Below are 54985 nucleotides of genomic sequence, written 5' to 3'. Positions count from 1 at the left end.
AAAACATTTCTTCGGTCCAGCGGGAAATAATGTTGTTCATAATTCTAATGGAGCATACGCTACAGGGGATGCATTCTACTATATGGCATATCGTATGCTTGATAAAGATGGTGCGGTAACTTATACGCATGAAATGACGCATAACTCAGATAGAGAAATTTATCTTGGAGGATATGGAAGAAGAAATGGATTTGGACCAGAGTTTTATGCTAAAGGATTGTTACAAGCTCCTGATCATCCATATGATCCTACTATCACAATTAACTCTGCACTAAAATATGATAAATCTGAAGAATCAACTAGACTTCAGGTAAAAGATCCTACAGAACGATTTAAAAATGCAGAAGATTTACAAAAATATATGCATAATATGTTTGACGTAATTTATATGCTAGAATATCTAGAAGGTAATGCAGTAGTTAAACTAGGTGTTGACAAAAAAAATGAAATGTTAAGAAAAATAGAAAATAAATTTGAAACAGATCCAGATGGAAGTAACGCTTATGCAACTAATGTTGTTCGTTATTTAACAGGTGAAGAGCTTAATAAGTTAAATTCATTTGATAGTCTAATTGAAAATGATATTATAACAAGAAGAGGTTATATAGATCAAGGTGAGTATGAGAGAAATGGCTATCATACAATTAAACTATTTTCACCAATTTATTCAGCTTTAAGTAATAATGAAGGAACACCGGGTGATTTAATGGGTCGTCGTATGGCGTTTGAATTGTTAGCTGCAAAAGGATTTAAAGATGGAATGGTACCATATATTTCTAATCAATACGCAGAAGAAGCAAAAGAAAATGGTCATGTTATTACATCATATGGTAAAGTAATAGGTAATGTAACTGATAAGTTAGTGCTTGATAAAGTATTTAATAATCGTTATTCATCTTGGGTAGAATTTAAAAAAGCAATGTATGAAGAACGAAAATCTAAGTTTAATAGATTAACAACTATTAGTATTATTAATCCAAATAGTTCTTTTGGACGACAAGAAACAGTAAGAATTAATAATATTAATAGGCTTGAAAGAATGATTGAAGAAGCAGTACAGGCTGATGCCGATAATTACACTTCGATATTATATCCTAACACTAATAGCCGAGTTCATAAACTTAAACAAGCAATCTTTAAAGCTTATCTAGATAAAACGGATGATTTTAGAACTTCAATATTTGGAGAACAGTAAGATAAATTATATTTTTGTGTAAATATATAAGTAAGGAGGTGTGAATATATTTCGCATGTCCTTATTTATATTTATTAGAATACTATTCTATACAGTATTAATGTAGGCAGATATTATGAGCTGGATCTGTGATATAATAAAACTATAAGAGTAAAAGGAGAATTTGATATGATAAAAATTGAAGTATGTGCTAATAGTGTTCAGGATTGTTTGGTAGCTCAAAGTGAAGGTGCAGATAGAATAGAATTGATTAGTGCTAGCTACTTAGGGGGATTAACGCCTACTACCACAGTTTTAGATATGGTACTTGAAAGTGGAGTTGAAATACCTATAATGGCGATGGTAAGACCTAGGGGAGGTGGTTTTTGCTATTCGGAAATAGAAAAAGAACAGATGTTCAGAGAAGCTAGAGAACTGCTAGAACACGGTGCAAAAGGGATAGTATTTGGCTTCTTAAATGAAAGTAGAAAAATTAACTGGAAAGAGACTGAGAAAATGATAAATTTATGTAAAAGTTTTAAAGCGGAAAGTGTCTTTCATAGAGCGTTTGATTGTTCAAATGAGCCAGAATATAATATTCAACGTTTGATTGAATTAGGTTGTACCAGAGTTTTAACTAGTGGACTAGGTGCAAATGTAAATAGAGGTGTAAAACTTTTAAAACGGCTTCAAGAAAAGTTCGGGGATAAAATTGAGATTCTAGCAGGTGCGGGTATCACTACAGAGAATATTGAGTATATTATTAAAGAAACAGGAGTTGCCCAAGTACATGGAACTTTTAAAAAGTATGGAATTGATCCAACGACAACCGGAGTGGATGTAACTTATAGGTATACTGACGAAGGTGACTATGAAGAAGTGAATCCTCAGGAGTTAGCACTAGCTATAGACATAGTAAAAAAATTAAATAAGGAAATGTATTAAAATGTTTAAAAATATGCATCATATAGCGATTATAGGAACAAATTATAGTGAAACTAAGGAATTTTACGTGGATAAATTAGGATTTGAAGTTATTAGTGAATATAATCGTCCAGAGAAGAATGATATAATATTAAATGTAAAACAAGGGAATCTAGTATTAGAAATTTTTATTAAAGAAGATGCTCCATTGAGACCTAAGATGCCAAGTCCAGAATACAGTGGACTAAGACATTTAGCTTTTAAAGTTGAAGATGTAGAAGCGGTTCTGAAAAAATTTGATGAATTAGATATTCCACATGAAGAATTAAGATATGATGATTTTGATAATAAGAAAATGGCATTTTTCTTTGATCCAGATGGACTGCCGTTAGAGATACATGAGTAAAGATAAAGAAAGCGGCAGCACTAAAAATTTCAAATAAAAAGTTTATGTAAGAATACAGATTTTTTGATATCTAAATTCGTTTTATAATAGCCTTTTATATGTATAATACACTTTACGGGAGTGACTATACGAAATCGATTTCTCAGAAATTGCGATTTTGTAGTTGCTCCCTTTCTTTATTTTTTTATGCAATAAAAAGAAAATTCTATTGATTTTTCTGAAAATATATGTTTAAATAGAGAAATGTAATTAAAATAAACTTAAAAAAGGAGAAGGATAATGCAATTTAGAAAAAAAGCTGCTGTTTCGTTTGTAACGGCAACGTTATTACTTACAAATCTACATGTAATGAATTTTAATAATTTAGAGAAAAAATGGGTATATGCTGAGGAAAATGGTAAGATTGATGCCTTATCTAATGCCTCTGCACATACTTTTAAAGATGAAGACAAAGTTAAAATTATTGTATCTTTAAAAGAGGATAAAGTAGATCCTAATTCATTAAAAACAGAAGAAGGACGAAAAGAACGTGAAAAAAGCACTAAAGAACCACGTGAAAGAGCTTTAAAAGAAATTAAAGATAAAGGTGTCGATTATAAAGTATTATTTGAATATGATACACTTTTAAATGGATTTTCTTTAGAAACTTCTTATGCTGATGCTAAAAAAATTCAGGCGATGGATTTTGTAAACAGTGTTGAAGTGAGTGTTGATTACGAAGTTCCTGAGACTACTACAAAAAATAATGAAGATGATACTGCTTTAAAAAATACAGTTATCGATAGTAATAGAATTATTGGAGTTCAAGGACTTTGGGATAAAGGTTATAAAGGTCAAGGAAGAGTCGTAGCAGTTATTGATTCAGGTTTAGATCCTAATCACGATATTTTACACCTAACTGATGCTAGTAAAGCTAAGTATAAAAATAAAGCTGAACTAGAATCAGTAAGAGAAAAAGCTGGAATCGATTATGGTAAATGGTATAGTGATAAACTGATTTATGCATTTAACTACTACGATTGGGATAATAACTTAAAAGAGAAAAAAGATAAATCTCACGGAATGCACGTTGTAGGTACTTCAGTAGGTAATCCAACGAAAAAAGCACCAAACAATGAATATGTAGCTGGAGTTGCGCCAGAGTCACAATTAATCTTTATGAGAGTTTTCTCAGATAAACAAGGTGGGGCAAAAACAAGTACGTTTTTATATGTTAAAGCTATTGAGGATGCTGTTAAATTGGGTGCTGATTCTATTAATATGAGCTTAGGGGCAACAGCTGGAGCAGTAACAGAAGTTGGACAAGGTACTATCGATGCAATTGCACTTGCTAAAAAGGCTGGAGTTAACGTAGTAGTTGCGGCGGGGAATGATAATGTATTTGGAAATGGTCAAAGTAAACCAAGTGCATCTAATCCAGATTATGGATTAATCGGAACACCATCTGTAACACCTGACTCAATAGCTGTAGCAGCTATAAACAATAGTGTAATGAATACTGAAGTTATGACTTTAGTAGGATTAGAAGGAAATGAAGAATGGGATAATGGAGAAGCTACAATAAGACCATTTACTAAGAAATTTGATCCTAAAGTTGAGTATTCATTATTTAATGCTGGATATGGTTTAGAAAATGATTTTAAAAATCAAGATGTAAAAGGTAAGATTGCAGTGATGATGCGTGGGGGTGGAAATACCTTTGCTGATAAAGTAGCAGCAGCTAAGAAGGCTGGAGCTGTAGGAGCTGTTTTATACAACACTAAAGAAGGTGGAGAAGAATTACTAAATGTAGCATTAAATAATTACGATAGTGATTTCCCTGTAGTGTTTGTTGGGTATAAATTTGGTAATTTATTAGCTACTTATCCAGATTTCTACAAATTGAAATTTACAGGGCATTTTAGTAAGAGGCCTCATCCACAAGCAAACCAACTTGCTGATTTTACAAGTTGGGGAGTAACTGGAGACGGACTATTTAAGCCTGATGTTACGGCACCAGGTGGTGATGTTTATTCTTCATTTAATAATGGAACTTATGGATTAGATAGTGGAACAAGTATGGCATCACCACATGTAGCTGGAGCTATATCTTTAATGAAACAAGTATTCCAAGAAAGATATCCAGATCTACAAGGTGAAGAATTACAGAAATTAATAAAACATCTATTAATGAGTACTGCGATTCCAAATTATAATAATGAAACTAAAGCCTTTACGTCACCTAGACAACAAGGAGCAGGGGTTATTGATGTATCTAAAGCGGCATTTGGTGATTTATATGTAACTGGAGATAATGATTATGGAAGTATCTCTTTAGGTAATGTCCAAGATACATTTAAATTTAATGTAGTACTACACAACTTATCTGATCAACCTAAGGAACTTGTTTACAAGTCTTATTTAAATACTGATGGTGTAGAAAATGGACAAATTACACTAAAACCAAGACAATTATCAGAAAGTAATGGAGGAGAAACAGTAGTTGTTCCTGCAAAAGGAGAAAAAACAGTTACTATCACAGTTGATGCTACGCAATTTAGAAATGAATTAGAAGGACAAATGCCAAATGGTTATTATCTTGAAGGATTTGTAAGATTCTTTGATCCTAAAGATACGAATACAGCTGTTGCTGGAATTCCATATGTTGGTTTTAAAGGTGAGTTCCAAAATCTACCTGTAGTAGAAAAACCAATATATGAATTTAAAGGGAATGAAAAACCATTCTATTACTATAAACCTAATACAACAGAACGTGATGATAAAAATAACTTTACTTCATTAGTTACTGTTGATGTAAATGGTGAAGAAAAGAACATTAAAGTTTTAGGAGAGTATACTGATCCTAAGACTAAGTCTAATTATTTTGGTAAATTAGCATTTTCTCCAAATGGGGATAGACAACACGATGAGATTGGATTTAAAGCAACTTTCTTAAGAAACTATGAGAATCTTAAATTATCAGTTTATGCTAAAGATGATGTTGAACGTAAAAATCCATTATATGAAAATGGTAATGTTTCTGGTAAAAAGAATTTCTTCCACAATAAAGCTACAAATAAAAAAGCTGTGTTAGTTACTGAAACAAACTGGAAGGGACAAGATAAAAACGGAAATCCACTACCAGATGGAGAATATCAATATGTAGTTAGTTATAGTCCTGTTGCAACAGGTGCGAAGATGCAAGAAACAGCGTTTAACGTTACGCTTGATAGAGTTGCACCACAAATTGTTGGTACAGGTGGAGTTTATGATGAAAAAACTAGAACATTTAAACCATATGCTGTAAAAGAAAATGGAAGTGGATTACTTTATAAGAAATTAAGCTATAAAGTGACTAAAAAAGGTAAAGACGGTAAAACTGTTGAAAAAGAAGTGGAAGTAGAACCAAATATAGATGGTACATTTACTCTTCCAGAAAAAATATCTCTAGATAAATTTACTTATGAAGTGAGTGACTTTGCAGGGAACAAAGATAGTGTTGGAATTTCAAAAGTTCAGAATACTGAAAAAGGTACTGTAGAAATTAAAACTACAGCTAAAGATGGAACAGGTGATTATTCTACTAACGTAAGATATGCTATTAAGAATGAAAAAGGGGAATTAGTAGGAGAAGACTTCACGAAAAATGGTAAGAACCTAACAGCTCTACCGTATGGTAAATATACTGTACAAGTAGTTTTAACTGATGAAGCTCTTAAATTAACTAGTCCTAAAGAAGTTGCTTTTGAAATTACTAAAGATGATTCAACTAAAACAGTAGAATTTACATTTGAAGAACAAAAGAGAAATACGACAATAATTAAATTTGATAAAGTTATACCTGCTGGAGCAAAAGTATTTGTTACAAATGAACAGGGTGAAAAAATAGAATTATCAAAAAGTCTATATAGTGAAAAAGAATTCCAAAAACGATTAAATAATGGTAAATATACTGTTGAAGTAGTATTACCTGAGGGATATAGATCTTCTGAAAATAATTTTGAACTTGTAGTAGGAAATGGTCGTAATACAAAAGAGTTACAATTAAGTGTAGCTGAGAAAGTAGCTAGTGTTACAACTGCAGAAGGTGCAACTACTCCAGCGACTGTTGAGTTTGGAGAAGCTAAACTTTATAATGATTATAAACTTGTAGTTGGAGATGTTGAAAAAGCTAGCAAGGAAAAAATACTTAAACAGCTAACTGATAGTAAGATTGATTTAACTAAATATGATGTAGTATTTTATGATATCCATTTAGAAGATAGAAATAATAAAGTTGTAGAAGTTGATGGAACTAGAAAAGTTACTCTATCATTAGATAAAATGCCAGCAAAATTTGGTCATGAGAAAAAAGATGGAACAATTGAACCGGTTAATGGTGAAGTAGTAGATGGTAGATTCGTCTTTACAGTAGGTGGATTTAGTAATTTTGTGGCTCTTATAGAGAAAAATGCGCCTAAAGAAGAGGTTAAAGTAGATAAGAGTCAATTGAAACTTGCTTCTGATAATTTCAAAGTTACAACTGATAGTGATAAGTATGAATATGCGTCATTAGATGCTAAAGAGGCATACAACAAAGCAATTAATAAAGCTAAACAACTTTTAGAAGATGAACATGCAATACAAGAAGAAGTGAATAAAGCTGTTGAAGAGTTAAATGCCGCTATTTCTAAACTTACTGGTGTTAAACCAAAAGAGGCAAAAGGTGAGCCAGAGAAAGTAGATGCACCTAAAGAATACACAGGGGTGCAAGCAGGAGCAGTTGTAGAACCAGAAAAAGTAGAAGCTCCGAAAGAATATACTGGCAAAGTAGAACAACCAAAAGCAGAGACACCTAAAGAAAATAAAGATGAGCAACCAAAAGCAGAAGTACAAAGTGTAGATAAAAAAGAGCTTGCGGCTGAAGTTGAGAAAAATGGAGACCTTACATCACAAGATAGCTTTAAAGAAGCAGAAGAAGCAGCTAAGAAAGAATATAAAGAAGCTCTTAAAGCAGCTATCTTAGTATTATCTAATGCAAATGCAAAACAAGATGAAGTAAACAGTGCATTAGAAACTCTTAAAAAAGCAGCAGAGAAGGTAAGTAAAGAAAAATCTAAATTATCAACATTACTTGGCGATGTATTTAAAAAAGATAAGGATAAAGATAAAGCAAGTGTTGGATTAGCAGACATAGCTAAAGATCAAGGAATGGTAGCAAACAATTCTCAAGTAAATCTTGGAACTGTTGGTAAATCAAATTCTCTATTAGCTAAAACAGGAACATTAGCTTTACCTACAACCTTTGTAGGACTTGCATTAATTTGTTTAGTATACGTACTGAGAAAAAGAAAAAATACTAAATAATAGGTAGTTTAATAATTCTCTTTAACCTTAAGGTTAAGGAGAATTATTAATTTGTATTATGAAAGGGCTAAATATAGAGAGTTGTTGAAATATTGAAATTAGTAATGATTGTAAGGAATTAGGTATGAGTATTAATACTGAATAGGTAGTTGAAAATTTGAAAATTATTAAAAAAGTTCTTGACATAATTTGATGAAAAATGTATAATAAATATTGTTCTTGATATGGCGGCTGTGGCGAAGTGGTTAACGCATCGGATTGTGGTTCCGACATTCGGGGGTTCGATTCCCCTCAGCCGCCCCATTAAAATTTAATATCTTTAGGCGGCTTAGCCAAGTGGTAAGGCACGGGTCTGCAAAACCTTGATCACCGGTTCAAATCCGGTAGCCGCCTCCAATTTTTACTCATCTTTTTATAAGGTGTTTTTTTTATGCCTAAATTACGGTTTATATTATTTATGATTCTTGTATTATGAAAATATTCGGGAATTTATTGATAATTACCGAGGGAGTGACTCAAAAATCGTGATTTCATAGAAATCGATTTTGTCGAGTCACCCCCGCACAGTTTATTAGGTATCTAAAGAGCTTTTATAAAGCGAATTTAGATATCAATAAACCACTGCGTCTATGAGTTCTCATCTGAACTTTGTTACATTTTAGGACTTCTGTATCAGCCCCGTAAAATTCTTATTAAAATTGTTATTATTTCCTTTTAAAAGCTAGATATATTGTTTTTTTTGTGATAAAATTATATCAAATTTATTTTTAAAATATCGAGGAGGAAATAATATGAAAAAAATATTATTGGCGTTATTTAGTTTTATTTTTGTCTTCTCTATAGTTGGATGTACTGCAAAGACTGAAACGAAAAAAGAAGAAAAAGTTATTAAAATGGGATTTGTTCCTCTGAAAAATAGTGAGAAACTTGTTGAAGATCTTAAACCAATCTCTGATTATCTTTCTGAAAGATTAGGAGTAAAAGTAGAAGCTTTCACAGCTAGTAACTATATTGGTGTAGTTGAAGGTTTAGGTAGTGGAAGTGTTGATTTTGGTATCATTCCTCCATTTTCATCACTACTAGCTCAGAAACAAAGTAGTGCAAAACCTATACTAACATCAAAAGGTAAAACAGGAAAACCTGGATACACTGCTGAATTATATGTAAGAAAAGATTCTGGTATTAAATCACTTCAAGATGTTAAAGGTAAAAAAGTAGCATTCGTAGATCCTTCATCTTCATCAGGATATATTTATCCAGGTGCTATGTTAGTTGAAGCAGGTCTTAACTTAGATAAAGATATTAGTTATCAATTTAGTGGTGGACACGATAAGAGTTTACAACTACTTCTTAACAAAGATGTTGATGTAATAGCAACATTTGATGGAGTGGAAGATAGATATGCTAAAGACTTCCCACAAGCAAAAACTGATATTCAAAAATTAGCAACTAGTGATATGATTCCTGGTGTTATGGTTACAACTTCTAGCAAAATGGATAAAGAGTTACAAGAAAAACTAGAAAAAGCTCTTCGTGACATAGAGAAAGATCCAAAAATGAAAGAATTATTCACAAAGATGTTTAGTATCACTGGATTTACTGATGTGGATCAAGATGCATATAAAAAAGTAGAAGCAACTGCAAAAGTTATGAATGTTGATTTAGATAAAGTAAAATAGAAATATGAACTTGGTGCATAATGTGCCAAGTTTTTTTTGTCTGTAATTTTAGAAATTATTTTGATTATATAAAACACTTGAGATTTTTTACGTTTAATTTTATAATTAAATAATCAATCAGGAGTGTGAATGTAATGTACGCATATATTAAAGGAAAAATTTCGGAAGTTAATCCGACAAATATCGTTGTAGATAATAATGGAATAGGTTATGAGATAGTTGTTGCTAATCCGTATGAATATCAATTAAATGAAGAAAAAATAGTTTTTATAAGTCAACAAGTAAGAGAAGATTCTAATATTCTTTATGGATTCTCTAATAAAGATCAGAAAAAAGTATTTTTACTATTATTAAAGGTAAAAGGTGTAGGACCTAAGAGTGCTTTAGCTATATTAGCTGGAGGAACTAGTGAAGAAATTATTGGAGCCATCGAGAATCAAGATGTAACATATTTAACGAAGTTTCCGGGAATTGGGAAAAAATCTGCTCAACAAATTATTCTTGATTTACAAGGTAAAGTTGATTTCAGTATGACTAATATTAGTAGTGCTCCAACTGCTGTAAATAATTACCTAAGTGATGCAATGTTAGCATTAGAAGCTCTAGGATATAGTAAAAAAGAACTTACAAAAATTGAGAAAAAATTATCGGCATTTGATTTCTCTGGTGTTGATGAATATGTAAAACAAGGATTAAAATTATTAATGAATGCATAATTGATGAAAGGAGGAAATTATGGAAGATAGAATGGTATCTGCAAGCCAAAATTTTGGTGAAGAGCGTGAGGAACAGTCTTTAAGACCGAAGTTTCTTAGCCAGTATATAGGACAAGAACAGATAAAAAGTAATTTAAAAATATTTATAGAAGCTGCAAAACTTCGTGGTGAAGTTCTAGATCACTGCCTATTATACGGACCTCCTGGATTAGGGAAGACTACACTAGCGACAATTATTGCTAATGAGATGGAAGTGGGGATTAAATATACTTCAGGGCCTGCAATAGAGAAATCTGGAGATTTAGCTGCTATATTAACTAGTCTTGAACCAGGTGATGTTCTTTTTATCGATGAAATTCACAGAATAAGTAGATCTATTGAAGAAATATTATATTCTGCGATGGAAGATTTTTATCTTGATATTGTAATTGGAAAAGGTGAAGAATCGCGTAGTATTAGAATTGAACTACCACCATTCACATTGGTTGGTGCAACGACAAGAGCAGGAGCTTTAACTGCGCCACTTCGAGATAGATTTGGTGTGCATTGTCGTCTGGAATTTTATACGATTTCTGAACTGCAAAATATTATAGAAAGAACATCTGATATTTTTGAATGTGATATAGATGAAGAGAGTTCATATGAAATAGCCATGAGATCTCGTGGAACACCTCGTATAGCGAATAGACTTCTTAAACGTGTAAGAGACTTTGCTCAAGTGAAAAATGATGGTGTTATAGCTAAGGATTTAGCTGTTGAGTCATTAGATTTACTACAAGTAGATGCGAAAGGTCTTGATAATATTGATTATAAAATACTTGAATGTTTAATTAAACGTTATGATGGTCGTGCTGTTGGCCTTGAGACAATTGCTGTGACTATTGGTGAAGAAAGTATTACTATAGAAGATGTTTACGAGCCATATCTTGTAAAAGAAGGATTTATAGAACGTACAGCTAGAGGACGTCGTGCCACACCTAAGGCATATCAACATTTAGGAATCGCGTATAAAGTCGAATAATTAATAAATAATGGGTTTCGTTAAGTTGGGAGTGACTCCAAAATCGCGATTTTGGAGAAACAAGATTTTGTTGAGTCATCTCCGCAAAGTTTATTAGATATCTAAAAAGCTTTTATAAAGCGAATTTAGATATCAATAAACCACTGCGTCTAGGAGTTATCATATACACTTTTTTAAAATTTAGTACTTTTGTGTCAAAACCTTTTCGGAACCTATTTTAGTTGTTATTGATAATATCTTTTAATTAGAAATGATATTAATTGTAAAATAAATTAAAGTATATTAAACTTGTGTAGTAAAATATTAGAAATTTTAGAAGGATTAAATTCGTATGATTGATAGTAAACAATTTATAAATACTAGACATAAAAATCAAAAGATTAATTATGATAACGTGCTAAAAGAACTTATTAAAGAATGGGAGAAGACTAATTTTCGTCCAAAAATTCTTATTCACTCTTGTTGTGCTCCTTGTAGTACATATGTACTAGAATACTTATCTGAGATTAGTGATATTACAATATTTTTCTCAAACTCTAACATACATCCAAAAGAAGAATATATTAAACGTATGTTAGTACAAAAAGATTTTGTCGAAGAGTTCAATAAAAGAAATGACAAAAAGATTAAATTCTTGGCTGATGAGTATGCACCAAGTAAATTTATCAGTGCTGTAAAAGGACATGAAGAGGATAGAGAAGGTGGAGATAGATGTCATATTTGTTATGAAATGCGTTTAGACTCTTCTGCTCAGAAGGCTGAAGAGCTAGGTTACGATTATTTCGCTTCTGCTTTGACTTTAAGTCCAAAGAAAAATGCAACTGTAATAAACGAAGCAGGTTATGTACTTCAAGAACAGGTTTCTATATATTATCTACCTTCAGATTTTAAAAAGAATAATGGTTACAGAAGATCTGTAGAAATGTGTAATGATTATAATATATATAGACAATGTTATTGTGGATGTGTATTTGCCGCTAAAGATCAAGGAATAGATTTTAAAGAGGTTAATCAAAATGCTCGTGATTTTAATAGAAACCATGAAGATTATGAGAGGTTTAAATCTATTATTAAACTAGGTGGAGAATTGGTTTAATTTTCATAAATAAGTTTACAGTATAAAAATAAAAACATAATAATTTTAAATTTAATTAATAAGCATAATATAAAAAAGTATCGTTACTTCCTTGTAATAGATACTTTTTTATGATTTTTACGTTTTATTGGTAATTAGTACTGAAAAAAGTGTTTTCATTATATTTTCAATATATGAGAAGTAAATGCTTACTATACAGATAAGAAACTGTTTTCTTTGTTATAGAATAAGCACTAATCTTAGTATTGAATAAGTATAAAATACTTGTAAATATTGCTTTCATGTGTTATTATTTGAATGTAAATATTTTTTTAAATAAAAGGAGACATGACTATGTTACAAAAAGAATTTAAAGTAATCGATGAAACAGGAATCCACGCTAGACCAGCTACTTTATTAGTACAAGCTGCTTCTAAATTCCAATCAAATATTGAATTAGAATTCAACGGACGTAAAGTTAATTTAAAATCAATTATGGGTGTTATGAGTCTTGGAGTTGGAAAAGACGCTGATATCGTAATTTATGCTGACGGAGCTGACGAAGCAGAAGCATTAGCAGCATTAGAAGAAACAATGAAGAAAGAAGGATTAGCATAAAATGTTACAACTAAAAGGTATTGCAGCCTCTCAAGGGATATCTTTTGCTAAAGCATACATTTTAGTTGAGCCAAGCCTAACAGTTAGTGAGGTTAAAGTTCAAGATGTAGTTGCTGAGGTTAAACGTTTTGAAGATGCGATTGAAATTTCTAAAAAAGAATTAACAATCATTAAAGATAAAGCATTAGAAAATTTAGGTGCTGACAAAGCAGCAATTTTCGAAGCTCATTTATTAATTTTAGAAGACCCAGAATTTATGGGAACTGTTAAAACTGACATTCAATCAAAAGAAATTAACGCTGAATATGCACTAAAAGAAACTTCAGATATGTTTGTTTCAATGTTTGAATCTATGGATAATGACTACATGAAAGAACGTGCAGCTGATATCCGTGACGTATCTAAACGTATTTTAGCTCACTTACTAGACGTAGATTTACCAAATCCAAGTTTAATCGATGAAGAAGTTATTGTTATCGCAGAGGACTTAACTCCATCTGATACAGCTCAACTTAACAAACAATTTGTTAAAGGTTTTGCTACAAATATTGGTGGGCGTACATCTCACTCGGCTATTATGGCTAGATCATTAGAAATTCCTGCAGTAGTAGGAACTAGTACAATCACTGATGAAGTTAAGAATGGAGATGTGCTTATTCTTGACGGATTAAATGGTGTTGTATATGTAAATCCAGATGAAGCTACTACAGCTGAATTAAAAGAAAAACATGCTAAATTTGAAGAACAAAAAGCTGAATGGGCTAAATTAAAAACAGAAAAATCTGTAACTAAAGATGGTCATGAAGTGATTTTAGCAGCTAATATTGGGACACCTGCTGATTTAGAAGGTGTTAACAACAATGGTGGAGAAGCTGTAGGATTATATCGCACAGAATTCTTATACATGGGACGTGATCAATTACCAACTGAAGATGAACAATTCGAAGCTTATAAAGCAGTATTAGAAGGAATGGGTGACAGACCTGTTGTAGTTCGTACTTTAGATATCGGTGGAGATAAAGAATTACCATACCTAGATTTACCAAAAGAAATGAATCCATTCTTAGGGTTTAGAGCAATTCGTCTTTGCCTAGAAGAAAAAGAGTTATTCAGAACTCAACTTAGAGCATTATTACGTGCATCTGTTTACGGTAAACTTTGTGTAATGTTCCCAATGATCGCTACAGTTCAAGAATTCAGAGATGCTAAAGCTTTATTCTTAGAAGAAAAAGAAAAATTAGTAGCTGAAGGTGTTGCAGTAAGTAACGATATCGAATTAGGTATCATGGTTGAGATTCCATCAACTGCTGTTATTGCTGATATCTTCGCTAAAGAAGTTGACTTCTTCTCAATTGGTACTAACGACTTAGTTCAATATACTATGGCTGCAGACCGTATGAGTGAAAAAGTTTCATACTTATACCAACCATATAACCCAGCAATTTTACGTCTTGTGAAAAATGTTATTGAAGCATCTCACAAAGAAGGTAAATGGACTGGAATGTGTGGAGAAATGGCAGGAGACAGCTTAGCTATTCCATTATTATTAGGTATGGGATTAGATGAGTTCTCTATGTCAGCTACTTCAATTCTTCAAGCACGTAGCCAAATCAAAAACTTATCATTAGAAAAAATGAAAGAGTTAGTTGATAAAGCTATTATGTGTTCAACAACTGAAGAAGTACTAGCGTTAGTAGAAGAATATACGAAATAAAGAAATATATAAATAAAATCATTCTTTCTTCGAAAAGGGGAAAGAGTGATTTTTTCCCATGCCCCGAACTTGACAAAGAGCCTTAATTATAAAGGGAAAAAACATATTAGTTTACTTTAAATAATTAAGATTAATTTGGTGTATAATAATTAGTGTATTCGATAAAAATTAGTATAGAGTTAAGTTTAAGATTTTAATAATAATATAAAAATGTATTCAAGGAGATTTTTATGGAAAAGATACATACATCAGAAAAATGGCTAAAAGAATATGAAGAAGTTAAGAATTTACTTACATCATCTGTAAATTATGCACATTGTTTTGAAATGAAAGAAATACAAGGTAAGGAAGTTTTTGTTTTAGATATGGGGGAAGTGAATTTCCCAACTGGAGAAATTTTGGTTAGAGACCCGTTAGTATGGCTTCATAGAGATGAAAAACCTTATTTACAGTCCGTGCCTGTAGGAAAATTTAGAATAAAAACGCTAGTAGCAAAAATAGAGGAAGACCATTACAGATATGTGATGAGTAGAGTTAAATTTACAGAAGAAGAACCTGTTATTTACTACGAAGCATTAAAGGGAGATGAAAATCTAGATTCTCTTGAAGAAGGGAGTATTTTCGGATTTTTTGTAGATGCAGGGCTTGCGACAATAGTAGATGTTGAAACTAAAAATTCATATTGTGATTTTGAAGATAGTTGGTATGAAGAAAATCCTGGTAAAAATATTTATGATGATTTTTTTGCTGAAATTTTTGAAAAAAATGCAGTAGAAAATCCACTTTATCAACGTGAAGGAGGAGATTGGATTAATTTCAGAATTCCTAATACTGATTTGAACATTCCGATGATTCAAACAGGTTTTGGAGATGGAGTATATCCTGTGTATTTTGGATATGATAAGAATAAAAATCTTTGTGACATTGTTATAGAGTATATTTATCTAGGATAAGGAGATTATTTATGACGATAGAAGAAGTCTATGATTATTTTCATAACTATGATTCTAAGGTATATCAGATTTTTGCTTGTATGGGAAACGAACCATCAGAAAAGGATATATTAAATTTTGAGAAGTAGTATGATGTAAGTCTTCCAGATGATTTTAAAGAGTTTACTATGTCTCCTTTGGGAGGACTTTATATGGAAGTTAGAGAAGAATTATGTTCAAAAGCTAAGGTATATGATGTAGCACCATTTTGTATATTTTGTCAAGGAATTATAGTATATGGTATTGCAAAAGGAATACCAGATTATCTAGATATTCGTGTAAAAACAAAAGAATTACATGAGGAAGGTTTAGAAGACTATATTCCATTTTTTTAATAATCGGTGATGGAAATACAATATTTTGCTTTGATAAAAATAATAGAATTGTCGCACTTGATTGGTATTCTAAAGTTGCTTTTGAGGAAGATGAAGTGAACTTTTCTGATTTCTTGCTTAAGAAAATTAAAGAGTTGGAAGAACGTAAAATGCAAATAATAGAGATGCTCGAAAATAGAAAAAATTAGTGAATAAAACTACATAGGAATGTAGTTACTAATACTATATGAATAGGTTTGGCATTTTTTTAAATTTAATGTTTGGAGAGAAAATATGAAAATAATAGATAAAATCAAACAAATTGAAAAATATATATGTGAAAATTTTGAAGAATGGGATTTGGAAGATCCCGTAGAAGAATATCTTGACGATTATCACGAAATTTCAGGAGCTTCAGAGATAGAGATTGTATCTTTCGAGAAAAAAATAGGTATAACCTTGCCTAATGATGTAAAAGAAATTTACAAATATAAAAATGGGAGTAAATACTTGAGTATTTTTCCTTGTATTCATAGATGAAAGAGAAATGCCATTTTGTTTAATGAGTCTGCAAGATATAGAAAATATAAAGGAATATTTTCAAAATAAAGATGCCTTATTAACAGAATTTACTGAATATTTCTCAAGTGATGAGGTAGACAAAATGAGGGATAGTAGAGTAAAACCATATCTTTTTAATAAAAGGTGGATTTCTTTTGCTGAGTATGGTGATAGTTGCTTTCTAATGTTTGATTTCGATCCAAATAATGCTGGGAAAGAAGGTCAGATTATTTGTTATATTCATGATTCTGATGAAATAGTTTATGTAGCTGAAGGAATTACAGAATTGATAGATGAGATAATGACTGAAATTAATTAGCGTTATAATCTAACATTTTTGATGGAACTGCTAAATTAGAACTTAAAATAACATATATTGAGTTCATCAGTTATCATGACTTATTTTTGCCGTATTAGTTGACATCGTGGTATTTTTATATTATTATTTTAACTATATAATTTAAAAGCAATGATTAAGACGGTATATTGGATGTTTTTAACAGGGAGCAACTTCGTGACTGAAAGAGTTGTATAAACTGAGAATATATTTTCAGCTTATGAGTAATTGTATAAGTAGACTATGAGTACAATCGGGTGGTACCCGTTATCAACTATGTTAAGGAAGCGATAATGCTTTAAAATACGGGTGGTACCACGATATATTCGTCCCTTGAGACTTAGTCTCGAGGGGCTTTTTATTTTGGATAAATAATAGAACTTATAGCAATGTCTTTATATTAAAATTTTAAGGAGGAACTTATGACTTTAGAGAATATAAGAAAAGAATATTTAGAATTAGTTAAAACAATTAAAGATGAAAAAGAACTTTATGACCTAAGAGTTAAATTTTTAGGGAAAAAAGGTGCACTAACAGAAGTTATGAAAGGTGCACGTGATTTATCGCCAGAAGAAAGACCTACTTTTGGAAAACTTGTTAACGAGGTTAAAACTTTCATTAATGATAGTTTAGAAGAGAGAAAAGCTGAATTAGCTAAGGCAGCATTAGAGTTGAAATTAGCTAGTGAGGATATTGATGTTACTCTACCTAGTAAAAAAGTTGAATTAGGTGGAATTAATCCATTAAATAAAATTATTGAAGAGATTGAAGAAATCTTTATTTCTATGGGATATTCAGTTGCTGAAGGACCTGAGGTAGAAACTGATAAGTTTAACTTTGAGATGTTAAACTTACCTAAAGATCACCCAGCTCGTGATATGCAAGATTCATTCTATATTACAAATGAATTATTAATGAGAACACAAACATCACCTGTTCAAGCACGTGAAATGTTAAAAGCTAATGGAGAAGGTCCTATCAAGATTATTTGCCCTGGTAAAGTATTTCGTCGTGATAATGACGATGCTACTCACTCACACCAATTTACTCAAATTGAGGGGTTAGTAGTAGATAAAAATATCACATTTAGTGATTTAAAAGGTACTTTAGAGCACTTTATTAAAGCTGTCTTCGGAGAAAATAAAAAAATCCGTCTGCGCCCAAGCTTCTTCCCATTCACTGAACCTTCAGTAGAGGTTGATGTATCTTGGGGTAATGAAGATGATGAAGAAAGCATTAAATGGCTTGAAATTTTAGGAGCTGGTATGGTTCACCCTAACGTTCTAAAAATGGCTGGTTTTGATCCAGAAGTATACTCTGGATTCGCGTTTGGTATGGGGCCAGAACGTGTTGCAATGCTAAAATATGGAATTAGCGATATTAGAAGTTTCTACACAAATGATGTAAGATTCTTAGAACAATTCAATAGTGATAGAAACGATTAATAGGAGGTAGTAATGTTAGTAAGTTATAATTGGTTAAAACAATATACGAATGTTGAAGATAATGCAAATGCATTAGCTGAAAAAATCACACGTGGTGGTATTGAAGTTGAAGGTGTTGAATATTTAGCAGAAGAAATATCTAACGTTGTAGTTGGATATGTAGTATCTAAAGAAAAACACCCTGACGCTGAAAAATTAAATGTATGTCAAGTAAACGTTGGTGAAGAAGAAAATCTACAAATTGTTTGTGGTGCACCAAATGTTGATGCTGGACAATATGTAATTGTTGCTAAAGTAGGGGCGAAATTACCAGGAATTAAAATTAAAAAAGCTAAACTTCGTGGTGTAGAATCACAAGGTATGATTTGTTCATTAGCTGAATTAGGATTAAGTAAAAGTGTAGTGCCTAAAAATTATCAAGAAGGTATCTACGTGTTTGAGACTGAGCAAGAGTTAGGTTCTGATGTTGTTGAAGTACTTGGTTTAAATGATTATATCTTAGACCTATCAATCACACCTAACAGAGCGGATGCATTAAGTATGCGTGGTCTTACTTATGAATTAGGAGCTTTATACAATAAAAAAGTTAATTTTAATGATGTAGAAAAAGAAGAAAATTACGAAGTGACTTCATTGCAAGTTGACATCGAAAGTGATTCTTGTAGAAACTATGTAGGTCAAGTTGTGAAAAATGTTGAAGTTAAATCTTCGCCACTATGGTTACAAACAAGACTTATGAATTCTGGTATTCGTCCAATTAACAACATCGTAGATATTACAAACTATGTACTTCTAGAATTTGGTCAACCAATGCATGCATTCGACAAAGATCTAGTTGGAGATAAAATCGTAGTTCGTGATGCTAAAGAAGGTGAAGTTCTAGAAACTCTTGATGGAGAAGAGAGAAAATTACAAACAACTGACTTAGTAATTACTGATGGAACGCGTGCTATTGCTCTTGGTGGAGTAATGGGTGGTAAAAACACAGAGGTAAGTGAAGGAACTAAAAATCTTATTTTAGAATCTGCATATTTTAATTCGACATCAGTTCGTCGTACTTCAGCTGCTCATGGATTAAGAAGTGATTCTTCTGCAAGATTTGAAAAAGGTATTGATCCTAATATGCAAAAAGCAGCCCTTGCTCGTGCAGTAGAATTAATCTTAGAATTATGTCCAAATGCCGTAATTGAAAGTTCTGTTGGAGTAGTTAATAAAGAAGAAGAGAAAGTTGTAGAAATTACTACTTCATATATTAACAACTACCTTGGAATTATATTATCTACTGAAGAGATCGTAGCTATTTTAGAAGGATTAAGTTTTATGGTAGAAGTAACAGGAGAAAGCCTAGTAGTTAAAGTACCTACTAGAAGACCTGATATTTCAATTAAACAAGACTTAGTTGAAGAAGTTATTAGAATTTATGGATATGATAACCTAGCGTCAACATTACCAAAATTCTCTAAAACTACAAAAGGTGGTTTAACTTATTCACAAAAAATGGTGCGTGATTTGCGTGCAGTATTTGCTAACTTAGGATTTAACGATACTATTAACTATTCATTAGTATCTGAAGAAGAAGCTACGGGGTATACTTTAGAAAATCACCACAAAGTTAGATTATTAATGCCTATGACTGAAACTCACTCGACATTACGTCAAAGTTTAGTTCCAGGATTATTAAACACTGTTCAATACAACGTAGCTAGAAAACAAAAAGATCTAAAACTTCTTGAAATTGGACGTGTATTCTTCGGTAGTGGAGATGATAATATCCAACCTAAAGAAACACTATACTTAAGTGCTGCGCTAACTGGAGAGGAAAGAGCAACTAAATGGCTTAAAGAGAGTAGCTCTTTAGACTTCTTCGCTGCTAAAGGATACTTAGAAGTTGTTTTTGATCGTTTAGGATTAGATGAAAAAGTTACATATAAAAAATCTAAACTTGAAGGTATGCACCCAGGACGTTTTGCTGAGGTATATTTAGGTGAAAAACGTATTGGATTTATTGGAGAAGTTCACCCACAAGTTGCAGATAAACTTGGATTAAATACTACATATGTATTTGAAATTAATTTAGATGAAGTTATTTCAGAAAGTAAAGTTAAACCTAAGTATGAAGAGGTAACTAAATATCCTGAAATTACAAGAGATATCGCTATGTTAGTTGATGTTAAAGATGAATATCAAAATATCTATAATGTAATTGAATCAGTAAATAGTAAATTAATTACTAAAGTAGAACTATTCGACTTATATGTTGGTGCTGAGTTATTAGTTGGTAAGAAATCACTAGCTTTAACTATTACATATAGTGATAAACAAAAAACTTTAACAGATGAAGAAGTAACAGCTGTACATGATAAAGTACTTGTTGCACTTACAGAGTACGGAGCTATTATTAGGTAGGCAGTCTATGATTACACAAATTATTTTATTTTGCATTTTGGCATATGTAATAGGATCTATTCCTTTTGCATTAATAGTAGGAAAAGTATTTTATGATACTGATATTAGGTCACTAGGAAGTGGGAATTTAGGTACAACAAATACATTCAGATGCCTTGGGAAAAAAGCTGGTATAACTGTTTTTGTATGTGATGTATCAAAAGGAATTGTAGCAACATTTTTGCCAACGCTTATGCTAGGAAGAGTAGACTTTTTATCGATATTTGGAGCTTTTGCAATGATAGGGCATGTATTCCCTATCTTTGCGAACTTCAAAGGAGGAAAAGCTGTAGCAACAGGATCAGGAGTTTTTATCTTCTTATATCCAATGTTGAGTTTATTATTATTGGTAATATTCTTTGCAAATTTATTCTTAACAGGATATGTTTCTTTGGGAAGTATTTTAATGAGTATAACTGCTATCGGATACCTAAGTATTTTTGAAACTGGAATAGATAAGTGGATAATGATAATTATGTGTGTATTTGTTATTTATGTACACAAAAAGAATATATCAAGATTAATAAATGGGACAGAAAATCAATCGAAATTGAAATTGAAATTGAAATTAAAAAGGGGAACAAAGAATGACAAAAATCATTAGTGGAACTGAGCTTGCAAAGAAGTTGCGAGAAGAAATTAAAAATGAAGCAGCAGTATTAAGAGAAAAAGGTGTTGAGCCTACACTTGCAGTTGTTTTAGTAGGAGATAATAAAGCATCAAGAAGTTATGTTAATTCTAAACATAAAGCTTGTATAGAGAATGATATAAATTCTATAAAAATAGAGTTACCGGAAGAAATTTCTACTGATGATTTATTAAATGAAATTGAAAAATTAAATAGTGATGATAAGGTTCATGGAATTTTAGTACAATTACCATTACCTACACAAATAGATGCGGAAAAAGTATTGAATGCTGTGAGTCCATCAAAAGATGTAGATGGATTTCATCCTATCAATGTAGGAAAGTTGGTGATTGGAGAAGCTAAACTAATTCCGTGTACGCCATTAGGGATTTTAGAAATGATTAAATCAACTGGTGAGGAAATTTCTGGTAAACTTGCTCTAGTAATTGGTAGAAGTAATATTGTAGGTAAACCTATTTCGACTTTATTACTTCAAAATAATGCGACTGTAATTACTGCTCATTCTAGAACTAAAGATTTAGAAGTGTTAATAGAGCAAGCTGATATTATTGTAAGCTGTGTAGGAGTTGCACATTTCTTAAGTGGGAAAGAAAAAGTAAAACCAACTTGTACAATTATCGATGTAGGTAATAACTACAAAGATGGTAAGTTAGTTGGAGATGTAAATCTAGATAAGTTTATGGAGAAAGTTGCTTATATTTCTCCTGTACCTGGAGGAGTAGGGCCATTAACAATCACAATGTTAATGAGAAATACATTAACGGCTACTTATGATTTACTAGAAAAATAATTTCAAGAAAACCTAGATGTTCTTTGAGACTTTATTTAATTGAAATGTTTTTGATTTAATGATACAATAATGTATTGTACAATAATGTAATATATTTAAAGATATAGACTTATAAATTATACTATGTTATAATTTATAAAATGCAGAGAGTAAAGAAATTTATGTGGAGGATTGTTAATAAATGATTAGATTCTTGAAAAATGTAGCCACAGAAATGCGTAAAGTAAGTTGGCCAACTTTTAGTGAACTTGTTAGAAAAACACTAATTGTTATTGTTGTAGTTGGAATATTAATGTTATTTAGCTACGTAGTAGATTTAGGAATAACTGCTGGAATTAGACACTTCAGTAGATAAGAGAGGTTATTATGAGCGATACAGTAAGTAAAGAGTGGTATGTAATACATACATATTCTGGTTATGAAAATAAAGTAAAAGATAATATTGAAAAAAGAGTTGAGTCTCTAGGGATGGAAGACAAAATTTTCAGAATCGTTGTTCCGGAAGAAAAAGAGACAATTTTAACTCCAACAGGAAAGAAAAAAGAAGTAAATAGAAAAACATTCCCTGGATATGTGCTTGTTGAGTTAGTAATGACAGATGATTCATGGTTTGTAGTTAGAAATACACCTGGTGTAACTGGATTTGTAGGATCACACGGTGGTGGTTCTAAACCTAGTCCATTATTACCAGAAGAGATTAACTTTATTTTACAACAAATGGGTCTATCAAATGTTGTAGATATTGATATTGAAGTTGGAGATTATGTTCGTGTTATCTCTGGTCCATTCGTTGATATGGAAGGAAAAGTTGTAAACTTAGACTTACATAACTACAAAGCTGATGTTATGATCGAGCTTATGGGTAGAGAAACTAAAGTAGAACTTGAACTTTATAATATCGAAAAATTCTAAGAAAGGAAAAGCTATCTTTATGATAGTCGGATAGAATGTGGAAAAGATTGCAATAATTATGGATTCAACTGCATATTTGTCAGAAGATTTAAAGAAAGAACTAGATATTCGTACTGTATATTTAAATCTAATTATTGATAATAATTCATATAAAGAAGTTATTGATATGCCACTTGATAAATACCATGAATACCTACGAAATCCAAACAATTCCTTCCCTACAACGTCTCAACCTGCTATAGGTGAGGTTGTATCTTGCTTAGAAAAATTAAAAGAAGAAGGGTATACTGATGTAATCGCTATTGCACTATCAAGTGGAATAAGCGGTACATTTACATCTTACTCTGTAGCTGGTCTTATGGTTGATGGCTTGAACGTGCATCCGTTTGACTCTGAAGTCTCTTGTAGACCAGAGGGATATTATGCTATAAAAGCAGCTAAGTTAATTAAAGAAGGAAAAACTTCTAAAGAAATTATTTCAGCATTAAATGAAATGAAAAAAGTATCAGATGCATATTTCATGGCAGATGATTTATCACATCTACAACGTAGTGGGCGTTTAAGTGGAGCACAAGCAATGGTAGGAAGTTTACTTCAGGTAAAACCGTTACTACATTTTGATGATAAAGTAATCGTACCGTTTCAAAAAATTCGTACTTATAAAAAAGTAGTATCAAGAATGTATGAATTATTTGATGAATACTATAATCAACACAAAAATGAGCACATTACAGTTTGTGTTCTACATGTTGACGCATTAGAGAAAGCAGAAGAGATTAAGAAATATATTGTAGAAAATTATTCGAATGTAACTGTTGATATAGATGAAATAAGTCCAGTTATATCTACTCATCTTGGTATTGGTGCAGTTGCAATCGGATGGACAATATTATAATATAAGAGGTGGAAATTATGGTACAAACAATGGCACATACATGCTATCGTGTAGCAGATTTAGAAAAATCAGTTAAATTTTATACTGAGGCATTCGACTTTGTAGTAAGTCGTAAAAGAGATTTTCCGGATTATAAGTTTACATTGGTTTACTTAACTTTACCAGGTTCAAACTATGAGTTAGAATTAACTTATAATTATGATCATGGTGCTTATGAACTTGGAGATGGATATGGGCACATAGCTATTTCTGTTGAAGATTTAGAAGGTCTTTATGAAAAACACAAGGCGGCAGGATATGATGTAACAGACCTTAAAGGTTTACCAGGATTTCCGCCAGGTTACTACTTCATTAAAGATCCAGATGGATACAAAATCGAAGTAATTCGTACTAAAATGTAGTTATCATTTGATTTAATTATAATCTTATGATATAATGTACATACATTGAAATAAATTACCGAAAGGGTGGTGAATTTTGAAAGGTTCTCCGCTCTTTTATATTGCAATTAAAACTTAAGAAAGAGGTGTACTGTATGAGTATTGTAGAAAAAGTTAAAGCAATAGCAATGAAACAAGCAGAAAATACGGAATTTTCTCTTTATGATGTAGAATATGTAAAAGAAGGAACTGAGTATTTCTTACGTATTTACTTCGATAAAGATGGTGGTCTTACACTTGATGATTGTGTATTATTAAGTGAAAAGTTAGCAGAAGAATTAGATAAAGAAGATTTTATTAGTGATAAATACTATCTAGAAGTATCTTCTCCTGGGATCGAAAGAGACTTAAGAAATCTAGAGGAAGTTACTAATTCTGTTGGGAAACATGTTTATATTAAAACATATGAAAAAATTGATAATCAAAAAGAATTTTATGGTGATATCATAGCTGTCGAAGGTGAAGAAATTACTGTAGAATACAAAGATAAAGCGAGAGTTAAAAAATCAACAATTAACTATAGTAAAATCGCTAAAATTAGATTAGCTGTTAAATTTTAATTATTAAAGGAGAAAGAAAGATGAGCAAGGATTTGCTTAAAGCTATAAAATTAATTGAACAAGAAAAAGGGATTGCAGAAGATATTCTAGTGGAAGCTATTGAACTAGCTTTACTATCAGCTTATAAAAAGAATTTTAACGCTGCAAAAAATGTAAGAGTAGATTTTAATAGAACAACTGGTGATTACAAATTTATCATTAGAAAAGATGTTGTTGAAGAAGTTTACGATGATAGAATTGAATTTGCACTTGAAGATGCATTAAAAATTAATCCTGCATATGAGGTTGGAGATATTTACGAAGTAGTTGATTTACCAAATGATTTTGGGCGTGTTGGGGCTCAAGCAGCAAAACAAGCATTATTACAAAGACTTCGTGAAGCTGAAAAGGAAATTCTTTATAAAGAATATATTGAACATGAAGGTGAAATTTTATCAGGAACTATTGATAGAATAGATACAAGATATGTTTATGTAAAACTTGGAAAAATTGAAGCTATATTAGGAGAAAATGAAAGAGTTAAAGGTGAAACTTATGTTCCACAAACTCCAATTAAAGTTTATATCGCAAAAGTTGATAATCCAACTCGTGGAAGTAAACCACACGTACTTGCTTCAAGATCACATCCTGAATTTATCAGAAGATTATTCGAAATTGAAGTGCCAGAAATTTACAGTGGAACAGTAGAAATTAAGAGCGTATCACGTGAAGCAGGTGAAAGAACTAAGTTAGCAGTATTCGCAGAAGATAAAAACATTGATCCTGTAGGAGCATGTGTTGGTAACAAGGGTGAACGTGTTAACCGTATCGTTGAAGAGTTAAACGGTGAGAAAATTGATATCATTACTTGGGATGCTGATCCAGTTAAATTTATTACAAATGCATTAGCTCCTGCTAAAGTAGAAGAAATCAATATTGATGAAGAAGAAAAAATTGCAAATGTTAAAGTTAAAGATGACCAACTTTCTCTAGCAATTGGTAAAAAAGGACAAAACGTTCGTCTAGCTGCTAAATTAACAGGTTGGAAAATCGACATAAAAGCTGCAGAATAGTGAGGTGTTGTTTGTGAAAAAAAGAAAAATACCAACAAGAAAATGTATATTAACAAACGAAATGTTCGCTAAAAAAGATTTATTAAGAATCGTTAAGAATAAAGAAGGAGAAATTTCTGTAGATCCTACTGGGAAAAAAGCAGGACGTGGAGCTTATGTAGTAGCTGATTTAGAAGTTATTAAAGCTGCACAAGAAAAGAAACAATTAGAGAAGTTTTTTTCTGCATCACCAGAAGTTATGGAGCCTATCTATAATGAGGTAATTAGATTAATCTATAGAAAGTCAATTCCACAAAAATAATGATAAAAGCATATAATTTATTAGGTTTAATGCAAAGAGCAGGTAGACTTATTACAGGTGAAGATTTAATCACAAAAAATTTAAAAAATAATAAAATCAAATTGTTAGTTATTGCAGAAGATTGCGGTATCAATACGAAAAAGAAATTAACAGACAAGGCTAATTTTTACAATGTAAAATGTATCGAATTTTCTACGATTGAAAATATTAGTATTGCGATTGGAAGAGATAATCGTGTTGCTGTAGGAATAACTGATGATGGATTTATAAAAAAATTCAAACAATTATTAGAAGAAGGAGGAAAACAGTAATGAAAAAAGTCAGAATTTATGAGTACGCTAAAGAAGTCGGAAAACAATCAAAAGACCTTATTACAGTTTTAAAAGATGCTAATATTGAAGTATCTAATCACATGTCAATGTTAACAGAAGAGGGGTTAGCTAAGCTAGATAGTATCTTCAAAAAACAAGAGCAAGCTACCCAAAATGAACAATCTTCAAGTAATGAAGGTAAAAAGAATAAAAAGAAAAAAGTAAAAAAAGAGAAAGTTAAAAAATCTCAAAAACAACAGCCAGCAATTATTGAAGCTCCATCAGAAGAAACAATTTCAGAAGATACTATTTTAGTTAAAGACGGAATGACTGTTGGAGAACTTTCAGAGGTTCTAAATGTAGGTTCGACTGAACTTATTAAAAAATTATTTATGGAACTTAAAATTATGGCGAATATTAACCAATCTCTTACTTTAGAGCAAATCGAGTTAATCGCTATGGATTATGGTAAAGAAATCCAAGAAGAAGTTGAAATTAATAAAGAAGACTTAGATCTTTACTTCGAAGTAGAAGATGCTGAAAAAGACCTTAAAGAACGTGCGCCAATCGTAACAATTATGGGACACGTTGACCACGGTAAAACTACATTACTAGATACAATTAGAAATTCACGAGTAACAGCTGGTGAAGCAGGTGGGATTACACAACACATTGGTGCATACCAAGTACGTGCAAAAGATAAAAAGATTACATTCTTAGATACACCAGGACACGCAGCCTTCACTACAATGCGTGCACGTGGAGCTAAAATTACTGACGTAACTATCTTAGTAGTTGCAGCTGATGATGGAGTAATGCCCCAAACAATCGAAGCTATTAACCACGCTAAAGCGGCTGAAGTACCAATTATCGTTGCGGTTAACAAAATGGATAAACCACAAGCTAACCCTGACAGAGTTATGAATGAGTTAGTAGAATACGGACTAATCTCAGAAGAGTGGGGTGGAGATACAATCTTCGTACCAATCTCAGCTCTTAAAGGTGAAGGTATTGATGAATTATTAGAGAATATCTTATTAGTAACTGAGATGCAAGAATTAAAAGCTAATCCAAATCGTCTTGCATTAGGTACAGTTATCGAAGCTAAACTTGATAAAGGTCGTGGAGCAGTAGCTACATTATTAGTACAAAATGGTAGCTTAAATGTTGGAGATCCACTTGTAGTAGGTAACACATTTGGACGTGTTCGTGCTATGATTAACGATCGCAGTAAAAATATCCAAACAGCTAAACCATCTACTCCTGTAGAGATTACAGGTTTACAAGATGTCCCTAACGCTGGGGATCGTTTTGTAGTATTCGGTGATGAGAAAACAGCTCGTCAAATCGGTGAAAAACGTCAACAACAATATATTGAAACTACTCGTCAAGCAAGCTCAGCTGTTTCATTAGATACATTATTCGAACAAATGAAACAAGGTGAAATGAAAGACCTTAATATTATCATCAAAGCTGACGTTCAAGGTTCTGTTGAAGCTTTAGCTATGTCATTAGCTAAAATTGATGTTGAAGGAGTTAACGTACGTATTATCCATACAGGAGTTGGAGCGATTAATGAATCTGATATTACATTAGCAGTAGCATCTAACGCTGTAGTAATTGGATTTAACGTACGTCCTGATAATAATGCTAAACAAATGGCTCAAACTGAGCAAGTAGATATCCGTCTACACAGCATTATCTATAAAGTTATTGAAGAAATTGAAGCTGCGATGACAGGATTATTAGATCCAGAATTCGTAGAAAAAGTTATCGGTCTTGCAGAAGTACGTCAAGTGTACAAAGTATCTAAAATTGGTACAATTGCTGGTGCTTATGTAACAGAAGGTAAGGTATCACGTGATGGTAAAGTACGTGTAATTCGTGATAGTGTAGTAATTTACGAAGGTGAAATTGATACATTAAGAAGATTTAAAGATGATGTTAAAGAAGTACAAAGCGGTTATGAATGTGGTATGACTGTTGAGAACTTTAATGATATTAAAGAAGGAGATGTCTTCGAAGTATACATCATGGAAGAAGTAAAAAAATAGGAGGCAAACTTTATGTCAGAACTTAGAGTTAACAGACTTGCAGAGCAAATTAAAAAAGAAATTACATATGTATTAGCTACAAAAGTTAAGAATCATGATTTAGGATTTGTTACTGTAACTGAAGTTGCTTTGACAGGAGATTATTCTCAAGCAAAAGTTTTCTACACTGTTTTAGGTGGAGAACGTGAAAAAGAAAAAACAAAAGAAGCATTTAAGAAAATTAAAGGTTTCGTAAAAAGTGAAGTTGCTAAGAAAATTAAAATTAGAAAATTTCCAGAACTTATTTTCCAATATGACACAACAGCCGAATATGCTTTACACATTGAAAGCCTAATAGCTAGTGTTAGTAAAAAGGAAAAAGACGAAGAATAATTAGAGTATAGGAGCGATTTAATTAGTTACTTAAAAAAATATTTAATTAAGTCGCCCTAGCATAGCTTATTTTCAATTATATAAAAAAGTAGATTAGCTATGATTTCTAAAATTTACGTTTGAGATTTTTGAATTTAATTAGACAGTAAAATTCAATGTTTCAAATTTCTAGTAATATAAAATTTTAAAGGAGAATATAATGTTACAAGTAACGAATTTAGGTTTACGTTTTGCAGATAGAAAGCTATTTGAAGATGTAAATATAAAATTTACAAATGGTAACTGCTACGGTTTAATCGGGGCTAATGGAGCAGGTAAAACAACATTCTTAAAATTATTATCTGGTGAATTAGATTCACAACAAGGGCATGTTTCTTTAGGTAAAGGTGAACGTCTTGCTGTACTTCGTCAAAACCACTTCGCATATGAAGAAAACAGAGTTATCGATGTTGTAATGATGGGTCACGAACGTCTTTGGGATGTTATGAACCGTAAAAATGAAATTTATATGAAAGATCCATTTACTGAAGAGGATGGAATCATTGCTGCTGAACTTGAAGGTGAGTTTGCGGAAATGGATGGTTGGACTGCAGAAAGTGATGCAGCACAACTTCTTGAGGGTCTAGGTATTCCTGTAGAATTTCATGAAATGCTTATGGGAGAACTTGATAATGCTATTAAGGTTAAAGTTCTTTTAGCTCAAGCATTATTTGGTAATCCAGATGTACTTCTTCTGGATGAGCCTACCAACGGTCTTGATATTAGTGCAATCAAGTGGTTAGAAGAGTTCTTAATTAACTTTGAGAACACTGTTATTGTAGTCAGCCACGATCGTCACTTTTTAAATAATATTTGTACTCACATTTGTGACTTAGACTTTGGTAAAATCCAACTTTACGTTGGTAACTATGACTTCTGGTACCAATCTAGTCAACTTGCTAGAAGAATGGCAGAAGATAACAACAAGAAAAAAGAAGAAAAAATTAAAGAATTACAAGAATTCATCGCACGTTTCTCTGCGAATGCTTCTAAATCTAAACAAGCGACAAGTAGAAAGAAAATGCTTGATAAAATTACTCTTGACGATATTAAACCAAGTAGCCGTCGTTATCCATACGTTCGCTTCACACCAGATCGTGAAATTGGAAATGACTTACTTATCGTTGAAGGTGTAAGCAAAACTGTAGAAGGTAAAGAAGTATTAAGTAATGTAAGCTTCACAGTAAATCCTAATGATAAAGTTATTTTATTAGGGGATGAAGTATCTAAAACTACATTATTAAAAATTCTTGCTGGTGAAATGGAACCAGATAGTGGAACAGTTAAATGGGGTATTACAACTTCAAGAAGTTATATGCCAAAAGATAACTCTGAATACTTTGAAGGGTTAAAACTTTCATTAGTGGAATGGCTTCGCCAATATGCTTCTCCTGAAGAGGAAAGTGAAGCATACTTACGTTCATTCTTAGGAAGAATGTTATTCTCTGGTGAAGAAGCACTTAAACGTGCCCACGTATTATCAGGGGGAGAAAAAATGCGTTGTATGTTATCTAAGATGATGTTATCTAAAGCTAACGTTATTCTTCTAGATGAACCTACAAACCACCTTGACTTAGAGTCTATTACAGCTGTCAATGAAGGTATTATTGCTTTCAAAGGTTCTGTATTCTTCACATCTCATGACTATGAGTTTATTCAAACAATAGCTAATAGAGTAGTTGAATTAACACCAGAAGGTGCAATCAACAAAGAGATGGATTACGAAAACTACCTAAGATTCAAAGGTATTATAGATTAATAAAAAGAAGGGGGTGACTCGACAAAATCGATTTTGTCGAGTCACCCCCAAAGTCTATTAGATATCTAAAAAGCTTTTAAAAAGTGAATTTAGATATCAATAAACCACTGTGTCTATGAGTTCTCATATAAACCTTGTTAAATTTTAGAACCTTCAGGTCAGTCTCCTTTAAATGTTGCTATTAAAAAATTACCTTTTCAAAAACTTCTTTAGTAACTTCACTAAAAGCTTTTACTTCTTCTTCAGAAAATCTATCAAATTTTGTAGAATCGATATCAAGTAAAGCTACAACCTTATCACTTTGAATGATAGGAATAACTAATTCGCTATTTGTAGCACTATCACAAGCAATATGACCTGGAAACTTATGTACATCTTCAACATAAATAGTTTTACGAGTCGTATAACAGTGACCGCATACACCTTTGTTAAATGGTATACGAGTACAAGCTACTTTTCCTTGAAATGGTCCTAAAACCAAGTTGTTGTTTTCTTCATCTAATAAATAGAAACCAACCCAGTTTGTATTTGGCAAGTACTCTTTGTATAAGGCTGAAAGGTTTGATAAATTAGTAACTAAATTATCTTCTCCTAATACTAGAGCAGTTGCTTGATTAATAAATAATTCTTTATTTTCTACTATGTTCATTAAAATACCTCTTTAAAAAGACTTTATTATATTTTCGCATAATAGTAATAAAAAATAAAGTGATAAGAGTCATAGATATAAAAGAATATATTTTAGAAAATTCAATATTAAATTTATATATAATAAAATTTGATAATGACCTATATTATATAATTAATAAAAAATATTTAGTTATTTGCTGGATAAAAAAATTGAAAAAATTTTAAAAAAATGATTGAAACACTTTGTTTTTCACGATAAAAATGGTATAATTTTGTTAGGTTATTGTATTAATAAACGTAAAAAATTAAATATAAAATTTCAGGGGGAAGATATATGACATATATATTTTTATTTGTGTGTATCCTTGTTCTTGGAGGAGTAGTAGCACTATTCGTCTTCAGAAATAGGAAAAAACAAGATTTATACCCTCTTTTAGTTATGAAAGATGAGCTAGAGAGAGAAACATTATCTGATGATTTGAAAAAAGTAAAGGCGCTGGAAATTGCTGGTAAAGCTGAAAAACTTTATGCCCAATGGGAAAGCGAATGGTACGAAATTCAAAGTATCGATATTGAAGAACTTGACAGAGATCTTTATAGTGCAGAAACTTATATTGATAAATTTAATTTCAAACGTGCTGATGAAGTAATAATGAACAGTGGTGAATTAATTGCTAATATTAAGGATAGGATTGCTGGAATTAGAAACGAAATTAAAGAATTAACAGAAGTTGAACCTAGAAATAGAGAACTATATGAAGAAATCGTAGTCGAGTACAAAGAGCTTAATAGAGAACTATTAGCTAAACGTCATCAATATGGTGCAGCTGCAGAACAGTTTGAACAAAACATTAAAGAAGTAGCTCCACAGCTTGATGATTTTAAACTTTTAACATCAACTGGTAAGTACATCGAAGCACAAGATAAAATTAATGTAGTTAAAGGATTAATTGATAGTCTTAAAGAGAGAATGGAAGTATTACCTGACTTGTTAAAAGAAATTGAAAAAACTTGTCCTGCTCAAATTCAGTCATTAAGACTTAAAGTTGAGGAAATGGAGAAGAAAGGATTTAAACTTACTCACTTAGAAATTTCAAGTAAAATTGAAAGTGTTGTTTGGCAGTTAAGTGACGCTCGTGAGAAGGTTAAATCTGGAGATATTGATCTAATAGAAAACATCCTTGATGGAATTTATGATGTTATTGATGAAGTTTCGAATGATCTAAAAAAAGAACTTGATTATAAAAAATATATTGAGGAAAACTATAGAGAGATTACTAATAAGCTTGAATTACAAGATAAGTTAAATGAAGCTCTATACAATAACATTCAAGAAATCAAAAATAGATATCAAATCTATCAAAAAGATGAAGAAATGGTCTCTAATTATTATGATCAGTTAAGTGATTTACTTGATGTTAAGCATGACATTGATGTTTATATTAATAATCAACCAAAATTAAATTATAAAGATTTAAAAGAAAAAGTAGAAATGTTAGGTCAAGGATTAGAAAAAATTGAAGAAGATCAAACAAATTATTCTAGATACTTAACAAGTCTTCGAGAAGAAGAAGGTCACGCTCGTGAAAAACTTATCTTCATTAATCAAGAAAAAGAAGTTATTAAACGTAAATTAGATAACTCACGTGTTCCAGGATTCAGTGATAGATTTATCGTTTTATATAAAGATGTAACTGATAGTTATAGATATGCAATTGAGGAACTAAAAAAAGAACCTATCAATATCGATTTACTAAAACGTGCAGTTGCTGAAGCAGAGGAATCATTAGATATTTATTCTTCTGAAGTAAATAACATTCTTACTGATATTGAATTAATAGAAAAACTTATTCGTTATGCGAACAGATACAGAAAAGACAATGTTGAATTCCATCAACAATTAACAGTTGCTGAACAATATTATAGAGAGTATCGTTATAACAAAACTCTAGAAATTATTAGAAATTCTCTAGATAAAGTTGAGCCAGGTGCATACGAAAGAATTAGAAATTCAGTAAAACCTAGATAATTAATAGCCCTCCAAAATTTGTTCAAATTTTGGGGGCTATTACCGTTTTAGGAACAAAAATAAGGTATTTTTTTGATAAAAATTTTAAAAAGGGATAATTAAAAACCACTGTAACCATAGAATGTGATAGTAACAGTGGTTTTTTTATATCTTTATTTTCTTTTCAGATTATAGTAACCTAAACTAGAAAAGTAAAATAATGCTTCAATAGTTGCTATAAAGAAAGTAGTAGGTAGGGAAGTGTAGTATGAAAGAGTAATCCCTACCCATGTACCAATTAGAGCGAACAATATTGATATAGCAATCATTAGACCTACTTTATTAGTAAGATATCTTGCTGCACTAGCTGGAACTGTTAGAAGGACGAACATTAATAATGCACCAACTACTGGAACTGTAATACTAGTTGCCACTGATAGTAAAACTAGGAAAAAGATAGAAATAAATTTTCCATTTAATCCTAATGCACGAGCACCAATCGCATCGAAAGAATCGAATTTGATTTTTCTATAAAAAATTGAAAGTAATAGAATAACTGCTACTGCTAGTGTAAAAATTAATTTAACATCGTCTCGAGTTATTGAAACTACACTACCGAATAAAATATTGTTAACATAACTTGTACTTTTAGGTGTTAGTGATAGGAATAATAATCCTAAACCTAAGAATATTCCTAACATTACGCTTACTGTAGCTTCACGTCTAAATGCTTTTACACTTAGATGACCTACTAGATAAGACATAGTAATAGTGAATATTAATAGTCCGTAAATTGGGTTAATACCCAGGAAAACAGCGAAGGCTGCACCAGCGAACCCAACATGTGAAAGTGTGTGTGAGATAAATGACATGTTTCTAGCCATTACAAACACACCGATATAGCCTGCCATTACAGCTACAATAGTTCCTGCTATAAAGGCATTCTGCATAAAATCGTAATTAAGCATAATTGTTATCTCCTACATAATGTTTGCATAGCTTTAGATTATTTTTTTCTATATTGTAATCTTCTATACTAATAAATTTGAAGCGACCTTCTTCGAGATAGAGTATTTTATCAACGTATTTTTCATCGATAAGTGATAGTTCATGTGTTATACAAAGAGTAATAATATTTTCTTTCTTTGTAATTTCTTTAACTAAAGTCATACACTCAATTTCACTAGTCTTATCTAAATTTGACGTAAACTCATCAAGAAGTAATAGGTTCGGCTTATTTACTAATGCTTGTGCTAAAAATACGCGCTGTTTTTCACCACCTGAGAGAGTACCTATAGATTTATTTTGAAGTTTTAGTGAATTTGTTAATTCTAGTGCTTCTTTAATACTTGCTTTTTCTTTTTTGCTAAGCCATGGTAAAAATCCTTTTTGAATAGGAAGTGATACAAAGTCAGTGGCAGATAAGGGAAGTTCTTCGTCTATCTGTCTGAACTGAGGTACATATCCAAGAGTTGGATTTTCTCCAACAAGTGAAATCTGACTAGTTTTATTTAATTTTTCTAGAATATTGTTTAATAATGTTGTTTTACCGACACCATTTTTTCCAACAACAGCAACAACATTTCCTGAAGTTACAGAAAATGTAATGTTATCTAATATTGTTTTATCTCCTATTGAATAAGTGAGATTTTTTAATTTAAGTTCAGTCATAAAATCTCCTAAGTTAATTTATTTTATAATACTTTTCTAATATAAAAAAGAAGAGATACGATTTAGAATCTCTTCTTTATATTATACTACATATTTATAATATGTGAAGACTATTTTTAATCTTCGTATTAATGTTTATGTTCTTTTTCGTGATCGTGATCATGATCTTTGTCATCGTGAGAATGACTGTGAGAGTGACCTTCGTGGTCGTGAGAGTGACCTTCAGAAGCCCCTTCTACGTGATAAGCTTTTTCACCAGAACCACCGTTAAGAATTTCTTCTAGTTTATTGTATTGGTCTAACATCCACTCTATATAAGTTTTTCCATCTGGTTGTGTTTCTGTTACATTAAGGACTGGTACCTTATTTTGTTCAGCAAGATGAATTAATCCTTCTATAGTTTTATTAGTAGTTTGAACGTTGTTGATGATTAATGAAATCTGTTTAGATTTTATTTGCTCTTGGATTGTTTTTAAATCTTGTGGAGCAGGATCGTTACCTTCCTCAGTAGCTTGTGCTAATTTTTTAACTTGGTCAGTTGTTTTGAATCCTAAAGAATCTACAGCATATTCGAAAACAGGCTCTGTTGTTAGTACTGATTTTCCACTAGCTTTTTCTTTTAGTGATTTAATTTTATCAGTAATTTTAGAAAGTTCTTTTTTATAGTTATCTCTATTTTTTTCGTATAATGCCTTATTAGATGAATCTTTTTCTGATAAAACTTTAGTAAGTTCATCTGCAACTTTACTCATTACTTCAGGATTGTACCAGATGTGTTCATTTTCCCCATCTTTAAGTCCTAATAATTTTGCACCATCTATTTTTTTGATGTCTTTACTGTTAGCAGTAAGTTTTTCAAACCATGAATCATATCCACCACCATTAAGAATAGCAATGTTAGCATCAGCAACAGTTTTTGCATCTTGTGCAGTAGGTTCAAAATCATGAGGATCGACAGAAGTAGAACTTATAATAGAAGTAACATCTGCTTTATCTCCTGCGATACTCTTAGCTACTTCTGCATAAAAGTTTACTGAAGTAACAATCTTCGTTTTATTTCCAGAGTTAGAAGCTCCAGAATTAGTTTTGCTTGAACATCCGACTAAAAGAAGGGCGAATGCAGCAACAACTGAAATTAATTTTAAAAATTTATTCATTTGTAATATTCCTCCGTTATTCGTAATAATTACGTTCTAATAAATTATAATACTACTTTATAAAAAAATCAAGTTCTTAACCGAAATAATTTTGATTAATGTGAAAAAAAAGAAATAATTTCATAATATGTAGATATATAAATAGAAGAATGATTAATAAGAAGTACTTAAAAATTATTTAGTATAAATAGAAGATAATTGTTAGTAGGATTTTTATTAAAATACTTGATTTTTAGTTGGTAATGCTATATAATTAATAAAGTTGAGTGAAATTCAACAAAAATATAACACACGACATTTGAGTAGCTGCTCGGTGCATTTATGTTTGCAGTAAGCTTAGAGAATGTCGGAGGAAAAAACCAAGGAGGAAAATAACTATGGCAGTTATTTCAATGAAACAATTATTAGAAGCTGGTGTACACTTCGGTCACCAAACAAGAAGATGGAACCCTAAAATGGATAAATACATCTTCACAGAAAGAAACGGTATCTACATTATCGACTTACAAAAAACAGTTAAGAAAGTTGATGAAGCATACGAATTCGTAAAATCAGTTGCTGATCAAGGCGGAAAAATGTTATTCGTAGGTACTAAAAAACAAGCACAAGATGCTATTAAAGAAGAAGCTGAAAGAAGTGGTCAATACTACATCAATCACCGTTGGTTAGGTGGAACTTTAACTAACTACAAAACAATTAAAGGACGTATTGACAGAATCGCTGAAATTGAAAAAATGGAAGCTGATGGAGTATTCGAAGTACTACCTAAAAAAGAAGTTATCGAATTAAGAAAAGAATATGACAAATTAGTTAAATTCTTAGGTGGAATTCGTGAAATGAAAGGTATGCCAGATGCAATCTTCGTAGTAGATCCTAAGAAAGAGCACAACGCAATTGCTGAAGCTAAAAAATTAGGAATCCCTGTAGTAGGTATCGTAGATACAAACTGTGATCCAGATGATGTTGATTACGTAATCCCTGCAAACGACGATGCTATCCGTGCGGTTAAATTATTAACAGCTAAAATGGCAGACGCATTTGTAGCTTACAACGAAGGTAACATCGAAGAAACTGAAGAAGTTTCTGAAGAAGTAGAAGCAACAGAAGAATAATTTTAGATTAAAAAATAAATTAAAAAAATTAATAATAAAATAACGGAGGCAAATCAAAATGGCACAAATTACAGCTAGTTTGGTAAAAGAATTAAGAGAACGTACTGGTGCTGGTATGATGGACTGTAAAAAAGCACTAACTCAAACAGATGGAAATATCGATGCAGCAATCGATTACCTAAGAGAAAATGGTATCGCTAAAGCAGCTAAAAAAGCTGACAGAATCGCTGCAGAAGGTCTTTCTTACATCGAGGTTAAAGGTAACAAAGCTGTTATCTTAGAAATCAACTCAGAAACTGACTTCGTTGCTAAAAACGAAAAATTCGTTGCTTTAGTAAAAAATGTTGCAGAAGCTATCTTAGCAGCTGAACCAGCAACTTTAGAAGAAGCTCTTCAAGTAGAAGCTCAAGGTGGAACTGTTGAAGCAGTAATTAACGAAGGTATCGCTACAATTGGTGAAAAACTTTCATTAAGAAGATTTGAAGTTGTAACTAAATCTGATGCTGATGCATTTGGTGCATACTCTCACATGGGAGGAAGAATTGGTGTTCTTACTCTTGTTGAAGGAAGCACTGATGAAGAAGCAGCTAAAGATGTTGCAATGCACATCGCTGCTTTAGCTCCTAAATACTTAGATGAAAGCGAAGTACCAGCTGATGTACTTGAGCACGAGAAAAAAGTATTAACTGAGCAAGCATTAAACGAAGGAAAACCTGCTAACATCGTTGAAAAAATGATCGTTGGTAGAATTAACAAATTCCTAGAAGAAATCACAGTTGTTAAACAAAAATTCGTTAAAGACGATAGTTTCACTGTTGAAAAATTCGTAGCATCAAAAGGTGGAAAACTTGCTAAATTCGTACGTTACGAAGTTGGTGAAGGTATCGAGAAAAAAGAAGATAACTTTGCTGAAGAAGTAATGAGCCAAGTTAACGCTAGCAAATAATAATTCTCTATTTAATATATACTATTAAAAGAGGTTAAGCACACACTTCTTGTGTGTGCTTTTTTAAAAAATTGATATAGTAGAAACAATAATGTCTGTAATTTATTAGGAGGATAGAAATGGCTACTAAATATAAAAGAGTTTTATATAAGCTAAGTGGTGAAGCACTAGCAGGTGGAAAAGGATTCGGAATTGATTCTGAAGTTGTTACAAAAATAACTTCTCAAATTGTAGAGGTAGTAAAACAAGGGGTAGAAGTTGCTATCGTTGTTGGTGGAGGAAACATCTGGCGTGGAAAAACTGGTGAAGAGCTAGGGATGGAACGCGCAACAGCTGACTCAATGGGGATGTTAGCTACAGTTATGAACTCATTAGCATTACAAGATTCATTAGAACAAAAAGGTGTAGATACACGTGTTTTAACCTCAGTTGAAATGAAAGCAATGGCTGAACCGTATATTAGAAGACGTGCAATTAGACACTTAGAAAAAGGTCGTGTTGCTATATTTGCAGCTGGAATTGGAAATCCATATTTCTCGACAGATACAACAGCAGCATTACGTGCTAAAGAAATCGGTGCTGAAGCTATTTTAATGGGTAAAAATGAAGTTGATGGTGTTTACTCTGCTGATCCAAAACTTGACAGCACAGCAACTAAATATGATAAGTTATCATACATGGATATTATGAACAAAGGGTTAACAATAATGGATTCTACAGCAATTACATTCTGTATGGATAATCACCTGCCAATTATTGTCTTTTCAATAGATGATGCAGAAAATATTGTTAAAGTTGTTTCTGATTCTAATCTAGGAACAACTATTGAATAAAATATATATTAGGAGTTTACAATTATGCCTGAACAAATAATGAATAATTTAAACGAAAAAATGGAAAAAGCTATAGCTAGCTTACGTCGTGAATTAGCGTCAATTAGAGCTGGTAAAGCAAGTGCAGCTGTTTTAGATAGATTAACAGTGGATTACTACGGAGTTTCAACTCCAATTAACCAAGTAGCAGGGGTATCTGTACCAGAACCAAAAATGCTTGTTATTTCTCCATATGAAAAAACTTTATTAGGAGATATTGAAAAAGCTATTCAAGCATCTGACTTAGGATTAAATCCTTCAAATGATGGATCAGTTATTCGTATCGTATTCCCAGCTTTAACTGAGGAACGTCGTAAAGAACTTGCTAAATTAGTAGGTAAAGAATCTGAAGGTGCCAAAGTTGCTGTACGTAATGTTCGTCGTGATGCAATGGATGCAATGAAAAAATTAGAAAAAGCTTCTCAAATTACTGAGGATGATTTAAAAGGATATTCTGATGATATTCAAAAAGTAACTGATAAATTCGTTGCTGAAATCGATAAAGTTACTAAAGAAAAACAAGATGAGTTAATGAGTGTATAATAATATGGAAATGACAGAAGTTATTGCTAGAATTAATTCACTTAACGCTACAAAAAAAGAGCGTGAATTAACGGCTGAAGAATCAGAAGAATTAGCTAAATATAGACAATTATATTTACAAAATTTTAAAGCTAATATGAGAAACATATTAGATAATACAAGAGTAATTAATGAAAACGGAGAAGATATAACTCCTAAGAAGAAAGGAAATTAACAATGAGTGCAACTGCAGTTACAATTTTAGTTGGAGCAATTTGTTTACTTGTCGGTGTTGTAGGAGGTTTCTACCTAGCAAGACGTAATTTCATGAACTACATGGAAAAAAATCCTCAAATTAACGAAGATATGGTTATGAGTATGATGAGTCAAATGGGACAAAAACCATCTCGTAAAAAAATCAATCAAGTTATGAGCAACATGCAAAAAGCGCAAAAACAAGCTCAAAAACAAATGAAAAAATAATAAGAAGAAAACAGATGTGTAATGATACGCATCTGTTTTTCTTTAGTTATTGTATAAACTCTGTTTCTATTGATGATTGAATTTCTAAAGTGTTTCCTGTGACAGGATGTGGAAAAACTACTTTTAAAGCACCTAGATACATTTTAGTGTATTTATAACCATCTTTCGAATATAATTTATCCCCAATTATTGGAACTCCTATAGAAGCTAAATGCACTCTTATTTGATGAGTTCTACCTGTTTCAAGTGAAAGAAGAACTGCAAATCTATTTTGATCTAATTTACTGCATTCAAGTATGTTAGTAATAGCATTCTTCCCATTTCTTGTTACCGCCATTTTGTTTTTTTCTTTACTGTCTCTTCCTATATTAGTATTAATCGTTTGTGGTTTAATATTATTTTTTATTAGTGCTGTATAGTAGCGTTTAATTGCTCTTTGTTCAAGCATTTGGTCTAGTTTGGCTTTGATTAGAGGAGTTTTTGCTAGAATCACTAAACCGCAAGTATCTATATCAAGTCTGTGAATAGGTTCTAGATAGTTATAATCCGCTATTAAATAGTTAACTAACGTATCATTTTCAACTTCTATATCATTTGGATGAGTTTTAATACCGAATGGTTTTGATACAACAAGAATATAATCATCCTCGTATTCTTTATTTATTGTAGCGGCTGTGTTTGATAAGTACTTAGATATTGCTAAATCTATATTTATTTCTAGTGAGTCATTTGTAGATAAACTTGATGTTAAATCCGCTTCTTTTCCATTAATTTTAATTGTTTGTTTATCATGATGACTTTGCATTCTAATTGTGTGTATATTCTTTTTTGATACTTTTAAAAATTGACTTAAATAAACCTCAACTGATGGGAAGGTTTGTAGTATTTTAAATTTCATTATGGTACCTTGATTTCTTTCTTATATTAATAGTACCATTATATACTAAAACGTTAAGATAATAAAGAATAATAAGCTTTATTGCAAAAATTTATTATTATTAAAAAGTTGAAAAATAAGATAATTTTAACTTGATTTTAACTTAAAAATATAGTAATATATTACTTGTGATTTAATCATACTAAACAAAGAGTTTAATATAAATAAACTCAAATAACGATAAGTTTACTAATGGTAAACAATAATAACGTTTTGTTAGATAATAATAAACAAAATTAACTAAAAGTTATATATTGTTAAACCAAATGACTTATTAACTATAGAAAGGAGAAGTTATGTATTCTATAGGTGAAAGATTAAAACGACTACGAATTCAAAAAAACCTCACCCAAGAAGAGTTAGGGGAACGTACAGATCTTAGTAAGGGGTATATATCTCAAGTTGAGCGTGATTTAGCGTCACCATCAATGGAAACATTTTTTAATATACTCCAAGTACTTGGATGTGCTCCTAAAGATTTCTTTGATAAGGAGAGTACTAGTCAGAAAGTATATTATTCTTTAGAAGATCAAACTAGTTATGAAGAAACTGATGAAGGATATAAACTTACATGGTTGGTTCCAGAATCAAATGAGAAAGAGATGGAATCACTTATATTGAAACTTGATAAAAATAGTAATTATAAAACATTTGATCCTTCTGAATCAGAAACATTATGTTATGTACTGAAGGGGAAATGTAAATTGAGATTAGGTGACGAGGAGTTTATTGCTTCGACTCATGAAAGTTTTTATTTTTTAGCTACGTCAGAACATAGAATATCTAATCCATTCGATGAAGAATGTGAAGTGTTAATTGTAGCGACTAATTCGTATTTATAAGGAGAAAATAATGGCAAATATTGTTGAATTTAAAAATGTATCAATGTCTTTTGGTAATACACATGTATTAAAAAATATTGATTTAGAAATAGAAAAAGGAAAATTCTATACATTACTAGGACCAAGTGGATGTGGTAAAAGTACAATTTTAAAATTAATTGGTGGATTTTTAAGTCCAACATCAGGTGACGTACTACTTGACGATAAAGTAGTCAATGATCTACCTGCGAATAAGAGACACGTAAATACTGTGTTCCAGGACTATGCATTATTCCCACACATGAATGTATTTGAAAATGTTGCTTTTGGATTAAAAATTAAAAATGAAAAAAAAGAAGTAATTAATAAGAAAGTAAAAAAAGCTCTTAAGCAAGTTAACTTAGCTGGTTTTGAAAGTCGTGATATAAGCGAGATGAGTGGTGGACAAAAACAACGTGTTGCGATAGCTCGTGCAATTGTTAATGAACCTGAAATTATCCTGCTTGATGAATCACTATCAGCGCTTGATTTAAAACTTCGTCAAGAGATGCAATATGAACTTCGTGAACTTCAACAACAAACAGGTATTACGTTTATCTATGTAACTCATGACCAAGAGGAAGCGCTAGCGATGAGTGACTATATCTTCGTAATGAATCACGGGAAAATTGAACAAAGTGGTACACCAACTGATATTTATGATGAGCCGGTAAACCGTTTTGTTGCTGATTTCATTGGTGAATCTAATATTGTTAATGCTGTTATGTTGGATGACTATTTAGTAGAAATCTATGGTAAACAATATGAGTGTGTTGATGCTGGTTTAGATAAAAATAAACGTGTAGAAGTAGTTATTCGTCCAGAAGACTTAGAAATTACAAGTGCAGATAAAGGTAAAATCAGTGTAGTAGTAGATACTCAGTTATTTAGAGGAGTTCACTATGAAATCTGTTGTTTAGATGATCAATATAATGAATGGATTGTTCACTCAACAAAACAGGCAAAACCAGGTGCTGCAGTAAGTCTAAACTTTGATCCTGAAGCAATACATATCATGGTGCCTGGAGAAACTGAAGAAGAATTTGATGCCCGTCTTGAATCATATGAAGAGGAGGAATAAAGAATGTTCAATAAAAAAACACGCTCATTTTTTATGATTCCTTATGTAATGTGGATGTTACTTTTTGTAGTATTTCCAATATTACTAATAGTATATTATTCATTTAGAGATATCGATGGAAATTTTACATTCGAGAATTATAAGATATTCTTTAGTAGCACATATGTATTAATGACATTGTATAGTTTCTGGTATGCTTTTCTAATTACTCTTATATGTTTGGTAATTAGTTATCCATTAGCATTTGCTATTAATAAAAGTAAATATAAAGAACTGTTACTTCTATTAATTATCTTACCAACATGGATTAATATCTTATTAAAAACTTATGCATTTTTAGGATTATTTGGTGAATATGGAACAATTAATAGTTTCTTAGAGTATATTGGTATAGGTTCTCAAAGTCTACTATTTAATTCATTTAGTTTTATTTTTGTATCAAGTTATATATTTTTACCATTTATGTTATTACCTATTTATAACTCGGTATCTGGTATGAATAAAAACTTAATAGAAGCATCATATGATTTAGGTGCAGACTTTAAAACTACGTTCTTAAAAATTATTTTACCATTAAGTATTAACGGTGTTAAAACTGGTATTCAGGTAACATTTATCCCAGCTCTATCATTATTCATGATTACACGACTTGTTGCTGGGAATAAAATTATCAACTTAGGTACAGCTATTGAAGAGCATTTCTTAGTTACACAAAACTGGGGAGTAGGTTCAACAATCGCAGTATTCTTAATAGTAGTAATGGGAATCATAATGGTTCTTACAAATACTAAAGACAAAACTAATTTTGGAGGTAGAAAATAATGAAATTAACTTCAAAAATATATTTAGGGGTTATCTTTGCAATATTATACATACCTCTAATTTACCTGGCATACTACTCGTTTAACTCAGGTAAGACAATGATTGATTTCGAAGGTTTTTCTTGGAAACATTATGTAGATTTATTTGAAAATACGCGTATGATGGTTATTGTAATTAACACGATAGTAGTTGCACTGCTTTGCGGATTATTCTCTGCTATTTTTGGAACACTGGGAGCATTAGGAATATATTCTTTAAAATCTAACAAACAGAAAAATTCTTTCTTAGTAGGAAATAATATTCTAATTGTAAGTCCTGACGTTATTATCGGATGTTCATTCTTATTAATGTTTACATTTATTTCTAAGTACACAGGATTAGATACTATTCAAGGTTTCTGGTCAGTGTTACTATCTCATATTGCATTTAGTATTCCAATTGTTGTATTAATGGTATTACCTAAACTATATGAGATGCCAAGAAGTATGGTTGATGCAGCAATAGATCTCGGAGCAACTTTCCCACAAGTATTGAGTAAAATTGTAATTCCTTATATTACTCCAGGGATTTGGGCAGGATTCTTTATGGGATTAACTTATTCATTAGATGATTTTGCGGTGACGTTCTTTGTTACAGGTAATGGATTCCAAACACTTTCTGTTGAAATTTACTCAATGGCACGACAAGGAATTAACTTACAAATTAATGCATTATCTACAGTTTTAACTATCTTTGTTGTTGTAGCGGTTCTAATTTATTATGTAATCAATACTAGTAAATTAAAAAGGGAGGTAAGATAATATGAAAAAATTACTTATTTCAGCAATTTCAATATTAGTTATTTGTTTAGGATTATTATATAGTCGTAATTATATAAATAGTTCAAATAGTGGAGATAAACAAACTTTAACAATTTTCAACTGGGGTGAATATATTGATCCAGATTTAATTAAGAAGTTTGAGGAAGAAACTGGAATTTCAGTAGTGTACGAAACATTTGACTCTAACGAAGCAATGTTAACAAAAATTCAATCAGGATCTACACCGTATGATATAGTTATTCCATCTGACTATATGATTAAAAAGATGAAAAAGCTAAATCTACTAAAAAAATTAGATCACAGTAAAATTGAAGGATTTGATAATATTGAAGAACAATTTAGAGATAAAAGTTTTGATCCAAATAATGAATATTCAATTCCTTATTTCTGGGGAACTCTAGGAATACTTTATGATAAAACTAAAGTTCCTGAAGATCTTAAATTTGAAAAATGGAATGACCTTTGGGATGCACGTTTAGAAAATAATATATTATTAATTGACGGTGCACGTGAAATGATGGGAATTGCTCTTCAATCAGAAGGAAATTCTGTAAATGATACTAATGAGGTAAACCTAAACCTAGCAGAAAGAAAATTAGAGTTACTTCATCCAAATATTAAAGCAATTAACTCTGATGAGAAGAAAATGCTTATGATTAACAATGAAGCATGGGTATCAGTAGTATTCTCGGGAGATGCAAAATCAATCATGGAAGAAAATGAAAATATGGTTTATGCATTACCTAAAGAAGGAACTAACCTATGGTTTGATAATATAGTAATTCCAAAAACTTCTAAAAATGAAGAGGCTGCATATAAATTTATTAACTTTATGTTAAAACCAGAAAATGCAGCGAAAAACTCTGAATTTATTGGATATGCAACTCCTAATGGTAAAGCTAAAGAATTGTTATCAGAAGAAACAACAAGTGATGAACAATTCTATCCAGATTTAGAAAGTTTTGGGAATAGAGCAGAAGTGTATGAAGACTTAGATCCTAAAATGATTCAATTCTATAACGATCTATTCTTGAAATTCAAAATTAACAATAGAAAATAAAATAAAACGAGATTATCGAATTTTGATAATCTCGTTTTAATATTAAAAGCCGCTTACTTTTAATTCTTCAGTTTTGAATGTAACATTTTTTTCTGAACCAATATACATAGCTTTAAATTTCCATGTTGAATTTGGTTTTAAATCGTTGACATTAGCTAGTGCATCACCAACTTTGTTACCATTAGCATCATACGCAGGAATAGTAATTTGAACATATGATTTCTCTTTATCAGTATTGTTCTTTAATACTTCTGTAACATAGCTAGAAAATGAATCTTTTTCGATATTAATTTCAGAAACTTCATATTTTGCTTTCTGTGTTTCTTGAGTAGAATTTTTAACTTCTACATCTTTTTTCTTGTTACCAGTTGTTTGCTGAATAATTAATATAAGTACAATTGCAGCTAAAACTATAAACCAAATTCTTTTATAGATGGTTTTTTTTTTGAATATATACATTCCCATCTTGATCTGTAATTTTTTTTGACATAATAACTCCTCCATAAAATTTTTATACTAATATATTATATATATATAGTCAAGGAAAAACACAGTTCAACAGTAATTTTTTATGGAATTTATAGGATAGATATCCATCTCCTTACTGGATAGAAAAATCAGTAAGGAGAGTTATTTTTGAGTAAGTTTTGATCATTGTTATTTTGTTATTATATAATAAAATTGAAATATATTTTATCTAATTGAAGTGCAAAAAGGGGTGTGCTACTATAAAAATAAGTACAGTTATTTTGCTGATGTTACCATGTGAAATCTTAATTTTTTTGTCTATCCTTTTACCTAGTGAATATATAGACTATGCAATAGCTTTTGTAATGTTTTATATTGCAGGGATATTATTTGTTATAGCCAAGTATATTTTAAGAGGGGATAATGCTCATTTAATTAGTGGTATCAGTATAAGTTATGAAGAAGCGAAATTACCAGAAAATATTGAAAAGTATACTAAGGATAGTAAAAGAACTGGGAGAATATTACAGATAGTGAGTATAATTTGTTTGTGCTGTAGGAGTATATTTAATTATTACTTAGTTGTTTATAAAAGGTAGTGACGAAAAAATCATAAATCTTTAAAAAATAGATTTTTTCGAAATTACGATTTTGAATCAATTACATTTTTAAAAAAAGAGTGAGTAATATACTATTAGATTAATGTAGGAAATTCCATTGTTTTTTACTATAAGTAATGCTGAAATTATGATATAATAAATAGGTTAAAATAATTTAGGAGGTTTGTATGTTTCAAGCATTATATAGGAAATATCGACCGCAGACATTTAATGATATAGTGGGTCAAAATCATATAGTTTCTGTCTTGAAAAATGCGATTGATAAAGATCAAATTAGTCACGCCTATTTATTTTATGGATCAAGAGGAACTGGTAAGACTTCAATAGCCAAAATATTCGCTAACGAAGTAAATAATAATGAAGTATATCAAAAAGAAAATGTTGATATTATAGAGATAGATGCTGCTAGTAACAATGGTGTTGATGAAGTTCGTGATATAAAAGAAGCTATTAAATTTTTACCTACAGAGGGGAAATACAAAGTATATATCATAGATGAAGTACACATGCTGACTACTGCTGCGTTTAATGCGTTATTAAAAACGTTAGAAGAACCACCGGCACATGTAATATTTATACTTGCCACTACAGAAATTCATAAAATACCTGCAACTATTTTATCAAGATGCCAAAGATTTGAATTTAAGAATTTATCTCAAGAACAACTGATAGACAGGTTAAAATATATTGCAAAAGAAGAAAGTTTAGTTATAGAAGAAGCGGCGATCGAAAAAATTGCTACGCTTGCTAAAGGCGGTTTGAGAGATGCTATTAGCATATTAGACCAAGTATCTAATTATTCTGAAGAGATAACGTTAAATCATATACTAGAAGTTACTTCATCAATAAGTGAAGATGATATACTAGAATTTTATAGAGATTTATTAAACCGTGATGTGGCAAAATCTCTATTAAAATATAATGAATTTGTAGCTCAAGCAAAAGATACAAAGTTATTGCTGAATGATTTAATAAATGTTACTAGAGACATTATAGTATATAAAAATTTAAAAAATACTAATCATACTGCATATAATGTCGAAAAAATAGCATCAGAGATAGAGCGTGTTAGCTTTGACTACTTCTATAAAATAATAGAGTATTTATCACAAACAGAACAATTTATTAGATTCTCTACGGAATATATGAGTTATATGCAAATTTGTATTGTGAAAATTTGTTCTAAAGAAGCTAATACTATTGAAGCTAACATAAGTACTAGTGCAGATAGTTCAGTATCAAATGTAAGAACTATTGACTTAGAAAATAGAGTTAAAATATTAGAAGATAAATTGTTCCAACTAAGAACAGAAATAAATAATATAGGTGAAGTTTCACAGAATAGTAATATTCAACTTAATATACAAAGTAAAATAAATAATAACGTTGATGAGAAACAGCAAGAACAATTAGTTTGGGATAGTACTCCAAAAGAAGAAATTAAAGAAGTAATAATTAAAGATAAAGATAAAATACTTAATCTTATGAAGGAATCAAGTACTAATCTTACAGAATATGCATCAAACGTTTTTATTAGGATAATCAATGAGAGTTTAAATACCAATAATTCAGAAGTAGCGACGATGCGCGAATTATTTAAATCTTGTAAACTAATAGCTTCTTCAAAAGAAGGTGGTTTACTAGTATTTAATGAAGTAGATAATATGGTAAAAATGGCACCAAATTCCAAATATAAAAAATATTTAGAGAGTCTCTTTAAGAGATTTATAGGTGTTGATTATACTTTATATACTTTACAAGATCATCAATATGAATTTTTGGAAGATGAACTGAAAAATCCAGTGAAGGAAATTGCCGAAGAAAATTGTGAAGGTGAAGAACTGAAGCTTACAAAAATAGATGAACTATTTGGAGACATAATTGTAGAAACAGCTGATTAGAAATAACGTGAAAAAGATATTGAAAGATATTGAAAGAAATTGAAATAAATTTCAAATTATTGACAAGTTGTAAAATTTTAAATAGAATTATAATATAATTAGACATTAGGAGGAAATATTATGCGCGGAATGGGAAATATGCAACAAATGATGAGAAAAATGCAAAAAATGCAAAAAGACATGCTAGAAGCTCAAGAAGGATTAAAAGATCAAACAGTTGAAGGTACTGTATCAGGTGGTATGGTTACAGCTATTGCTAATGGTGATGGTAAAATTTTAGATATTAAAATTAAAGAAGAAGTAGTTGATCCAGAAGATATTGAAATGCTTCAAGATTTAGTGTTAACTGCAGTTAACGATGCTTTAGAAAAATCAACTAAACTAAAAGAAGAAACATTAGGTAAATTTACAAACGGATTAAGTATCCCAGGTCTATAAGATGCAATATCCAAAACCAATTTTAGATTTAATAGAAAGTTATTCTTTATTACCAGGAATAGGGAAGAAGACAGCTGTAAGATTGGCATTTCACACTTTAAAAATGCATGATAATGATATTAAAAACTTTGCAGACAGTTTAGTAAATCTTAAAGAAAAACTTACTAATTGCGAAGTGTGTGGAAGACTTAGTGAAGAGCATATATGTGATATTTGTTCAGATAATGGACGTGATAAATCGACTATTTGTGTAGTAGCTAATGACAATGACTTAGTTGCAATGGAAAATATGCAACAATATAGGGGAGTGTATCATGTGCTTGATGGATTGATTTCTCCAATGGATGGAATCGGTCCGTTAGATATTAACATAAAATCCCTTTTTGAACGAGCACAAGATGAAACAGTAAAAGAGATAATACTTGCCACAAATTCATCTCCTGAAGGTGAAGGAACAGCAAGTTTTATTTCGAGATATTTAAAAAATACAGATATAAGAGTTACTAGAATAGCTCAGGGTATTTCTTTCGGAAGTGATATCGAATATGTGGATGAGGTTACCTTATCAAGAGCTATATCTGGTAGAATAGAATTATAATTTAGGAGGACATTTATGTCACAAAAATCAGTTAACGCGATAAAAGTTTTAGGTGTTGATGCGATTAATAAAGCAAAATCAGGACACCCTGGAGTAGTAATGGGTGCTGCACCTATGGCTTATTCTTTATTTACTAAACATTTAAGAGTAAATCCTAAGAAAACAGATTGGATAAACAGAGATAGATTCGTATTATCAGCAGGACACGGATCAATGTTATTATACTCTCTATTACACTTATCAGGATTTGAAGATGTATCTTTAGAAGAAGTTAAAAACTTCCGTCAATGGGGATCTAAAACACCAGGTCACCCTGAGTTTGGTCACACTAAAGGTATCGATGCTACAACAGGGCCTCTTGGTCAAGGTATCTCTACAGCAGTTGGTATGGCTTTAGCAGAAAGATACTTAGCTGCTAAATATAATAAAGAAGGATATGATCTATTTGACCACTATACTTATGTTATTTGTGGTGATGGAGATATCATGGAAGGTGTTGCTTCTGAAGCATCAAGTTTTGCAGCGGTGCAAAAATTAAATAAACTTGTAGTATTATATGATTCAAATGATATTTGTTTAGATGGTGAAACTAAAGATGCATTCTCGGAAAATGTTCGTGCTAGATATGAAGCATATGGATGGAATACAATTCTAGTTGAAGATGGTGCAAATGTTGAAGCGGTTAATGCTGCAATTGAACAAGCTAAAAAATCTGACAAACCAACATTAATCGAAGTTAAAACTATTATCGGAGCTGGTTCTCCTAATAGACAAGGAACAAATGGTGTTCACGGAGCTCCATTAGGTGATGAAGAGACTGCATTATTCAGAAAAGAAATCGGTTGGGAGAATGAACCATTCGACATTCCTGCAGATGTATATGCTGATTTCAAAGCTAATGTAGCAGACCGTGGAGAAAATGAATATGCTAAATGGGAAAAATTATATGCAAATTATAAAGTTAAATTCCCTGAGTTAGCAAAAGAGTTAGAAGAAGCTCTTACACGAGAAGATATTAAACGTTTATCAAAAGAAAGCTTTAGTTTTAAAAATGTAGGAGAAGCTCAAGCAACTCGTAATTCATCACAAGATGCACTTAACAGTGTTGCAGCAGTATTACCAACGTTCTTTGGAGGTTCAGCTGACCTTTCACACTCTAATATGACATTTATTAAAGGTGATAACTTACAAGATGATGCGCACAGAACAGAACGTAATGTTCAATTTGGTGTTCGTGAATTTGCAATGGCTACTGTATTAAACGGATTGATGTTACACGGTGGTGTACGTGTATTCGGTGGTACTTTCTTCGTATTCTCAGACTATCTAAAAGGTGCGTTAAGACTATCAGCACTACAAAATCTACCGGTAACATATGTATTCACTCACGATAGTATTGCAGTAGGTGAAGATGGTCCAACACATGAACCAATCGAGCACTTAGCATCATTAAGAACAATACCAAATACTTACGTATTCAGACCAGCTGATGCGACTGAAACGCAAGCTGCTTGGTACTTATCACAAAAAACTAACGATAGACCAACTTCAATCGTTCTAACTCGCCAAAACTTACCAATTTTAGAAAATTCTTCATTTGAAAAAGTTGCAAGAGGTGCTTATGTAGTTTATGAAACAGCGGCAGACTTTGATACTATTTTAATCGCAACAGGTTCAGAAGTAGCATTAGCAATTGATGTAGCACGTAAACTAGAAAAAGATGGTTCTAAAGTACGTGTAGTAAGTATGCCATCTGTAGAATTATTTGAAGAGCAATCTAAAGAATACAAAGAGGAATTACTACCATTAAATATCCGTCGTCGTGTATCATTAGAAATGGGTAACAGTGCTCTTTGGTACAAATATGTTGGTTTAGATGGATTAGCTATCGGAATTGATAAATTTGGAGCATCTGCACCTGCTAATAAAGTAATCGAAGAATACGGATTTACAGTTGAAGCAGTTATAGAGAAAATTAAAAATGAGCTATAGAGAAATTCGTCCAGGCGATATTATAAAGGTTAAAGTAACAGCAGTAAAACCATATGGTGCCTTTATAGAAACACGAGATAAAATGGTAGGATTAATTCATATTTCTGAGATTACTAATTGTTTTATTTTTGATATAAGTAGTTATATTAAACAAGATGAAATTTTAGAAGTTAAAGTATTATCAATAAAAGATAATAAAATTAATGCAACATTAAACTTTAAACAAAAAAAAGATATGGATAAAAAAGAAATTAATAGTTTAGATACTTTGAATTTTCAGTATGGTTTCGATACGCTTAAACAAAATATGAAGCTTTGGCAAAAGAAAGCCATGTTTGAAATGAGAAATTCTAAGTAAAAAACTATTGACAAATGTAACTTAACTGGTTATAATAACATACATATACAATGAAGTATAGGAATTAAAAGTTAACGATATTATTCAACAGAGAGAATCTAGTGGTGAAAAGGATTCATAATATAACTTTTATGCTACCTAATTAGTGCTTCATCGGCATTTAAGCCGTTATAAAAACTAATGAGGAGTACATAGTACTTAAATTAGGGTGGTAACACGATTATGATCGTCCCTTGTGTAAACTTATTTACACAAGGGATTTTTATTTTATTTTTTGTTAGCTTGAAAGGAGAAATAATAATGAAACAACTAACATCAACACAAATTAGAAGAATGTATTTAGATTTCTTCGTAGAAAAAGGACACAAGATCGAACCAAGTGCATCTTTAGTGCCAATTGACGATCCATCTTTACTTTGGATTAACTCAGGAGTAGCAACATTGAAAAAATATTTCGATGGAAGAGAAATCCCAGAAAATCCAAGAATTACTAACTCACAAAAATCAATAAGAACTAATGATATTGAAAATGTTGGGAAAACAGCTCGTCACCATACATTCTTTGAGATGTTAGGTAACTTTTCAATTGGAGACTATTTTAAAAATGAAGCAGTACCATGGGCTTGGGAGTTTTTAACTTCAGAAAAATGGTTAGGGCTTGAAAAAGAGAAGCTATCGGTAACTATTCACCCAGAAGATACTGAAGCATATGATTTATGGAAAAATGTAATTGGTCTACCAGAAGAAAGAATTATTCGTATTGAAGGTAACTTCTGGGATATCGGTGAAGGACCATCAGGACCAAATACTGAGATTTTCTACGATCGTGGAGAAGAAGCTGATACATGGTCACCTAAAGAAGAAATGTATCCTGGTGGGGAAAACGATAGATACCTTGAAGTTTGGAATGTTGTATTTAGTCAATACAATCACAATGCAGATGGGACTTACTCAGAACTTCCAGCGAAAAACATAGATACTGGTATGGGATTAGAAAGAATAGTATCAGTATTACAAGATGTACCAACAAACTTTGACACAGACTTATTCATTCCAATTATTAGAGAGATTGAGACACTTTCAGGTGCTAAATATGGTGTAAGCACTGAGCAAGATGTTGCATTTAAAGTTATAGCTGACCATATTAGAACTGTAGTATTTGCAATAGCAGATGGTGCTTTACCGTCGAATGAAGGGCGTGGATATATCTTAAGAAGATTATTACGTCGTGCTGTAAGATTTGCTAAAGTTTTAGGATTAAATAACTCATTTATGTATAAACTAACTGATGTAGTTGCAGAGATAATGGTAGATTACTATCCAAATGTAAAAGAAAGTGCAAGCTTTGTAAAAGACGTTATCTTGAAAGAAGAAGATAGATTCCATGAAACACTTCACGAAGGTGAAACAATCTTAAATAATATTGCTAAAGAAGTTAAAAATACTACAAAAGTAATCTCAGGTAAAGATGCTTTCAAACTTTATGATACATTTGGTTTCCCAATTGAGTTAACAGAAGAATATGCTGAAGAATTAGGATTAACTGTAGATATCGATGGTTTCAATGAAGAAATGAAAAAACAAAAAGAGCGTGCTCGTTCTTCACGTCAAGACGACTCTTCAATGCAAGTACAATCTGATTTATACAACAGAATAGCTGGAGATAGCGAATTTACAGGATACACTAATCTTTCAGATGAAGGTAAAGTACTAGCAATAGTTGATAAAGAAGACAATCTGTTAGAAAACTATAAAGGAAATGAGATTGTAAAAGTAGTATTTGATAAAACACCATTCTACGCTGAAAGTGGAGGTCAAGTTGCTGATAAAGGGTTAGTAACAGCAGAAGGATTCAAAGCTGAAGTAGTTGATGTTAAGAAACTTCCAGACAAACGTCACATTCACTTTGTTAAAGTAGTAGATGGTGAATTAGTAGTTGGAAAAGAATACAAACTAGAAGTTGATAGAACTTATAGATTAAATGTCGAGAAAAACCATACTGCAACTCACTTATTAAATGAAGCACTTCGTCATGAAGTTGGATCTCACATTAAACAAGCTGGATCTTTAGTAACTGATGAAAAATTACGATTCGATATTACTCACTTCGCTCCACTTACAAAAGAAGAAATTGAAAAAGTTGAGCAAGAAGTAAACAAACAAATTTGGAATGCGTTAGAAATAAAAACAGAAGAGATGCCAATCGCAGAAGCTAGAAAACTAGGTGCTCAAGCATTATTCGGTGAAAAATACGGAGATATTGTACGTGTTGTTTCTATCGGAGACTACTCTATCGAACTATGTGGAGGAACTCACAATGCTAACAGTGCTGAAGTAGGTATCTTCAAGATTGTTTCTGAGTCAGGTGTTGCTGCAGGGGTTCGTAGAATTGAAGCCCTAACAGGAAAAGCCGCGTATGAATACCTAAGAGAGCAAGAAGAAACTCTACGCTCTGTTGAAAAATTAACAAAAGCTAATGCTTCAAATGTAGTAGAAAAAGTTTCTGCATTACAAGCTGATATTAAGAAACTATCTAAAGAAAAAGAAAGTTTACAACAAAAAATTGCTAATGCTGAATTAAATAACTTAGTAAATAACATTAAAGAAGTTAATGGAGTTAACGTATTAACAAGTGTTGTTGAATCTGAAAATATGAATCACTTAAAACAACTTGTTGATAACGCTAAGTCTAAATTAGAAAACTATGTTATTGCCTTTGCTTCAGTAAATGAAGATAAAGTAAACTTC

At 31.2% G+C, this 54985-nt stretch carries 54 protein-coding genes and 2 tRNA genes; 50 read left to right on the top strand and 6 right to left on the bottom strand.

All coding sequences use genetic code 11. The annotated features are described in order from the left end of the window. From RWQ74_RS03435 to RWQ74_RS03285, 31 genes are all read left to right on the top strand, one after another. Positions 1-1195 (top strand): ZmpA/ZmpB/ZmpC family metallo-endopeptidase (locus RWQ74_RS03435; RefSeq protein ID WP_314396819.1); only part of this gene is annotated, 1195 nt, incomplete at its 5' end. 168 nt (positions 1196-1363) lie between these two features. After that, on the top strand, positions 1364-2119 hold the full coding sequence (locus RWQ74_RS03430) for a copper homeostasis protein CutC (protein WP_314396817.1): 756 nt from the start codon (positions 1364-1366) through the stop codon (positions 2117-2119). A gap of 1 nt (position 2120) precedes the next feature. Beyond that, complete coding sequence (locus RWQ74_RS03425) at positions 2121-2504, top strand: VOC family protein (protein ID WP_314396815.1); 384 nt, start codon at positions 2121-2123, stop codon at positions 2502-2504. A gap of 279 nt (positions 2505-2783) precedes the next feature. After that, the gene (locus tag RWQ74_RS03420; RefSeq protein WP_314396813.1) at positions 2784-7829 is read left to right on the top strand and encodes a S8 family serine peptidase; all 5046 of its coding nucleotides are present in this window, start codon (positions 2784-2786) and stop codon (positions 7827-7829) included. 227 nt (positions 7830-8056) lie between these two features. After that, positions 8057-8132, top strand: a tRNA-His gene (locus RWQ74_RS03415). 19 nt (positions 8133-8151) lie between these two features. Beyond that, positions 8152-8225: transfer RNA gene (locus RWQ74_RS03410), tRNA-Cys, on the top strand. A gap of 395 nt (positions 8226-8620) precedes the next feature. Further along, positions 8621-9508, top strand: a complete 888-nt coding sequence (locus tag RWQ74_RS03405) for a phosphate/phosphite/phosphonate ABC transporter substrate-binding protein (RefSeq protein WP_314396810.1) — start codon at positions 8621-8623, stop codon at positions 9506-9508. A 134-nt stretch (positions 9509-9642) separates the two neighbouring features. Continuing rightward, on the top strand, positions 9643-10224 hold the full coding sequence (ruvA, locus tag RWQ74_RS03400; protein WP_314396808.1) for a Holliday junction branch migration protein RuvA: 582 nt from the start codon (positions 9643-9645) through the stop codon (positions 10222-10224). 19 nt (positions 10225-10243) lie between these two features. After that, entirely contained in the window at positions 10244-11245 is a 1002-nt protein-coding gene (gene ruvB, locus RWQ74_RS03395; protein WP_314396806.1) for a Holliday junction branch migration DNA helicase RuvB, read from the top strand. 331 nt (positions 11246-11576) lie between these two features. Next, positions 11577-12341, top strand: a complete 765-nt coding sequence (locus tag RWQ74_RS03390; protein WP_314396804.1) for an epoxyqueuosine reductase QueH — start codon at positions 11577-11579, stop codon at positions 12339-12341. Between the two features lie 333 nt (positions 12342-12674). Continuing rightward, positions 12675-12938 (top strand): phosphocarrier protein HPr, encoded by a 264-nt coding sequence (locus RWQ74_RS03385; RefSeq protein WP_003145399.1) that lies wholly within the window; start codon positions 12675-12677, stop codon positions 12936-12938. 1 nt (position 12939) lies between these two features. Continuing rightward, a complete protein-coding gene (gene ptsP, locus RWQ74_RS03380) occupies positions 12940-14652 on the top strand; it encodes a phosphoenolpyruvate--protein phosphotransferase (RefSeq protein ID WP_314396802.1) in 1713 nt (570 codons plus the stop codon). 230 nt (positions 14653-14882) lie between these two features. Next, entirely contained in the window at positions 14883-15605 is a 723-nt protein-coding gene (locus tag RWQ74_RS03375) for a DUF4241 domain-containing protein (protein WP_314396800.1), read from the top strand. A 191-nt stretch (positions 15606-15796) separates the two neighbouring features. Further along, entirely contained in the window at positions 15797-15979 is a 183-nt protein-coding gene (locus tag RWQ74_RS03370; RefSeq protein WP_314396798.1) for a hypothetical protein, read from the top strand. 273 nt (positions 15980-16252) lie between these two features. After that, the gene (locus RWQ74_RS03365; protein ID WP_314396796.1) at positions 16253-16498 is read left to right on the top strand and encodes an SMI1/KNR4 family protein; all 246 of its coding nucleotides are present in this window, start codon (positions 16253-16255) and stop codon (positions 16496-16498) included. Between the two features lie 7 nt (positions 16499-16505). Beyond that, a complete protein-coding gene (locus tag RWQ74_RS03360) occupies positions 16506-16838 on the top strand; it encodes an SMI1/KNR4 family protein (protein WP_314396794.1) in 333 nt (110 codons plus the stop codon). A gap of 440 nt (positions 16839-17278) precedes the next feature. After that, positions 17279-18301, top strand: a complete 1023-nt coding sequence (gene pheS / locus RWQ74_RS03355; RefSeq protein WP_314396791.1) for a phenylalanine--tRNA ligase subunit alpha — start codon at positions 17279-17281, stop codon at positions 18299-18301. A 12-nt stretch (positions 18302-18313) separates the two neighbouring features. Beyond that, the gene (gene pheT, locus RWQ74_RS03350) at positions 18314-20707 is read left to right on the top strand and encodes a phenylalanine--tRNA ligase subunit beta (RefSeq protein WP_314396789.1); all 2394 of its coding nucleotides are present in this window, start codon (positions 18314-18316) and stop codon (positions 20705-20707) included. A gap of 7 nt (positions 20708-20714) precedes the next feature. Beyond that, positions 20715-21350 (top strand): glycerol-3-phosphate 1-O-acyltransferase PlsY, encoded by a 636-nt coding sequence (gene plsY, locus RWQ74_RS03345; RefSeq protein WP_314396788.1) that lies wholly within the window; start codon positions 20715-20717, stop codon positions 21348-21350. Then, positions 21334-22185: a tetrahydrofolate dehydrogenase/cyclohydrolase catalytic domain-containing protein gene (locus tag RWQ74_RS03340; RefSeq protein WP_314396786.1), complete on the top strand. Its 852-nt coding sequence runs from the start codon at positions 21334-21336 to the stop codon at positions 22183-22185. Before plsY ends, RWQ74_RS03340 begins: the two co-directional genes overlap by 17 nt. Before the next feature lie 181 nt (positions 22186-22366). Further along, positions 22367-22540 carry a preprotein translocase subunit SecE gene (secE, locus tag RWQ74_RS03335; protein ID WP_003145602.1) on the top strand — a complete coding sequence of 58 codons (174 nt, stop codon included), beginning with the start codon at positions 22367-22369 and terminating at the stop codon, positions 22538-22540. Between the two features lie 11 nt (positions 22541-22551). Further along, positions 22552-23097 (top strand): transcription termination/antitermination protein NusG, encoded by a 546-nt coding sequence (gene nusG, locus RWQ74_RS03330; RefSeq protein WP_003144927.1) that lies wholly within the window; start codon positions 22552-22554, stop codon positions 23095-23097. Positions 23098-23134: 37 nt separating this feature from the next. Next, the gene (locus RWQ74_RS03325; RefSeq protein WP_314396783.1) at positions 23135-23992 is read left to right on the top strand and encodes a DegV family protein; all 858 of its coding nucleotides are present in this window, start codon (positions 23135-23137) and stop codon (positions 23990-23992) included. Between the two features lie 17 nt (positions 23993-24009). Then, positions 24010-24393, top strand: coding sequence for a VOC family protein (locus RWQ74_RS03320; protein ID WP_314396781.1), 384 nt, complete (start codon positions 24010-24012; stop codon positions 24391-24393). Positions 24394-24527: 134 nt separating this feature from the next. Then, positions 24528-24992, top strand: a complete 465-nt coding sequence (gene rimP, locus RWQ74_RS03315) for a ribosome maturation factor RimP (protein WP_314396779.1) — start codon at positions 24528-24530, stop codon at positions 24990-24992. 20 nt (positions 24993-25012) lie between these two features. Next, a complete protein-coding gene (gene nusA, locus RWQ74_RS03310; RefSeq protein WP_314396778.1) occupies positions 25013-26044 on the top strand; it encodes a transcription termination factor NusA in 1032 nt (343 codons plus the stop codon). A gap of 13 nt (positions 26045-26057) precedes the next feature. Continuing rightward, a complete protein-coding gene (rnpM, locus tag RWQ74_RS03305) occupies positions 26058-26345 on the top strand; it encodes an RNase P modulator RnpM (protein ID WP_003145486.1) in 288 nt (95 codons plus the stop codon). Beyond that, complete coding sequence (locus RWQ74_RS03300; protein WP_314396776.1) at positions 26345-26656, top strand: ribosomal L7Ae/L30e/S12e/Gadd45 family protein; 312 nt, start codon at positions 26345-26347, stop codon at positions 26654-26656. Before rnpM ends, RWQ74_RS03300 begins: the two co-directional genes overlap by 1 nt. Further along, a complete protein-coding gene (infB, locus tag RWQ74_RS03295; protein ID WP_314396774.1) occupies positions 26656-28710 on the top strand; it encodes a translation initiation factor IF-2 in 2055 nt (684 codons plus the stop codon). Before RWQ74_RS03300 ends, infB begins: the two co-directional genes overlap by 1 nt. A 12-nt stretch (positions 28711-28722) precedes the next feature. Continuing rightward, positions 28723-29082, top strand: a complete 360-nt coding sequence (gene rbfA, locus RWQ74_RS03290; protein ID WP_048801943.1) for a 30S ribosome-binding factor RbfA — start codon at positions 28723-28725, stop codon at positions 29080-29082. Between the two features lie 199 nt (positions 29083-29281). After that, positions 29282-30880, top strand: coding sequence for an ATP-binding cassette domain-containing protein (locus RWQ74_RS03285; protein ID WP_314396771.1), 1599 nt, complete (start codon positions 29282-29284; stop codon positions 30878-30880). Between the two features lie 181 nt (positions 30881-31061). Here RWQ74_RS03285 and RWQ74_RS03280 read toward each other — a convergent pair whose 3' ends face one another. Further along, positions 31062-31529: a GAF domain-containing protein gene (locus tag RWQ74_RS03280; protein WP_314396769.1), complete on the bottom strand. Its 468-nt coding sequence runs from the start codon at positions 31527-31529 to the stop codon at positions 31062-31064. A gap of 315 nt (positions 31530-31844) precedes the next feature. Between RWQ74_RS03280 and RWQ74_RS03275 the strand changes: the two genes are divergently transcribed. Next, positions 31845-33539 carry a septation ring formation regulator EzrA gene (locus RWQ74_RS03275; protein WP_314396767.1) on the top strand — a complete coding sequence of 565 codons (1695 nt, stop codon included), beginning with the start codon at positions 31845-31847 and terminating at the stop codon, positions 33537-33539. 152 nt (positions 33540-33691) lie between these two features. Here RWQ74_RS03275 and RWQ74_RS03270 read toward each other — a convergent pair whose 3' ends face one another. The 3 genes from RWQ74_RS03270 to RWQ74_RS03260 form a co-directional block, all read right to left on the bottom strand. After that, the gene (locus RWQ74_RS03270; protein WP_314396765.1) at positions 33692-34486 is read right to left on the bottom strand and encodes a metal ABC transporter permease; all 795 of its coding nucleotides are present in this window, start codon (positions 34484-34486) and stop codon (positions 33692-33694) included. Next, positions 34479-35189 (bottom strand): ATP-binding cassette domain-containing protein, encoded by a 711-nt coding sequence (locus RWQ74_RS03265; RefSeq protein ID WP_314396762.1) that lies wholly within the window; start codon positions 35187-35189, stop codon positions 34479-34481. The genes RWQ74_RS03270 and RWQ74_RS03265 overlap by 8 nt, the downstream gene beginning before the upstream one ends. 128 nt (positions 35190-35317) lie before the next feature. Beyond that, complete coding sequence (locus RWQ74_RS03260) at positions 35318-36346, bottom strand: metal ABC transporter solute-binding protein, Zn/Mn family (protein WP_314396760.1); 1029 nt, start codon at positions 36344-36346, stop codon at positions 35318-35320. Positions 36347-36723: 377 nt separating this feature from the next. Here RWQ74_RS03260 and rpsB point away from each other — a divergent pair, with 377 nt between their 5' ends. From rpsB to RWQ74_RS03230, 6 genes are all read left to right on the top strand, one after another. Then, positions 36724-37458 (top strand): 30S ribosomal protein S2, encoded by a 735-nt coding sequence (gene rpsB, locus RWQ74_RS03255; RefSeq protein ID WP_294682802.1) that lies wholly within the window; start codon positions 36724-36726, stop codon positions 37456-37458. A 58-nt stretch (positions 37459-37516) separates the two neighbouring features. Next, positions 37517-38404 (top strand): translation elongation factor Ts, encoded by an 888-nt coding sequence (tsf, locus tag RWQ74_RS03250; RefSeq protein WP_314161048.1) that lies wholly within the window; start codon positions 37517-37519, stop codon positions 38402-38404. Positions 38405-38523: 119 nt separating this feature from the next. Continuing rightward, positions 38524-39237, top strand: a complete 714-nt coding sequence (gene pyrH / locus RWQ74_RS03245; protein WP_314396757.1) for a UMP kinase — start codon at positions 38524-38526, stop codon at positions 39235-39237. A 24-nt stretch (positions 39238-39261) separates the two neighbouring features. Continuing rightward, positions 39262-39819 carry a ribosome recycling factor gene (frr, locus tag RWQ74_RS03240; RefSeq protein ID WP_314396755.1) on the top strand — a complete coding sequence of 186 codons (558 nt, stop codon included), beginning with the start codon at positions 39262-39264 and terminating at the stop codon, positions 39817-39819. 10 nt (positions 39820-39829) lie between these two features. Then, positions 39830-40033: a DUF896 domain-containing protein gene (locus RWQ74_RS03235; RefSeq protein WP_314396753.1), complete on the top strand. Its 204-nt coding sequence runs from the start codon at positions 39830-39832 to the stop codon at positions 40031-40033. A 2-nt stretch (positions 40034-40035) separates the two neighbouring features. Continuing rightward, positions 40036-40281 carry a YneF family protein gene (locus RWQ74_RS03230; protein ID WP_294682792.1) on the top strand — a complete coding sequence of 82 codons (246 nt, stop codon included), beginning with the start codon at positions 40036-40038 and terminating at the stop codon, positions 40279-40281. 46 nt (positions 40282-40327) lie between these two features. Here RWQ74_RS03230 and RWQ74_RS03225 read toward each other — a convergent pair whose 3' ends face one another. After that, a complete protein-coding gene (locus RWQ74_RS03225) occupies positions 40328-41179 on the bottom strand; it encodes an RluA family pseudouridine synthase (protein WP_314396751.1) in 852 nt (283 codons plus the stop codon). A 335-nt stretch (positions 41180-41514) separates the two neighbouring features. Here RWQ74_RS03225 and RWQ74_RS03220 point away from each other — a divergent pair, with 335 nt between their 5' ends. From RWQ74_RS03220 to RWQ74_RS03200, 5 genes are read left to right on the top strand one after another with little or no spacing between them, the layout of a single operon-like run. After that, entirely contained in the window at positions 41515-42060 is a 546-nt protein-coding gene (locus tag RWQ74_RS03220) for a helix-turn-helix domain-containing protein (RefSeq protein WP_294682788.1), read from the top strand. Positions 42061-42070: 10 nt separating this feature from the next. After that, on the top strand, positions 42071-43159 hold the full coding sequence (locus RWQ74_RS03215) for an ABC transporter ATP-binding protein (protein WP_314396748.1): 1089 nt from the start codon (positions 42071-42073) through the stop codon (positions 43157-43159). A 3-nt stretch (positions 43160-43162) separates the two neighbouring features. Next, positions 43163-43981, top strand: coding sequence for an ABC transporter permease (locus RWQ74_RS03210; RefSeq protein WP_314396746.1), 819 nt, complete (start codon positions 43163-43165; stop codon positions 43979-43981). After that, positions 43981-44781 carry an ABC transporter permease gene (locus RWQ74_RS03205; RefSeq protein WP_314396745.1) on the top strand — a complete coding sequence of 267 codons (801 nt, stop codon included), beginning with the start codon at positions 43981-43983 and terminating at the stop codon, positions 44779-44781. Before RWQ74_RS03210 ends, RWQ74_RS03205 begins: the two co-directional genes overlap by 1 nt. A 1-nt stretch (position 44782) precedes the next feature. Continuing rightward, positions 44783-45862, top strand: coding sequence for a spermidine/putrescine ABC transporter substrate-binding protein (locus RWQ74_RS03200; protein WP_314396743.1), 1080 nt, complete (start codon positions 44783-44785; stop codon positions 45860-45862). 42 nt (positions 45863-45904) lie between these two features. Here RWQ74_RS03200 and RWQ74_RS03195 read toward each other — a convergent pair whose 3' ends face one another. Continuing rightward, positions 45905-46327 carry an FxLYD domain-containing protein gene (locus tag RWQ74_RS03195; RefSeq protein ID WP_314396740.1) on the bottom strand — a complete coding sequence of 141 codons (423 nt, stop codon included), beginning with the start codon at positions 46325-46327 and terminating at the stop codon, positions 45905-45907. 317 nt (positions 46328-46644) lie between these two features. Between RWQ74_RS03195 and RWQ74_RS03190 the strand changes: the two genes are divergently transcribed. The 7 genes from RWQ74_RS03190 to alaS form a co-directional block, all read left to right on the top strand. Further along, complete coding sequence (locus RWQ74_RS03190) at positions 46645-46929, top strand: hypothetical protein (protein WP_314396738.1); 285 nt, start codon at positions 46645-46647, stop codon at positions 46927-46929. Between the two features lie 188 nt (positions 46930-47117). Continuing rightward, positions 47118-48851 carry a DNA polymerase III subunit gamma/tau gene (gene dnaX, locus RWQ74_RS03185; RefSeq protein ID WP_314396737.1) on the top strand — a complete coding sequence of 578 codons (1734 nt, stop codon included), beginning with the start codon at positions 47118-47120 and terminating at the stop codon, positions 48849-48851. A gap of 120 nt (positions 48852-48971) precedes the next feature. Then, a complete protein-coding gene (locus RWQ74_RS03180; RefSeq protein WP_003144870.1) occupies positions 48972-49289 on the top strand; it encodes a YbaB/EbfC family nucleoid-associated protein in 318 nt (105 codons plus the stop codon). A gap of 1 nt (position 49290) precedes the next feature. Next, entirely contained in the window at positions 49291-49887 is a 597-nt protein-coding gene (recR, locus tag RWQ74_RS03175) for a recombination mediator RecR (protein ID WP_314396734.1), read from the top strand. A gap of 15 nt (positions 49888-49902) precedes the next feature. Next, positions 49903-51879 carry a transketolase gene (gene tkt / locus RWQ74_RS03170; RefSeq protein WP_314396732.1) on the top strand — a complete coding sequence of 659 codons (1977 nt, stop codon included), beginning with the start codon at positions 49903-49905 and terminating at the stop codon, positions 51877-51879. Beyond that, the gene (locus RWQ74_RS03165; protein ID WP_314396730.1) at positions 51869-52237 is read left to right on the top strand and encodes a S1 RNA-binding domain-containing protein; all 369 of its coding nucleotides are present in this window, start codon (positions 51869-51871) and stop codon (positions 52235-52237) included. Before tkt ends, RWQ74_RS03165 begins: the two co-directional genes overlap by 11 nt. 300 nt (positions 52238-52537) lie before the next feature. After that, positions 52538-54985: alanine--tRNA ligase (gene alaS, locus RWQ74_RS03160; RefSeq protein WP_314396728.1), on the top strand; the 2448-nt coding region annotated here is incomplete at its 3' end.

The organism is uncultured Gemella sp. (genome assembly GCF_963525165.1).
Classification (GTDB): Bacteria; Bacillota; Bacilli; order Staphylococcales; family Gemellaceae; genus Gemella.
The sequence above is the reverse complement of the archived record's forward strand: the minus strand, read 5'-3'. Positions and strand labels throughout refer to the sequence as shown.

Coding starts and splice junctions, on each gene's coding strand:
- RWQ74_RS03430 (WP_314396817.1), top strand. CDS start 1,364: ATGATAAAAATTGAAGTATGTGCTAATAGTGTTCAGGATTGTTTGGTA.
- RWQ74_RS03425 (WP_314396815.1), top strand. CDS start 2,121: ATGTTTAAAAATATGCATCATATAGCGATTATAGGAACAAATTATAGT.
- RWQ74_RS03420 (WP_314396813.1), top strand. CDS start 2,784: ATGCAATTTAGAAAAAAAGCTGCTGTTTCGTTTGTAACGGCAACGTTA.
- RWQ74_RS03405 (WP_314396810.1), top strand. CDS start 8,621: ATGAAAAAAATATTATTGGCGTTATTTAGTTTTATTTTTGTCTTCTCT.
- ruvA (WP_314396808.1), top strand. CDS start 9,643: ATGTACGCATATATTAAAGGAAAAATTTCGGAAGTTAATCCGACAAAT.
- ruvB (WP_314396806.1), top strand. CDS start 10,244: ATGGAAGATAGAATGGTATCTGCAAGCCAAAATTTTGGTGAAGAGCGT.
- RWQ74_RS03390 (WP_314396804.1), top strand. CDS start 11,577: ATGATTGATAGTAAACAATTTATAAATACTAGACATAAAAATCAAAAG.
- RWQ74_RS03385 (WP_003145399.1), top strand. CDS start 12,675: ATGTTACAAAAAGAATTTAAAGTAATCGATGAAACAGGAATCCACGCT.
- ptsP (WP_314396802.1), top strand. CDS start 12,940: ATGTTACAACTAAAAGGTATTGCAGCCTCTCAAGGGATATCTTTTGCT.
- RWQ74_RS03375 (WP_314396800.1), top strand. CDS start 14,883: ATGGAAAAGATACATACATCAGAAAAATGGCTAAAAGAATATGAAGAA.
- RWQ74_RS03370 (WP_314396798.1), top strand. CDS start 15,797: ATGGAAGTTAGAGAAGAATTATGTTCAAAAGCTAAGGTATATGATGTA.
- RWQ74_RS03365 (WP_314396796.1), top strand. CDS start 16,253: ATGAAAATAATAGATAAAATCAAACAAATTGAAAAATATATATGTGAA.
- RWQ74_RS03360 (WP_314396794.1), top strand. CDS start 16,506: ATGCCATTTTGTTTAATGAGTCTGCAAGATATAGAAAATATAAAGGAA.
- pheS (WP_314396791.1), top strand. CDS start 17,279: ATGACTTTAGAGAATATAAGAAAAGAATATTTAGAATTAGTTAAAACA.
- pheT (WP_314396789.1), top strand. CDS start 18,314: ATGTTAGTAAGTTATAATTGGTTAAAACAATATACGAATGTTGAAGAT.
- plsY (WP_314396788.1), top strand. CDS start 20,715: ATGATTACACAAATTATTTTATTTTGCATTTTGGCATATGTAATAGGA.
- RWQ74_RS03340 (WP_314396786.1), top strand. CDS start 21,334: ATGACAAAAATCATTAGTGGAACTGAGCTTGCAAAGAAGTTGCGAGAA.
- secE (WP_003145602.1), top strand. CDS start 22,367: ATGATTAGATTCTTGAAAAATGTAGCCACAGAAATGCGTAAAGTAAGT.
- nusG (WP_003144927.1), top strand. CDS start 22,552: ATGAGCGATACAGTAAGTAAAGAGTGGTATGTAATACATACATATTCT.
- RWQ74_RS03320 (WP_314396781.1), top strand. CDS start 24,010: ATGGTACAAACAATGGCACATACATGCTATCGTGTAGCAGATTTAGAA.
- rimP (WP_314396779.1), top strand. CDS start 24,528: ATGAGTATTGTAGAAAAAGTTAAAGCAATAGCAATGAAACAAGCAGAA.
- nusA (WP_314396778.1), top strand. CDS start 25,013: ATGAGCAAGGATTTGCTTAAAGCTATAAAATTAATTGAACAAGAAAAA.
- RWQ74_RS03300 (WP_314396776.1), top strand. CDS start 26,345: ATGATAAAAGCATATAATTTATTAGGTTTAATGCAAAGAGCAGGTAGA.
- infB (WP_314396774.1), top strand. CDS start 26,656: ATGAAAAAAGTCAGAATTTATGAGTACGCTAAAGAAGTCGGAAAACAA.
- rbfA (WP_048801943.1), top strand. CDS start 28,723: ATGTCAGAACTTAGAGTTAACAGACTTGCAGAGCAAATTAAAAAAGAA.
- RWQ74_RS03285 (WP_314396771.1), top strand. CDS start 29,282: ATGTTACAAGTAACGAATTTAGGTTTACGTTTTGCAGATAGAAAGCTA.
- RWQ74_RS03280 (WP_314396769.1), bottom strand. CDS start 31,529: ATGAACATAGTAGAAAATAAAGAATTATTTATTAATCAAGCAACTGCT.
- RWQ74_RS03275 (WP_314396767.1), top strand. CDS start 31,845: ATGACATATATATTTTTATTTGTGTGTATCCTTGTTCTTGGAGGAGTA.
- RWQ74_RS03270 (WP_314396765.1), bottom strand. CDS start 34,486: ATGCTTAATTACGATTTTATGCAGAATGCCTTTATAGCAGGAACTATT.
- RWQ74_RS03265 (WP_314396762.1), bottom strand. CDS start 35,189: ATGACTGAACTTAAATTAAAAAATCTCACTTATTCAATAGGAGATAAA.
- RWQ74_RS03260 (WP_314396760.1), bottom strand. CDS start 36,346: ATGAATAAATTTTTAAAATTAATTTCAGTTGTTGCTGCATTCGCCCTT.
- rpsB (WP_294682802.1), top strand. CDS start 36,724: ATGGCAGTTATTTCAATGAAACAATTATTAGAAGCTGGTGTACACTTC.
- tsf (WP_314161048.1), top strand. CDS start 37,517: ATGGCACAAATTACAGCTAGTTTGGTAAAAGAATTAAGAGAACGTACT.
- pyrH (WP_314396757.1), top strand. CDS start 38,524: ATGGCTACTAAATATAAAAGAGTTTTATATAAGCTAAGTGGTGAAGCA.
- frr (WP_314396755.1), top strand. CDS start 39,262: ATGCCTGAACAAATAATGAATAATTTAAACGAAAAAATGGAAAAAGCT.
- RWQ74_RS03235 (WP_314396753.1), top strand. CDS start 39,830: ATGACAGAAGTTATTGCTAGAATTAATTCACTTAACGCTACAAAAAAA.
- RWQ74_RS03230 (WP_294682792.1), top strand. CDS start 40,036: ATGAGTGCAACTGCAGTTACAATTTTAGTTGGAGCAATTTGTTTACTT.
- RWQ74_RS03225 (WP_314396751.1), bottom strand. CDS start 41,179: ATGAAATTTAAAATACTACAAACCTTCCCATCAGTTGAGGTTTATTTA.
- RWQ74_RS03220 (WP_294682788.1), top strand. CDS start 41,515: ATGTATTCTATAGGTGAAAGATTAAAACGACTACGAATTCAAAAAAAC.
- RWQ74_RS03215 (WP_314396748.1), top strand. CDS start 42,071: ATGGCAAATATTGTTGAATTTAAAAATGTATCAATGTCTTTTGGTAAT.
- RWQ74_RS03210 (WP_314396746.1), top strand. CDS start 43,163: ATGTTCAATAAAAAAACACGCTCATTTTTTATGATTCCTTATGTAATG.
- RWQ74_RS03205 (WP_314396745.1), top strand. CDS start 43,981: ATGAAATTAACTTCAAAAATATATTTAGGGGTTATCTTTGCAATATTA.
- RWQ74_RS03200 (WP_314396743.1), top strand. CDS start 44,783: ATGAAAAAATTACTTATTTCAGCAATTTCAATATTAGTTATTTGTTTA.
- RWQ74_RS03195 (WP_314396740.1), bottom strand. CDS start 46,327: ATGGGAATGTATATATTCAAAAAAAAAACCATCTATAAAAGAATTTGG.
- dnaX (WP_314396737.1), top strand. CDS start 47,118: ATGTTTCAAGCATTATATAGGAAATATCGACCGCAGACATTTAATGAT.
- RWQ74_RS03180 (WP_003144870.1), top strand. CDS start 48,972: ATGCGCGGAATGGGAAATATGCAACAAATGATGAGAAAAATGCAAAAA.
- recR (WP_314396734.1), top strand. CDS start 49,291: ATGCAATATCCAAAACCAATTTTAGATTTAATAGAAAGTTATTCTTTA.
- tkt (WP_314396732.1), top strand. CDS start 49,903: ATGTCACAAAAATCAGTTAACGCGATAAAAGTTTTAGGTGTTGATGCG.
- RWQ74_RS03165 (WP_314396730.1), top strand. CDS start 51,869: ATGAGCTATAGAGAAATTCGTCCAGGCGATATTATAAAGGTTAAAGTA.